At 52.7% G+C, this 43,662-nt stretch carries 39 protein-coding genes (1 of these 39 cut by a window edge); 26 read left to right on the plus strand and 13 right to left on the minus strand.

Annotation, left to right across the window (positions count from 1 at the left end; translation table 11 throughout):
• Positions 1-353, minus strand: partial view of a DUF3461 family protein gene (locus NA197_RS19875; RefSeq protein WP_000272193.1) — the 5' portion only. Its footprint begins 34 nt before the window's first position; 353 of the gene's 387 nt are visible here — the first part of the coding sequence; the start codon lies at positions 351-353; the stop codon falls past the left edge of the window.
• A 246-nt stretch (positions 354-599) separates the two neighbouring features.
• Between NA197_RS19875 and NA197_RS19880 the strand changes: the two genes are divergently transcribed.
• A complete protein-coding gene (locus NA197_RS19880; RefSeq protein ID WP_000017194.1) occupies positions 600-1,901 on the plus strand; it encodes an MFS transporter in 1,302 nt (433 codons plus the stop codon).
• 36 nt (positions 1,902-1,937) lie between these two features.
• On the opposite strand, the gene dapD is transcribed toward NA197_RS19880, so the two are convergent.
• From dapD to NA197_RS19900, 4 genes are all read right to left on the minus strand, one after another.
• Positions 1,938-2,762 carry a 2,3,4,5-tetrahydropyridine-2,6-dicarboxylate N-succinyltransferase gene (gene dapD, locus NA197_RS19885; RefSeq protein WP_001186673.1) on the minus strand — a complete coding sequence of 275 codons (825 nt, stop codon included), beginning with the start codon at positions 2,760-2,762 and terminating at the stop codon, positions 1,938-1,940.
• Positions 2,763-2,791: 29 nt separating this feature from the next.
• Entirely contained in the window at positions 2,792-5,464 is a 2,673-nt protein-coding gene (gene glnD, locus NA197_RS19890; RefSeq protein WP_001094519.1) for a bifunctional uridylyltransferase/uridylyl-removing protein GlnD, read from the minus strand.
• 237 nt (positions 5,465-5,701) lie between these two features.
• A complete protein-coding gene (gene map, locus NA197_RS19895; protein ID WP_001018214.1) occupies positions 5,702-6,496 on the minus strand; it encodes a type I methionyl aminopeptidase in 795 nt (264 codons plus the stop codon).
• Positions 6,497-6,629: 133 nt separating this feature from the next.
• Complete coding sequence (locus NA197_RS19900; RefSeq protein ID WP_064043179.1) at positions 6,630-8,357, minus strand: hypothetical protein; 1,728 nt, start codon at positions 8,355-8,357, stop codon at positions 6,630-6,632.
• 349 nt (positions 8,358-8,706) lie between these two features.
• On the opposite strand from NA197_RS19900, the gene rpsB reads away from it, so the two are divergent.
• The 21 genes from rpsB to tilS all read left to right on the plus strand — a co-directional run bounded on the left by rpsB (position 8,707) and on the right by tilS (position 34,389).
• On the plus strand, positions 8,707-9,432 hold the full coding sequence (gene rpsB / locus NA197_RS19905) for a 30S ribosomal protein S2 (RefSeq protein WP_000246886.1): 726 nt from the start codon (positions 8,707-8,709) through the stop codon (positions 9,430-9,432).
• 257 nt (positions 9,433-9,689) lie between these two features.
• Positions 9,690-10,541 (plus strand): translation elongation factor Ts, encoded by an 852-nt coding sequence (gene tsf, locus NA197_RS19910; RefSeq protein WP_000808106.1) that lies wholly within the window; start codon positions 9,690-9,692, stop codon positions 10,539-10,541.
• A gap of 144 nt (positions 10,542-10,685) precedes the next feature.
• Complete coding sequence (pyrH, locus tag NA197_RS19915) at positions 10,686-11,411, plus strand: UMP kinase (protein ID WP_000224567.1); 726 nt, start codon at positions 10,686-10,688, stop codon at positions 11,409-11,411.
• 146 nt (positions 11,412-11,557) lie between these two features.
• Entirely contained in the window at positions 11,558-12,115 is a 558-nt protein-coding gene (gene frr / locus NA197_RS19920) for a ribosome recycling factor (RefSeq protein WP_000622423.1), read from the plus strand.
• A gap of 140 nt (positions 12,116-12,255) precedes the next feature.
• Positions 12,256-13,452, plus strand: coding sequence for a 1-deoxy-D-xylulose-5-phosphate reductoisomerase (ispC, locus tag NA197_RS19925; RefSeq protein WP_000811905.1), 1,197 nt, complete (start codon positions 12,256-12,258; stop codon positions 13,450-13,452).
• A gap of 311 nt (positions 13,453-13,763) precedes the next feature.
• Positions 13,764-14,522: a (2E,6E)-farnesyl-diphosphate-specific ditrans,polycis-undecaprenyl-diphosphate synthase gene (gene ispU / locus NA197_RS19930; protein ID WP_000947413.1), complete on the plus strand. Its 759-nt coding sequence runs from the start codon at positions 13,764-13,766 to the stop codon at positions 14,520-14,522.
• Between the two features lie 12 nt (positions 14,523-14,534).
• The gene (gene cdsA / locus NA197_RS19935) at positions 14,535-15,392 is read left to right on the plus strand and encodes a phosphatidate cytidylyltransferase (RefSeq protein ID WP_000922422.1); all 858 of its coding nucleotides are present in this window, start codon (positions 14,535-14,537) and stop codon (positions 15,390-15,392) included.
• A gap of 11 nt (positions 15,393-15,403) precedes the next feature.
• Entirely contained in the window at positions 15,404-16,756 is a 1,353-nt protein-coding gene (gene rseP, locus NA197_RS19940; RefSeq protein WP_000949017.1) for a sigma E protease regulator RseP, read from the plus strand.
• Between the two features lie 31 nt (positions 16,757-16,787).
• On the plus strand, positions 16,788-19,220 hold the full coding sequence (bamA, locus tag NA197_RS19945) for an outer membrane protein assembly factor BamA (RefSeq protein WP_001240936.1): 2,433 nt from the start codon (positions 16,788-16,790) through the stop codon (positions 19,218-19,220).
• 122 nt (positions 19,221-19,342) lie between these two features.
• On the plus strand, positions 19,343-19,828 hold the full coding sequence (gene skp / locus NA197_RS19950; RefSeq protein WP_000758966.1) for a molecular chaperone Skp: 486 nt from the start codon (positions 19,343-19,345) through the stop codon (positions 19,826-19,828).
• A gap of 3 nt (positions 19,829-19,831) precedes the next feature.
• Positions 19,832-20,857, plus strand: a complete 1,026-nt coding sequence (gene lpxD, locus NA197_RS19955; RefSeq protein ID WP_001139265.1) for a UDP-3-O-(3-hydroxymyristoyl)glucosamine N-acyltransferase — start codon at positions 19,832-19,834, stop codon at positions 20,855-20,857.
• A 105-nt stretch (positions 20,858-20,962) separates the two neighbouring features.
• A complete protein-coding gene (fabZ, locus tag NA197_RS19960; protein ID WP_000210741.1) occupies positions 20,963-21,418 on the plus strand; it encodes a 3-hydroxyacyl-ACP dehydratase FabZ in 456 nt (151 codons plus the stop codon).
• Positions 21,419-21,421: 3 nt separating this feature from the next.
• Positions 21,422-22,210, plus strand: coding sequence for an acyl-ACP--UDP-N-acetylglucosamine O-acyltransferase (gene lpxA, locus NA197_RS19965; protein ID WP_000565950.1), 789 nt, complete (start codon positions 21,422-21,424; stop codon positions 22,208-22,210).
• Positions 22,210-23,358 (plus strand): lipid-A-disaccharide synthase, encoded by a 1,149-nt coding sequence (lpxB, locus tag NA197_RS19970; protein ID WP_000741216.1) that lies wholly within the window; start codon positions 22,210-22,212, stop codon positions 23,356-23,358. Before lpxA ends, lpxB begins: the two co-directional genes overlap by 1 nt.
• Entirely contained in the window at positions 23,355-23,951 is a 597-nt protein-coding gene (gene rnhB, locus NA197_RS19975; protein WP_000569412.1) for a ribonuclease HII, read from the plus strand. The genes lpxB and rnhB overlap by 4 nt, the downstream gene beginning before the upstream one ends.
• Before the next feature lie 23 nt (positions 23,952-23,974).
• Positions 23,975-27,457 carry a DNA polymerase III subunit alpha gene (gene dnaE, locus NA197_RS19980; RefSeq protein ID WP_001294820.1) on the plus strand — a complete coding sequence of 1,161 codons (3,483 nt, stop codon included), beginning with the start codon at positions 23,975-23,977 and terminating at the stop codon, positions 27,455-27,457.
• A 12-nt stretch (positions 27,458-27,469) separates the two neighbouring features.
• Positions 27,470-28,429, plus strand: coding sequence for an acetyl-CoA carboxylase carboxyl transferase subunit alpha (gene accA / locus NA197_RS19985; protein ID WP_000055753.1), 960 nt, complete (start codon positions 27,470-27,472; stop codon positions 28,427-28,429).
• Between the two features lie 179 nt (positions 28,430-28,608).
• Complete coding sequence (locus NA197_RS19990; RefSeq protein ID WP_000524169.1) at positions 28,609-30,372, plus strand: chitinase; 1,764 nt, start codon at positions 28,609-28,611, stop codon at positions 30,370-30,372.
• Positions 30,373-30,447: 75 nt separating this feature from the next.
• Positions 30,448-32,589 carry a lysine decarboxylase LdcC gene (gene ldcC / locus NA197_RS19995; RefSeq protein WP_064043180.1) on the plus strand — a complete coding sequence of 714 codons (2,142 nt, stop codon included), beginning with the start codon at positions 30,448-30,450 and terminating at the stop codon, positions 32,587-32,589.
• 55 nt (positions 32,590-32,644) lie between these two features.
• Entirely contained in the window at positions 32,645-33,034 is a 390-nt protein-coding gene (locus tag NA197_RS20000; protein WP_000901088.1) for a VOC family protein, read from the plus strand.
• 62 nt (positions 33,035-33,096) lie between these two features.
• Positions 33,097-34,389 carry a tRNA lysidine(34) synthetase TilS gene (gene tilS / locus NA197_RS20005; RefSeq protein ID WP_064043181.1) on the plus strand — a complete coding sequence of 431 codons (1,293 nt, stop codon included), beginning with the start codon at positions 33,097-33,099 and terminating at the stop codon, positions 34,387-34,389.
• An 83-nt stretch (positions 34,390-34,472) separates the two neighbouring features.
• Here tilS and rof read toward each other — a convergent pair whose 3' ends face one another.
• Positions 34,473-34,733: a Rho-binding antiterminator gene (gene rof, locus NA197_RS20010; protein WP_000062330.1), complete on the minus strand. Its 261-nt coding sequence runs from the start codon at positions 34,731-34,733 to the stop codon at positions 34,473-34,475.
• Entirely contained in the window at positions 34,720-34,920 is a 201-nt protein-coding gene (locus NA197_RS20015; protein WP_001518678.1) for a YaeP family protein, read from the minus strand. Before NA197_RS20015 ends, rof begins: the two co-directional genes overlap by 14 nt.
• A 197-nt stretch (positions 34,921-35,117) precedes the next feature.
• Between NA197_RS20015 and NA197_RS20020 the strand changes: the two genes are divergently transcribed.
• The 3 genes from NA197_RS20020 to nlpE are packed head-to-tail and all read left to right on the plus strand — an operon-like array spanning position 35,118 to position 36,815.
• Entirely contained in the window at positions 35,118-35,663 is a 546-nt protein-coding gene (locus tag NA197_RS20020) for a YaeQ family protein (RefSeq protein WP_001185318.1), read from the plus strand.
• Positions 35,660-36,082: an alternative ribosome rescue aminoacyl-tRNA hydrolase ArfB gene (gene arfB / locus NA197_RS20025; RefSeq protein WP_000560527.1), complete on the plus strand. Its 423-nt coding sequence runs from the start codon at positions 35,660-35,662 to the stop codon at positions 36,080-36,082. The genes NA197_RS20020 and arfB overlap by 4 nt, the downstream gene beginning before the upstream one ends.
• 31 nt (positions 36,083-36,113) lie before the next feature.
• Positions 36,114-36,815 carry an envelope stress response activation lipoprotein NlpE gene (nlpE, locus tag NA197_RS20030; RefSeq protein WP_000252574.1) on the plus strand — a complete coding sequence of 234 codons (702 nt, stop codon included), beginning with the start codon at positions 36,114-36,116 and terminating at the stop codon, positions 36,813-36,815.
• A gap of 73 nt (positions 36,816-36,888) precedes the next feature.
• Here the strand turns inward: nlpE and proS are convergent, their stop codons facing one another.
• From proS to metN, 6 genes are all read right to left on the minus strand, one after another.
• A complete protein-coding gene (proS, locus tag NA197_RS20035; RefSeq protein ID WP_001260683.1) occupies positions 36,889-38,607 on the minus strand; it encodes a proline--tRNA ligase in 1,719 nt (572 codons plus the stop codon).
• 110 nt (positions 38,608-38,717) lie between these two features.
• Entirely contained in the window at positions 38,718-39,425 is a 708-nt protein-coding gene (tsaA, locus tag NA197_RS20040) for a tRNA (N6-threonylcarbamoyladenosine(37)-N6)-methyltransferase TrmO (protein WP_000093991.1), read from the minus strand.
• Complete coding sequence (gene rcsF / locus NA197_RS20045; protein WP_001202315.1) at positions 39,422-39,826, minus strand: Rcs stress response system protein RcsF; 405 nt, start codon at positions 39,824-39,826, stop codon at positions 39,422-39,424. Before rcsF ends, tsaA begins: the two co-directional genes overlap by 4 nt.
• A gap of 118 nt (positions 39,827-39,944) precedes the next feature.
• Entirely contained in the window at positions 39,945-40,760 is an 816-nt protein-coding gene (gene metQ, locus NA197_RS20050; protein WP_438796700.1) for a methionine ABC transporter substrate-binding lipoprotein MetQ, read from the minus strand.
• 38 nt (positions 40,761-40,798) lie between these two features.
• The gene (locus NA197_RS20055) at positions 40,799-41,452 is read right to left on the minus strand and encodes a methionine ABC transporter permease MetI (RefSeq protein WP_001287486.1); all 654 of its coding nucleotides are present in this window, start codon (positions 41,450-41,452) and stop codon (positions 40,799-40,801) included.
• Positions 41,445-42,476, minus strand: a complete 1,032-nt coding sequence (gene metN, locus NA197_RS20060) for a methionine ABC transporter ATP-binding protein MetN (RefSeq protein WP_000594021.1) — start codon at positions 42,474-42,476, stop codon at positions 41,445-41,447. The genes NA197_RS20055 and metN overlap by 8 nt, the downstream gene beginning before the upstream one ends.
• Before the next feature lie 189 nt (positions 42,477-42,665).
• Here metN and gmhB point away from each other — a divergent pair, with 189 nt between their 5' ends.
• Positions 42,666-43,232: a D-glycero-beta-D-manno-heptose 1,7-bisphosphate 7-phosphatase gene (gmhB, locus tag NA197_RS20065; protein WP_001140158.1), complete on the plus strand. Its 567-nt coding sequence runs from the start codon at positions 42,666-42,668 to the stop codon at positions 43,230-43,232.
• Positions 43,233-43,662: the final 430 nt, after the last annotated feature.

Genomic DNA, 43,662 nt, shown 5'->3' on the forward strand with positions numbered 1-43,662 from the left:
ATTTCACTGATCTTATTCGCGACGACGCTTTCCAGGTGGCGCAAGTCGTCGAGGATCTTACGTTTGAGATCGAGTTCTGAGCGGTCGCGCTGGCAGATTTGGTCCAGCTCGTCAATCACATAGCGTAGGTTAGGGCTAATCTCCTGTACCTCTTTATAACCCTGACCGATGCCATCGGCCACCACCGTTTTACGCTGGCGTGGATACTTAAACTTCACGCTTTTAGCAAAGAATTCACCTCTATCCTTTTGAAAATAGATTTTCAGGATATCGTTATTGGCTTCTTGCCGCAGGCTGTAACGATCGATTTCCTCAGGATTGGTAATGCCCAGACTTTTTAGATTGTCATACATAGCGGTATCCTTCATCACACTATAACTTTTGAATAATTAACGAAAAATTGGTTTTTCGCCACCAATGTATACAAAAAAAGCGCGGTTGATCGCAGAAGACGTCTCGGCAACGTCATGAGCAAAAGGGCGGCGGTTATTGATAGCTTAAGTAATTCAACGCGATATTCCGTTTATAGAGAAAGCGTTTGAAGTCAGTGTGGGAAATTGACCGGAGGTAGTGGTCGATAACCTTGAGAGGCGGAGTCTATGTCCGGAACGTATAATGCTACTATTCGCCGGGTGGTGGTTTCCGCCTGGATAGGAAACTCCATTGAATATTATGATTTTCTATTATACGGCCTGGCAAGCGCGCTGGTATTTGGCCCGCTTTTTTTTCCTGGCGCCAGCCCATTGACTGCAACGTTATCTTCTTTTGCCAGTTTCGGCGTGGGATTTATCTCCCGGCCGCTGGGCGCACTATTTTTTGGCAACAGGGGAGATACGCTTGGGCGTAAAAACACGTTATTAATCACGTTAGGCGGGATGGGCGCGGTCACGTTTCTCATCGGTTGCCTGCCTTCTTACGCCAGTATCGGCGCGCTGGCGCCTGCTTTACTGGTTATTCTGCGTTTTCTACAGGGATTTATGGTTGGAGGCGAATGGGGAGGCGCCATGTTGATGGTCGTGGAATATGCTGCTGGAAAGCACCGGGGGCGGTTAAGCGCGCTATCGCAAACAGGAGGACTCACGGGACAATTATTGGCGACAGGCGTATTTATAGTCGTGACCCAATTACCGCAGGAGGCGTTGTTATCGTGGGGATGGCGTATTCCTTTTCTGCTCAGTGCGCTTTTGGTGTTGCCTGGATTATATATGCGTCATCGTCTGGATGAGACACCTGTCTTCCGTGCGTTTAAAAAGCAGCAGGCCATTAATCATAGGCAGCAAAGAGAAGAAAGGCCGGTGGTCAAAGTAGTACGAGAACAATGGCGCAGCATTTTGCTGATTATAATTCTGCGTTTTGCGGAAAGCGTTCCCTTTTTTCTTGCTACCGTCTTCGCGGTTTCCTGGGCGACAACGCAGCTTGGGATTGCCAGCCTGACTATTCTGTACATTGTAATGTTCACCTGTCTGCTGGCGTATCCCATGCACGTGCTATTTGGCATCATGTCGGATCGGCGTGGCTGCCGTCAGGTGTATATTTTCGGCGCGCTTTTTGTCGCGGCAATGGCTTTTCCCTTTTTCTGGCTGCTGGAAAGCCGTTCGCTCATACTGATGACAATGGGCTACGTTCTGCTTATTAACATTGGTCATAATTCACTGAATGCCGTGCAACCTTCTTTTTTCGCCGGACTGTTTCATCCGCCTGTACGCTACAGCGGTTCATCAATTGGCGCTCAGTTGGGGGCGGTTGTGGCAGGGGGATTCACGCCGTTTATCGCTAAGGCGTTAAGCGCAGTCTATGATAACAGTTGGGCGTTGGTTGCCGGTTATGTCGTTTTGACTGCGTTGGCTTCGGCGTTTGCGGCAAAGATTGCGCCGGAAACCGTGTTACCGCATTCGCCGTAATGCAAAGGGGGGCTGTCGCCCCCACTTTTCACTCGCTTAATCAATAGTGCGCAATAATTCGTTAATGCCCACTTTACCACGCGTTTTGGCGTCGACTTTTTTCACGATCACCGCGCAGTACAAACTGTACTTGCCGTCTTTTGACGGCAGGTTGCCGGAAACGACCACGGAGCCCGCCGGTACGCGGCCATAGTGAACTTCACCGGTTTCGCGATCGTAGATTTTGGTGCTCTGGCCGAGGTATACCCCCATGGAAATGACGGAACCTTCTTCGACAATGACGCCTTCCACGACTTCAGAACGCGCGCCAATAAAGCAGTTGTCTTCAATGATGGTCGGGTTAGCCTGCAACGGCTCCAGTACGCCGCCGATACCTACGCCGCCGGAAAGGTGAACATTTTTACCAATCTGCGCGCAGGAACCCACCGTCGCCCAGGTGTCAACCATGGTGCCTTCGTCAACGTAGGCGCCGATGTTAACGTAAGACGGCATCAGCACGGTGTTGCGGGCGATAAATGCGCCCTGACGAACGGCCGCAGGCGGAACGACGCGGAAGCCTTCTTTCTGAAAACGCGCTTCGTCGTAATCAGCGAATTTCATCGGGACTTTATCGAAGTAGCGGCTTTCCGCACCGTCGATAACCTGGTTATCGTTAATACGGAAAGAGAGCAGAACCGCTTTCTTCAGCCACTGGTGAGTGACCCACTGACCGTCGATTTTTTCTGCGACACGCAGCGCGCCGGAATCAAGTAGAGAAATGACCTGGTTTACCGCCTCTCGGGTCACGGTATCTACATTAGCCGGCGTAATATCGGCGCGGCGCTCAAAAGCGGTCTCAATAACGTTCTGTAGCTGCTGCATTGTTAAACTCTTTCATATAAATAAACACACTACCCTTTATCGTTTGGATTGAGGGCCGCTGTCAACCGTTGTTGCACCTCAAGTTGCAGCACATTATTAAGTGCGCGCCGATCCGCTGTGGCGATTATGAATAAATCTTCTACTCGTTCACCAATGGTTGTAATTCGGGCGCCATGAAGCGAAATTCCCAGATCGGCAAAAATTTGTCCGACCCTGGCCAGCAGACCAGGTTGATCGAGCGCGATCAATTCCATGAATGATTTTCTGTCGGTATGGGTGGGCAGAAAATTGACTTCCGTTTCGACCGTAAAGTGCCGTAACTTTGCCGGTTGCCGACGCGGCTGCGGCGGCTGCCAGCTACGCTGCGTAATGGTTTGTTCAAGACCGGTGCGAATAACGTCATGGCGATCCGCCGCCAGCGGGCTGCCGTCTGGTTCCAGAACGATAAACGTATCCATTGCCATGCCGTCGCGAGTGGTAAAGATCTGCGCGTCATGGACGCTTAAATTACGCCTGTCCAGCTCGGCGCAGACGGCGGCAAACAGATAGGGTCTGTCCGGACTCCAGATAAAAATTTCGGTTCCGCCGCGCGTGGCCTGCGGACTAAGCAACACTAACGGTTGGCGCAGATCGTGCTGCAATAAATGGCGTGCGTGCCAGGCGAGCTGATTTGGACTATGACGAACAAAATAGTTAGCGCGACAGCGGGTCCAGATTTTGTGCAGCGCGGCTTCATCAATATTGTCCATTCGCAGCAGCGCCAGCGCCTGAAGCTGATGGTGACGCACGCGCTCACGCATATCCGGCGTATTTTGCATTCCACGCCTGAGCTGTTTTTCAGTGGCGAAGTACAACTCGCGCAGCAGGCTCTGTTTCCAGCTATTCCACAAGGTTTCGTTGGTCGCGCAGATGTCCGCGACGGTCAGGCAGACCAGAAAACGCAGCCGTGTTTCGGTTTGCACCTCTTCGGCAAACTGCTTGATGACTTCCGGATCCTGGATGTCGCGGCGCTGGGCGGTGACTGACATTAGCAGGTGTTGGCGCACCAGCCAGGCGACCAGTTGCGTTTCGCGTGAGTTCAAACCGTGCAGTTCGGCGAAGGTGAGTACATCCTGCGCGCCCAGTACGGAATGGTCGCCGCCGCGTCCTTTCGCAATATCGTGGAACAGCGCGGCGATCAGGATCAGTTCCGGATGGGGAAGCCGCGGCCAGAGATCGACGCATAGCGGATGGCGCTGGCGCGTCTCTTCTTTCGCAAAGCTCTCCAGTTTGAGCATTACGCGGATGGTGTGTTCATCCACCGTGTATGCGTGGAACAGGTCAAACTGCATTTGTCCGACGATGTGCGACCACTGCGGCATATAAGCCCACAGTACGCTGTGGCGATGCATGGGTAGCAGGCCGCGGCTGACCGCGCCGGGATGGCGTAGCATACTCAGAAACAGAGTGCGCGCCTCCGGGATGTAACACAGCGGTTGGCTCAGGTGGCGGCGGGCGTGGCGCAAGTGGCGTAACGTCGTAGAGTAGATGCCGGTGATCGCGCTATTGCGCACCATCATATAAAACATGCGCAGGATCGCTTGCGGTTCGCGGATAAACAGCGTGTCGTCACGCAGATCAATGAGCGTGCCGCGCAGTTGAAACTCATCGTCAACAGGACGCGGTTTTTCATCCGCAGGCAGCGCCAGAATCGCCTCGTCAAATAGCTGAAGCAGCATCTGATTAAGTTCGCTCACCCGACGCGTAACCCGGAAGTAGTCTTTCATCATCCGCTCAACCGGATCGTTGCCCTCGCCGCTGTAGTTAAGGCGTTGAGCGACGCTTAACTGGCGGTCGAACAGCAGGCGGTTATCGTAGCGGCTGACCACCAAATGTAGCGCAAAGCGAATGCGCCACAGGATATGCAGGCACTCGTTGAGCTCCGCGCGCTCAGCCGGGGTTAAAAAGCCGAATCCCACCATCTCATCGAGCGAGGTAGCGCCGAAGTGACGTCGGGCGACCCACTGTAACGTATGGATATCGCGCAGGCCGCCGGGGCTGCTTTTAATATCCGGCTCCAGATTATAGCTGGTGCCGTGATAGCGCTGGTGGCGCTGGTTCTGCTCTTCTACTTTGGCGGCGTAAAATTTGTCGGACGGCCAAAAACCTTCGCTGAAAATATGTTTTTGTAGTGCCAGAAACAGAGCGACATCACCGATCAGCAGGCGCGTTTCGATGAGGTTTGTCGCAACGGTTAAATCAGACAGGCCTTCCAGCAGACACTCTTCCAGCGTACGTACGCTATGCCCGACATCCAGCTTGACGTCCCAAAGTAAAGTCAGCAGCTCGCCGACCTTTTGCGCCTGTTCATCAGGCAGCTTTTTGCGGCTTAAAATGAGCAGATCAATATCGGAAAGCGGATGCAGTTCGCCGCGTCCATAGCCGCCGACGGCGACCAGCGCCAGATCGGCAATCTGACCGAAACCGGCCTCAATCCACAGGCGTTGCAACAACTGGTCGATAAATTCGGTACGGGCTTCAATAAGCTGTTCAGCACAAATGCCGCTGTCAAATGCCTCTCCCAGCCAGTGTTGAAAGATGTCGATGCGGGCTTTGATACCGGCGACGGTCAGTTCAGCGCGCGGCCAGACGCCAGGGTTTTGCGGCTGGTCAGGGAGGGTGGGGAGTGCGGTATTCGCGTGCTGTTCAGGAAGAGTATTCATATGCGCCACCCATTAAAAAGCCGGATGGTGGCGTGAACGCCTTATCCGGCCTACGTATTTACTCTTCATCCTTCAAGTTGCTTCTACGTTGGCTGCGCTCGTTCACTCCAGTCACGTACTTATGTACGCTCCTGAAGATTCACTCTCTTGCCGCCTTGAGGCAACTCGAATGATTTTGAGTAAAGGTGTAATTTGTAGGCCTGATAAGATGCGAAGGCATCGCCATCAGGCAAAACATTATTCGTCGTGTGTGATGATCGCCGGGATGGTGTCATCTTTACGCAGCGTCAGAATTTCACAGCCGTTTTCCGTTACCACAATAGTATGCTCGTACTGAGCAGACAAGCTGCGGTCTTTGGTTTTTACCGTCCAGCCGTCTTTCATGGTGCGGATACGGTAATCCCCGGCGTTCAGCATCGGTTCAATGGTAAAGGTCATGCCAGGCTGCAACACGACGCCGCCATCGTCTGCATCATAATGCAGCACCTGCGGTTCTTCATGGAAGCCGCGACCAATACCGTGTCCGCAGTATTCACGTACCACGGAGAAACCTTCGCCTTCGGCATATTTCTGGATGGCGGCGCCAATGGTGCGCAGGCGGATGCCCGGTTTCACCATTTTGATGCCCAGATACAGGCTCTCTTGCGTGACGCGGCACAGACGCTCGCCCAGAATGGTCGGTTTGCCGACGATAAACATCTTTGAGGTATCGCCGTGGAATTCATCTTTAATCACGGTCACGTCGATGTTGACGATATCACCATCTTTCAGATGTTTAGCGTCATCTGGAATGCCGTGGCACACCACTTCATTAATAGAGATACAGACGGATTTCGGATAACCGTGGTAGCCGAGGCAGGCGGAGATCGCGTGTTGTTCGTTAACGATGTAATCGTTACAGATACGGTCCAGTTCGCCGGTGGTGACGCCCGGTTTGATATACGGTTCGATCATTTCCAGCACTTCGGCTGCCAGACGGCCCGCGACGCGCATTTTTTCGATGTCTTCAGATGTCTTGATAGAGATAGCCATGGATAGTGTCCAGCAGTGTCGATTATTTCGACAATAATAGGTTATGTCGTATCAATGTTAACAGTGCAGCGGCGTCAGTGCCAGATGTTGAACATTCTGGTAACGCTGACGTCCGCATAGTTCACCAGGTTGGTTAGGGTTTCTTAACGGCTTTACCGTGACGGTCAAAGGTGAATGTTTGGTCGGTTCTGCGGTATACACCTTCCCCTACAGATTTAACAAAGGTGGCGACAATATAGGGAGACTGCCACTCAAATGAGTATTTGCCGTTTTTGGGCATCGGAATCAGCAAATTACCGTCGTTATCGATGAAACCATCGTCGACCTCAAAGCCAATATCGGCAACGGCTTTTGCGAAGGGGTTATATTTAAAGAGATTTATCTTTTCGCTGGCGGGAATTTTCGGCAACTTGCTGAAATCGAGATGCTTAAAGACCTGAGCCAGAAATAGCTGGCTCTCCAGCGATGCCGCCTGTCGGGCCGGAAACTCCAGCGTCAGATTGTCGGCCAGGCGGTAGTACCAGGAATAATTAGCATTATCTCCGTTCATTGTAAAAATAAAGAGATTTTCCAGTCGCTTGCCGTTGGGATATTTCTGTTGGTTTTTCGCCATCACCTCGTCAAGGCTGGTATGATGAACCTTGATATCGACATAAATATAATTAGAAAAACAACTGTTGTATTTTACTGACATTCGCGGCGAAAGAGGCTTAATAAAACGCTGTGGTTTTTCCAGTAGCGGCGTTAATGTTTCTTCAAAGCTACGCTGGGTTTCAACAACATCGAATAGCTGGTTCATGCTGGTCTGATAACGCGATTCGAGCTCTTTTTCCGGCAATGACAGGTCGGCCAGCGACAACACATCCTTACCGCGATATTGTGGCTCCATGGTGCGCACAATAGCCCAGGCACGCGCAACGGTTGTAAGCTCGCCGTCCACAGCATTGGCTCGGGCTACAAGCCAGGTCCCGGTGGCATCGTCATACTGAAAATACACGGCTTCCGGGGTGTAGTCCTCGTTGTAGTAGACAGCGCCGTTGTCGGTGCGGAAAAGAATGCCTTTTTGGCTGGCGAGCCATCTGTCCAGATAGGCGGGGTCTTTTGCTGTTTTAACCACAAAAATCTCACCATTAATCATTTCTGATTGTTTATGGTCTGGCGTTGTTTTTTCGCGCTCTGTGAAGCTATAAACGTGGGTACCTTCGTCTTTGATATTAATATAAAGCCCTTTATTTCCCATGCGGCGGAAATAGGCGCCGGAGTTCCATGAATCAAGGGAGTTATAAATTGACAACGGGAGTTTGATCGCCAGATTGGGGGTGACGGAAAAAACGACGCCGGGAAAATCATCTTTCTGAACGAGGGCGGCTAGCTGTTCACGCTCCTGAGTGAGGCGGGTCTGCCATTTTTGTTGCTGCTCTGCGAAACGTGATTTGATTTTCTGAAGTCCCGGGGTGCTGTCATCGACCTGCTGAAGCTTCAACGTAATAACACAGTCAAAAAAGCCGCAGGCCATCTTTGGTTCGCTCACCAGACTGAGTGTTTTACCGTTGTTTTCTGTTTTGAGAGAGTAGGTTATCCCTTCGATTTCTATTTGTTGATTTTTAATCTCATAGCGTGAAGTGTTATTCCAGCGATTGGCCGTTAGCGCCTCTGGCGTCAGGTTAAACCAAACCCAGTTTTTATTTTCCTCAAAGGCCGAAGTAATACTCTGTTGCGTTTTTGTGCTGGGCTGCTGCGTGTCAACGCTGAAATCAATGTGGGTTTCTTCTGTGAGGTAAGTCTGCTCTGTGGCATAAGCGGAAGCGATACCGCACCCTGTCAATAGTATTAATGTATTGATAATTATATTTTTATTCACCAATTAAATCCTTTTATAAATCTTGCACATTCCATGTGCCGCGATTGTAGATACCCCTTCCGCTCGGTGAATTGATCCAGATAAAGTTCTGCTATGCTTTTTTAAGTCCGAATCGCCACTCAACGCGTTATTTGGTTGAACAACTGTTGGTTTCCAGCGCCATTTTGTGGTATAAAGCGCGCCGGACTTCCGATCCATTCGAAGACTACACACGATGGACGGGAGCGATAAATCTCACTTTGTGTAACAACACACACGTATCGGCACATATTCCGGGGTGCCCTTTGGGGTCGGTAATATGGGATACGTGGAGGCATAACCCCAACTTAATCTATAGAGGTTTTAAATCATGGCAACTGTTTCCATGCGCGACATGCTCAAGGCTGGTGTTCACTTTGGTCACCAGACCCGTTACTGGAACCCGAAAATGAAGCCTTTCATCTTCGGCGCGCGTAACAAAGTTCACATCATCAACCTTGAGAAAACTGTACCGATGTTCAACGAAGCTCTGGCTGAACTGAACAAGATCTCTGCTCGTAAAGGTAAAATCCTTTTCGTTGGTACTAAACGCGCTGCAAGCGAAGCGGTGAAAGAAGCTGCTAACAGCTGCGACCAGTTCTTCGTGAACCATCGCTGGCTGGGCGGTATGCTGACTAACTGGAAAACAGTTCGTCAGTCCATCAAACGTCTGAAAGACCTGGAAACTCAGTCTCAGGACGGTACTTTCGAAAAGCTGACCAAGAAAGAAGCGCTGATGCGTACTCGTGAGCTTGAGAAACTGGAAAACAGCCTGGGCGGTATCAAAGACATGGGCGGTCTGCCGGACGCTCTGTTCGTTATCGATGCTGACCACGAGCACATTGCTATCAAAGAAGCGAACAACCTGGGTATCCCGGTATTTGCTATCGTTGATACCAACTCTGATCCGGACGGCGTTGACTTCGTTATCCCGGGTAACGATGACGCAATCCGTGCTGTTAGCCTGTACCTGGGCGCTGTCGCTGCAACCGTTCGTGAAGGCCGTTCTCAGGATCTGGCTTCCCAGGCGGAAGAAAGCTTCGTAGAAGCCGAGTAATAAGGCTTGATAACTCCCTAAAATAGTTCGAGTTGCAGGAAGGCGGCAAGCTCGAGAATTCCCGGGAGCTTACATCAGTAAGTGACCGGGATGAGCGAGTGAAGGCAACGCGCCTGCGGCTCGAAATATGAAGGGGAGAGCCCTTATAGACCAGGTAGTATCACGTTTGGTTAGGGGGCCTGTATATGGCCCCCTTTTTCACTTTTATATCTGTGCGGTTTGATGCCGGGCAGATCAAATCTTTCGAGGATTTTAGAATGGCTGAAATTACCGCATCCCTGGTAAAAGAGCTGCGTGAGCGTACCGGCGCAGGCATGATGGATTGCAAAAAAGCGCTGACTGAAGCGAATGGCGACATTGAGCTGGCAATCGAAAACATGCGTAAGTCCGGCGCTATCAAAGCGGCGAAAAAAGCAGGCAACGTGGCTGCTGACGGCGTAATCAAAACCAAAATCGACGGTAACGTCGCTTTCATTCTGGAAGTTAACTGCCAGACTGACTTCGTGGCTAAAGATGCTGGCTTCCAGGCATTTGCTGACAAAGTGCTGGACGCCGCTGTTGCTGGCAAAATCACTGACGTAGAAGTTCTGAAAGCGCAGTTCGAAGAAGAGCGCGTTGCTCTGGTTGCGAAAATCGGCGAGAACATCAACATTCGTCGCGTCGCTTCCCTGGAAGGCGACGTGCTGGGTTCTTACCAGCACGGTGCGCGCATCGGCGTTCTGGTTGCCGCTAAAGGCGCTGACGAAGAGCTGGTTAAGCAGCTGGCGATGCACGTTGCGGCAAGCAAGCCGGAATTCGTTAAGCCGGAAGACGTGTCTGCTGACGTGGTAGAGAAAGAGTACCAGGTACAGCTGGACATCGCGATGCAGTCCGGTAAGCCGAAAGAAATCGCAGAGAAAATGGTTGAAGGCCGCATGAAGAAATTCACCGGCGAAGTTTCTCTGACTGGTCAGCCTTTCGTCATGGAACCGAGCAAATCTGTTGGCCAACTGCTGAAAGAGCACAACGCTGACGTGACTGGCTTCATCCGCTTTGAAGTGGGCGAAGGCATTGAGAAAGTCGAGACTGACTTTGCAGCAGAAGTTGCTGCGATGTCTAAGCAGTCCTGATTTTCCTGAGGAGCCGCCTGAGGGCGGCTTCTTTTTGCGCCTCTCTTGTAAAATCAGCCGACGCCTGGCGTTTGCGCTGAAATGCGACGTACAATGTCGCCGGAATTAACTCATATCAATCGTTGACAGTCTCAGGAAAGAAACATGGCTACCAATGCAAAACCCGTCTATAAACGCATTCTGCTTAAATTAAGCGGCGAAGCTCTGCAGGGTACGGAAGGCTTCGGTATTGATGCAAGCATACTGGATCGTATGGCTCAGGAGATCAAAGAACTGGTTGAACTGGGTATTCAGGTTGGTGTGGTGATTGGCGGTGGTAACCTGTTCCGTGGCGCGGGTCTGGCAAAAGCGGGGATGAACCGCGTTGTGGGCGACCACATGGGCATGTTGGCCACCGTCATGAACGGCCTGGCAATGCGTGATGCGCTTCACCGCGCCTATGTGAACGCCCGCCTGATGTCGGCAATTCCTTTAAACGGCGTGTGCGACAACTACAGTTGGGCCGAGGCGATTAGCCTGCTGCGTAATAACCGTGTTGTGATTCTGTCTGCAGGTACGGGTAACCCGTTCTTCACTACCGACTCTGCGGCCTGTCTGCGCGGGATCGAAATTGAAGCGGATGTCGTACTGAAAGCGACCAAAGTGGATGGTGTATTCACTGCCGATCCGGCAAAAGATCCTTCCGCGACCATGTACGATCAGCTGACCTACAGCGAAGTGCTGGATAAAGAGCTGAAAGTGATGGATCTGGCGGCGTTCACGCTGGCTCGTGACCACAAACTGCCGATTCGTGTTTTCAACATGAACAAACCGGGCGCGCTGCGTCGTGTGGTGATGGGCGAAAAAGAAGGGACGTTAATCACGGAATAATTCCCGTGAGCGCCAAATACGGGTAAGATTCTGTTCTATTGACGGGTCTTATTACCTGGCAGAAATTAAACGAGACTATACTTAGCACATCTTTATATTGTGTGACCGTCTGGTCTGACTGAGACTAGTTTTCAAGGATTCGTAACGTGATTAGCGATATCAGAAAAGATGCTGAAGTACGCATGGAAAAATGCGTTGAAGCGTTCAAAACCCAAATCAGCAAAGTGCGCACGGGTCGTGCTTCTCCCAGCCTGCTGGATGGTATTGTCGTAGAATACTATGGCACTCCGACCCCGCTGCGCCAGTTGGCAAGCGTAACGGTAGAAGACTCCCGTACCTTAAAAATTAACGTGTTTGACCGTTCTATGGGGCCAGCCGTTGAAAAAGCGATCATGGCGTCAGACCTCGGTTTGAATCCAAGCTCTGCGGGCACCGACATTCGCGTTCCGCTGCCGCCGCTGACCGAAGAACGTCGTAAAGATCTGACGAAAATTGTCCGTGGCGAAGCGGAGCAGGCGCGTGTCGCCGTTCGTAACGTCCGTCGTGATGCGAACGATAAAGTAAAAGCTCTGCTGAAAGATAAAGCGATCAGTGAAGATGACGATCGTCGCTCTCAGGAAGAAGTACAGAAAATGACCGACGCGGCAATTAAGAAAGTTGATGCGGCGTTGGCAGATAAAGAAGCAGAACTGATGCAGTTCTGATTGATCTGTACGCAGATATAAACTCATTCCACCGCTAACCTGGCGGATGAGTGGTGTACAAAGCGCCGCGCAGAAGACATTATCAGGTCTCCTGTGCGGCGTTTTGCTTTTTATTCCGTTTCAACACTTCTGGACGTTTCATGAAGCAATTAACCATTCTGGGCTCGACCGGCTCTATTGGTTGCAGCACACTGGACGTGGTGCGCCATAATCCTGATAGCTTCCGCGTTATCGCGCTGGTGGCGGGTAAAAATGTCGCCCGCATGGCGGAGCAGTGCCTGGAGTTCTCGCCGCGTTATGCCGTGATGGACGATACGTCGAGCGCAGAACAGCTCAAAATAATGCTTCAGCAGCATGGCAGCCGCACCGAGGTTCTGAGCGGTCAGCAGGCTGCCTGTGAGATGGCGGCGCTTGATGAGGTCGGGCATGTGATGGCGGCCATTGTGGGCGCGGCTGGTTTACTGCCGACCCTGGCGGCGATTCGCGCAGGGAAGACGATTCTGCTGGCGAATAAAGAATCGCTGGTGACCTGCGGGCGGCTGTTTATGGACGAAGTAAAACGCAGCAACGCCCGGCTTTTACCCGTCGATAGCGAACATAACGCGATTTTTCAGAGTTTGCCGCAATCTATTCAGCATAATCTGGGATACGCTGACCTTGAGCAAAATGGCGTAACGTCGATTTTGCTTACCGGGTCTGGTGGCCCGTTTCGTGAAACGCCAATGTGCGATCTGGCAGCGATGACGCCGGATCAGGCATGTCGTCATCCGAACTGGTCGATGGGGCGAAAAATCTCCGTCGACTCCGCCACCATGATGAATAAAGGTCTGGAATACATTGAAGCGCGTTGGTTATTTAATGCCAGCGCACGTCAGATGGAAGTGTTGATCCATCCGCAATCGGTCATTCATTCGATGGTGCGTTATCAGGACGGCAGCGTCCTGGCGCAGCTTGGAGAACCTGACATGCGTACGCCTATTGCGCATACGATGGCATGGCCGAATCGCGTCACGTCCGGCGCGCAGCCGCTTGATTTTTGCAAACTCAGCGCGCTGACGTTTAGCGCGCCAGATTATCAGCGTTATCCGTGCCTGAAGCTGGCGATGGAGGCGTTTGAGCAAGGTCAGGCGGCAACGACGGCGCTCAATGCGGCAAACGAAATCACCGTTGCCGCGTTTCTGGCGCAACAGATTCGTTTTACCGATATCGCCGGGCTCAATTTAGCGGTGCTGGAGAGGATGGATTTACAGGAACCGGCAAGCGTTGAGGACGTATTGCAGGTTGACGCCATCGCGCGTGAAGTAGCCAGAAAACAAGTGATACGGCTCTCACGCTGACGATTATCCCGCGACAGAAGATCGTGCTATTTGTTAGCGTTGGGCTTCGGTGATATAGTCTGCGCCACCTGATCGCAGGTTTTTGGCTTTTTTCGGTCAGGTTAGCCGTGGTTTTACACGGCTTTTTTGTGGATACACAAAATCATTCAGGACGCATCGGGACGGCAGGCGGATACGTTCCCGGCGTGCGCAGACAGCGCACGACAGGGGCGATGACGCGCAGTCATTCGCGAAGCGAACCGAAGAGAATGTGTATAAAGGCTTCAGTATTCCTGAGTACCGCTAAATCCTTTCAGGGACAAAAACGCGTTATGTTGTCTGCAACTCAACCAGTAAGCGAAAATTTGCCAGCGCATGGCTGCCGTCATGTTGCAATAATTATGGATGGCAATGGTCGCTGGGCGAAAAAGCAAGGGAAGATCCGGGCCTTTGGGCATAAAGCCGGAGCGAAGTCCGTCCGGCGAGCGGTCTCTTTTGCTGCCAATAACGGTATTGATGCGTTAACGCTGTATGCCTTTAGTAGTGAAAACTGGAACCGACCAGCGCAGGAAGTGAGCGCGTTAATGGAGCTGTTTGTGTGGGCGCTGGATAGCGAAGTCAAAAGCCTGCACCGCCATAACGTTCGCCTGCGTATTATCGGCGATATCAGCCGATTCAACTCACGTTTACAAGAACGTATTCGCAAATCAGAAGCGCTTACCGCCCATAATACGGGTCTAACGCTGAATATCGCTGCGAATTACGGCGGACGTTGGGATATTGTCCAGGGAGTCCGACAACTGGCGGAACAGGTGCAGGCTGGAGTGCTGCGCCCCGATCAGATTGATGAAGAGAGACTAGGCCAGCAAATCTGTATGCATGAGCTGGCGCCTGTGGATTTAGTAATTAGGACTGGGGGAGAGCATCGCATTAGTAACTTTTTGCTTTGGCAAATTGCCTATGCCGAACTTTACTTTACGGATGTTCTTTGGCCCGATTTCGATGAACAAGACTTTGAAGGTGCGCTGCATGCCTTTGCTAATCGAGAGCGTCGTTTCGGCGGTACCGAGCCTGGTGATGACAAAGCCTGATGGGGGTTGCTTTTGCTGAAGTATCGCCTGATTTCTGCTTTTGTGTTAATACCCGCGGTCATCGCTGCGCTTTTTTTATTGCCGCCGGTGGGGTTCGCTATTATTACGCTGGTTGTCTGTATGCTGGCCGCGTGGGAATGGGGACAGTTAAGCGGTTTTGCCGCGCGTTCACAGCGGGTTTGGCTGGCGGTGCTGTGTGGTCTGTTATTGGCGCTGATGCTATTTTTGTTGCCTGAGTATCATCACAACATTCGTCAACCGCTGGTTGAGATGTCGCTTTGGGCATCGTTAGGATGGTGGGTTGTCGCGCTACTGCTGGTGCTATTTTATCCCGGTTCGGCGGCAATCTGGCGCAACTCAAAAACATTGCGTCTCATTTTCGGTTTGTTAACTATTGTGCCATTTTTCTGGGGCATGCTGGCGCTGCGCGCCTGGCACTATGACGAGAATCATTACAGTGGCGCAATATGGCTACTCTATGTCATGATCCTGGTCTGGGGAGCGGATTCTGGCGCGTATATGTTTGGTAAATTGTTTGGCAAACATAAGCTGGCGCCGAAGGTTTCCCCGGGTAAAACCTGGCAAGGGTTTATCGGCGGGCTTGCTACGGCTGCCGTGATCTCATGGGGTTACGGTATGTGGGCGAATCTGAATGTTGCGCCTGTTATCTTGCTGATTTGCTCTGTGGTGGCGGCTCTGGCTTCTGTACTGGGCGACCTCACCGAGAGTATGTTTAAGCGCGAAGCAGGAATTAAGGATAGCGGCCACTTGATTCCAGGCCATGGCGGCATTCTGGACCGAATTGACAGCCTGACGGCTGCCGTACCGGTCTTTGCTTGCCTGTTGTTACTGGTGTTCAGGACGCTCTAACGGAAGGTTTTATGCTGAGTATTCTCTGGAATCTGGCTGCATTCATCATCGCACTGGGCGTGCTGATCACTGTGCATGAATTTGGTCATTTCTGGGTTGCCCGGCGCTGCGGTGTGCGAGTTGAGCGCTTTTCCATCGGTTTTGGCAAAGCGCTCTGGCGTCGTACCGATCGGTACGGCACCGAGTATGTCATCGCCCTGATCCCGCTGGGCGGCTACGTCAAAATGCTGGATGAGCGCGCCGAACCGGTAGCGCCGGAATTGCGTCGTCACGCCTTCAATAACAAAACGGTGGGCCAGCGCGCCGCAATTATTGCCGCAGGTCCGGTTGCGAACTTCATTTTTGCTATCTTTGCTTACTGGCTGGTCTTTATCATCGGCGTCCCTGGCGTTCGTCCGGTCATTGGCGAAATAACGCCCAACTCGATTGCTGCGCAGGCGCAAATTGCGCCTGGTACGGAACTTAAAGCCGTTGATGGTATCGAAACCCCTGATTGGGATGCCGTGCGTTTACAACTGGTGTCCAAAATTGGCGATCAGCAGACGACGGTGAGCGTCGCGCCGTTTGGTAGCGACCAGCGGCAGGACAAAACGCTTGATTTACGTCACTGGGCATTTGAGCCTGATAAGCAAGATCCTGTATCTTCTTTAGGGATTCGGCCCCGCGGGCCACAGATTGAACCGGTACTGTCAGAAGTGCAGGCGAATTCCGCAGCCAGTAAAGCGGGTTTGCAAGCGGGCGACAGGATCGTTAAAGTCGATGGTCAGCCGTTAACGCAGTGGATGAAATTCGTGACGTTTGTACGCGATAATCCCGGTAAGCCGTTAGCGTTAGAGATTGAAAGGCAGGGGAGCGCCTTGTCGTTGACGTTAACGCCGGATACGAAATCGGTTAACGGAAAGGCGGAAGGGTTTGCAGGCGTGGTGCCTAAAATTATTCCTCTGCCGGAAGAGTACAAGACTATACGCCAGTATGGGCCTTTTAGCGCCATCCTCGAAGCCACGGATAAGACGTGGCAGTTGATGAAGCTGACGGTCAGTATGCTGGGTAAATTGATAACCGGTGATGTGAAACTGAACAACCTCAGTGGGCCGATTTCTATCGCTCAGGGGGCTGGGATGTCAGCGGAGTTCGGGGTGATTTATTACCTGATGTTCCTTGCGCTAATCAGCGTGAACTTAGGGATAATTAACCTGTTTCCGCTGCCCGTTCTTGACGGGGGTCATCTGCTGTTCCTGGCGATTGAAAAGCTTAAGGGCGGGCCGGTATCCGAGCGGGTTCAAGACTTTAGTTATCGCATTGGCTCGATTTTGCTGGTGTTGTTAATGGGGCTTGCACTTTTCAATGATTTCTCTCGGTTGTAAGAGAGTTAGTTAGGAAGAACGCATAATAACGATGGCGATGAAAAAGTTGCTCATAGCGTCGCTGCTGTTCAGCAGCGCCACCGTATACGGTGCTGAAGGGTTCGTAGTGAAGGACATTCATTTCGAAGGCCTGCAGCGAGTCGCCGTTGGTGCGGCTCTCCTCAGTATGCCGGTGCGCACAGGCGACACGGTTAATGATGAAGATATCAGTAACACCATTCGCGCTCTGTTCGCCACCGGCAACTTTGAGGACGTCCGCGTCCTGCGCGATGGTAATACCCTTCTGGTTCAGGTAAAAGAACGTCCGACCATTGCCAGCATCACTTTCTCCGGGAACAAGTCGGTGAAAGATGACATGCTCAAGCAAAACCTCGAAGCGTCTGGCGTACGTGTTGGCGAGTCTCTGGATCGCACCACGTTGTCTGATATCGAAAAAGGTCTGGAAGACTTTTACTATAGCGTAGGTAAATACAGCGCCAGCGTTAAGGCGGTCGTCACGCCGCTACCGCGCAACCGTGTTGATCTTAAACTGGTGTTCCAGGAGGGCGTATCGGCGAAGATCCAACAGATCAACATCGTCGGTAACCATGCCTTTAGCACCGAAGAACTCATTTCTCATTTCCAGTTGCGTGACGAAGTGCCGTGGTGGAACGTCGTCGGCGATCGTAAATACCAGAAACAGAAGCTGGCGGGCGACCTTGAAACCTTGCGCAGTTACTATCTGGATCGCGGCTACGCGCGTTTCAATATTGACTCCACGCAAGTGAGTCTGACGCCGGATAAGAAAGGGATCTACATCACCGTCAATATCACTGAAGGCGATCAGTACAAGCTTTCCGGGGTTCAGGTGAGCGGTAACCTGGCCGGACATTCCGCTGAAATTGAGAACCTGACGAAAATTGAACCGGGCGAGCTCTATAACGGCACCAAAGTGACCAAAATGGAAGATGATATCAAAAAGCTTCTGGGTCGCTATGGTTACGCCTATCCGCGCGTGCAGTCACAGCCTGAAATTAACGATGCTGACAAAACCGTAAAACTGCGCGTAAACGTCGATGCGGGCAACCGTTTCTACGTGCGTAAGATCCGCTTTGAAGGCAACGACACCTCAAAAGATTCCGTTCTGCGCCGTGAAATGCGCCAGATGGAAGGGGCGTGGCTGGGCAGCGACCTGGTTGACCAGGGGAAAGAGCGTCTGAACCGTCTCGGCTTCTTTGAAACCGTCGACACCGACACGCAGCGCGTTCCGGGTAGCCCGGATCAGGTTGATGTGGTGTACAAGGTGAAAGAACGCAACACCGGTAGCTTTAACTTCGGTATCGGTTACGGTACAGAAAGCGGCGTTAGCTTCCAGGCCGGCGTTCAGCAGGACAACTGGTTAGGTACCGGTTATTCCGTGGGGATTAACGGTACCAAAAACGACTACCAGACCTACAGCGAACTGTCCGTTACTAACCCATACTTTACCGTTGACGGCGTGAGCCTCGGTGGTCGTATCTTCTATAACGACTTCCAGGCGGACGATGCAGACCTGTCCGACTATACCAACAAGAGTTACGGTACGGACGTGACGCTTGGCTTCCCCATCAACGAGTACAACACGTTGCGTGCTGGTTTAGGATATGTGCATAACTCCCTGTCCAATATGGAACCGCAGGTTGCAATGTGGCGTTATCTGGCATCAATGGGTCAGTATCCGAGTACTAATGATCAGGATAATAGTTTTAGCACTGATGACTTCACCTTTAACTACGGCTGGACCTACAACAAACTAGACCGTGGTTACTTCCCGACGGAAGGTACGCGTATCAACCTGACGGGTAAGGTGACGATTCCGGGATCGGATAACGAATACTATAAAGCGACGTTGGATACCGCGACCTATGTACCGATCGATAACGATCATAAGTGGGTCATTCTGGGCCGTACCCGCTTTGGTTATGGCGATGGTTTAGGCGGTAAAGAAATGCCGTTCTATGAGAACTTCTATGCCGGTGGTTCCAGTACCGTTCGTGGTTTCCAGTCCAATACCATTGGTCCTAAGGCGGTCTATTATCCCTATAACCCTAAAAATTACGATGCTGATGAAGACTACGATTGCGCGACGCAGGACGGCGCAAAAGATATGTGTAAGTCGGATGATGCGGTAGGGGGTAACGCGATGGCGGTCGCCAGCCTGGAATTTATCACGCCGACGCCGTTTATCAGCGAGAAATATGCTAATTCGGTCCGTACTTCTTTCTTCTGGGATATGGGGACCGTCTGGGATACTAACTGGGATTCCAGCCAGTATTCTGGTTATCCGGACTACAGCGATCCGAGCAACATCCGTATGTCCGCGGGTATCGCATTACAATGGATGTCCCCATTGGGGCCGTTGGTCTTCTCCTACGCCCAGCCGTTTAAAAAGTACGATGGAGACAAAGCCGAGCAGTTCCAGTTTAACATTGGTAAAACCTGGTAATTGTTCACTGCAAAGGAATGCATTGGTAGTGTAGCGATGACTTTTGGCGATGCCCCCGGGGATCGCCAGGCCACGCAAAGAGCTGTACCTTCGGGTGCAAATGGGATGGTAAGGAGTTTATTGTGAAAAAGTGGTTATTAGCTGCAGGTCTTGGTTTGGCGATGGTAACGTCCGCACAGGCTGCTGACAAAATTGCAATCGTCAACATGGGTAATCTGTTCCAACAGGTTGCGCAGAAGACGGGTGTATCCAATACACTGGAAAACGAATTTAAAGGCCGTGCGGCTGAACTGCAAAAAATGGAAACCGATCTGCAATCTAAAATGCAGCGTCTGCAATCCATGAAAGCAGGTAGCGATCGTACTAAGCTGGAAAAAGACGTGATGTCTCAGCGCCAGACTTTCGCGCAAAAAGCGCAGGCTTTTGAGAAAGATCGCGCTCGTCGTTCCAACGAAGAACGCAACAAACTGGTGACTCGTATCCAGACTGCGGTGAAAAAAGTGGCTAACGACCAGAGTATCGATCTGGTGGTAGACGCAAACACCGTTGCTTACAACAGCAGCGATGTGAAAGACATCACCGCTGACGTACTGAAACAGGTTAAATAAGTAATGCCTTCAATTCGACTGGCTGACTTAGCAGAACAGTTGGATGCAGAATTACACGGTGATGGCGATATCGTCATCACCGGCGTTGCGTCCATGCAATCTGCAACAACAGGCCACATTACGTTTATGGTGAATCCTAAGTACCGTGAACACTTAGGTTTATGCCAGGCTTCTGCGGTTGTCATGACGCAGGACGATCTTCCTTTTGCCAAGAGCGCGGCGCTGGTAGTTAAAAATCCCTACCTGACCTACGCGCGCATGGCGCAAATTTTAGATACTACGCCGCAGCCTGCGCAGAATATCGCGCCAAGCGCCGTGATTGATGCGACGGCAACGCTGGGTAGCAATGTTTCAGTCGGCGCGAATGCGGTGATTGAATCTGGCGTACAACTGGGCGATAACGTGGTTATCGGCGCAGGCTGTTTCGTCGGGAAAAATAGCAAAATCGGGGCGGGTTCACGCTTGTGGGCGAACGTAACGATTTACCACGACATTCAGATCGGTGAGAATTGCCTGATCCAGTCCAGTACGGTGATCGGCGCGGACGGTTTTGGCTACGCTAACGATCGTGGCAACTGGGTGAAGATCCCACAACTGGGCCGGGTCATTATTGGCGATCGTGTCGAGATTGGCGCTTGTACCACCATTGACCGTGGTGCGTTGGATGATACTGTTATTGGCAATGGCGTGATTATTGATAATCAGTGCCAGATTGCACATAACGTCGTGATTGGCGACAATACGGCAGTTGCCGGTGGCGTCATTATGGCGGGTAGCCTGAAGATTGGCCGTTACTGCATGATTGGCGGCGCCAGCGTGATCAATGGGCATATGGAAATATGCGACAAAGTCACGGTAACTGGCATGGGTATGGTGATGCGTCCCATCACGGAACCGGGCGTCTACTCCTCAGGCATTCCGCTGCAACCCAACAAAGTATGGCGTAAAACTGCTGCACTGGTGATGAACATTGATGATATGAGCAAGCGTCTCAAAGCGATTGAGCGCAAGGTTAATCAACAAGACTAACGTTCCGCCTTGTAGTTGCCATTCTTTTCCGGCCTGTCACATTCATACGATTGCGGCAGGCCGTGTTATTATTGCCTTTTTGTATATTTGGACAGGAAGAGTATTTTGACTACTAACACTCATACTCTGCAGATTGAAGAGATTTTAGAGCTTCTGCCGCACCGTTTTCCGTTTTTACTGGTCGATCGCGTGCTGGACTTTGAAGAAGGTCGTTTTCTGCGTGCGGTGAAAAATGTCTCCGTCAACGAGCCGTTTTTCCAGGGGCATTTCCCGGGCAAACCGATTTTGCCAGGCGTGCTGATTCTGGAAGCGATGGCGCAGGCAACCGGTATTCTGGCGTTTAAAAGCGTTGGTAAACTGGAACCTGGCGAACTGTATTATTTCGCGGGTATTGATGAAGCGCGCTTTAAGCGTCCGGTGGTGCCAGGCGATCAGATGATCATGGAAGTCACTTTCGAGAAAACGCGCCGTGGCCTGACCCGCTTTAAAGGGGTTGCGCTGGTCGACGGTAAAGTCGTGTGCGAAGCAACCATGATGTGTGCTCGTAGCCGGGAGGCCTGATTCGTGATTGATAAATCCGCCTTTATTCATCCTACCGCCATTGTGGAAGACGGCGCTGTAATTGGCGCTAATGCCCACATTGGTCCCTTTTGTATTGTTGGGCCGCAGGTCGAAATTGGTGAGGGAACCGTACTGAAGTCTCATGTGGTCGTGAATGGTCAAACCAAAATCGGCCGCGACAACGAGATTTATCAGTTTGCCTCCATCGGTGAAGTGAACCAGGATCTGAAATATGCGGGTGAGCCGACCCGTGTGGAAATTGGCGATCGTAACCGCATCCGCGAAAGCGTCACCATTCATCGTGGTACAGTGCAGGGCGGTGGGTTGACGAAGGTGGGTAGCGATAACCTGCTGATGATCAATGCGCATGTCGCACATGATTGTACGGTAGGTAATCGCTGTATCCTCGCCAACAACGCCACGCTGGCGGGGCACGTATCAGTCGATGATTTTGCGATCATCGGCGGTATGACGGCAGTTCATCAATTCTGCATCATCGGTGCGCATGTGATGGTCGGCGGCTGCTCCGGCGTGGCGCAGGATGTCCCTCCGTATGTGATTGCGCAGGGTAACCATGCGACGCCGTTCGGGGTAAATATCGAAGGGCTGAAGCGTCGCGGCTTTAGCCGTGAAGGGCTGGTGGCGATTCGTAATGCCTACAAACTGTTGTACCGCAGTGGTAAAACGCTCGACGAAGCGAAGCTGGAAATCGCTGAACTTGCTGAAAAGCATCCGGAAGTGAAGGCGTTTACCGAGTTCTTTGAGCGTTCAACGCGTGGTCCGATTCGTTAATGGCGGCACAGCGTCCTTTAACGATTGCCCTGGTCGCCGGTGAAACGTCCGGCGATATTCTTGGCGCAGGCTTAATTCGTGCGCTGAAAGCGCGCGTACCCAACGCCCGTTTTGTGGGCGTTGCGGGGCCGCGTATGCAGGCCGAAGGGTGTGAAGCCTGGTACGAGATGGAAGAGCTGGCGGTCATGGGCATTGTTGAAGTGCTCGGACGTTTACGCCGTTTGTTGCATATCCGCGCCGATCTGACCCGCCGTTTTACCGAACTCAAGCCCGATGTCTTTGTCGGGATTGATGCCCCTGATTTCAATATTACCCTCGAAGGTAATCTGAAAAAACAAGGGATTAAGACCATTCATTATGTCAGCCCGTCCGTTTGGGCCTGGCGACAGAAACGCGTTTTCAAAATAGGCAGATCCACCCATATGGTGTTGGCTTTTCTGCCTTTCGAAAAAGCGTTTTACGATAAATTTAACGTCCCGTGCCGCTTTATCGGTCACACCATGGCGGATGCCATGCCGCTGGACCCGGATAAAAATGCGGCGCGCGACGTGCTGGGTATCCCGCATGACGCCCATTGTCTGGCGCTACTGCCAGGCAGCCGTGGCGCGGAAGTGGAAATGCTCAGCGCCGATTTCCTGAAAACCGCACAATTGCTGCGACAGCGCTATCCCGATCTGGAAGTGGTAGTGCCGCTGGTGAACGCGAAACGCCGCGAGCAGTTTGAAAAAATTAAAGCGGAGGTTGCGCCGGATCTCGCCGTTCATTTGCTGGACGGCATGGCGCGCGAGGCGATGATCGCCAGCGACGCGGCGTTGCTGGCCTCGGGTACGGCGGCGCTGGAGTGTATGCTGGCAAAATGCCCGATGGTCGTGGGGTATCGTATGAAGCCCTTCACTTTCTGGCTGGCGAAACGTCTGGTGAAAACGGAGTATGTGTCTTTGCCTAACCTGCTGGCGGGAAGAGAATTAGTCAAAGAGCTGTTGCAGGAAGAGTGCGAACCGCAAAAACTCGCCGAAGCGCTGTTGCCGCTACTGGCGAACGGTAAAACCAGCCATGCGATGCACGACACCTTCCGTGAACTGCATCAGCAGATCCGCTGTAATGCCGATGAGCAGGCGGCAGATGCCGTCCTGGAGTTAGCACAATGATCGAATTTGTTTATCCACACACCCATTTAGTGGCGGGTGTGGATGAAGTGGGCCGTGGCCCGCTGGTGGGCGCCGTAGTGACCGCCGCCGTGATCCTCGATCCGGCGCGTCCGATCGTCGGTCTGAATGATTCCAAAAAATTGTCTGAAAAGCGTCGTCTGTCATTGTATGACGAGATTAAAGAAAAGGCGTTAAGCTGGAGTCTGGGACGCGCGGAAGCGCATGAAATTGATGAGCTGAATATTTTGCACGCCACCATGCTCGCCATGCAGCGCGCTGTCGCTGGTCTGCATATTGCGCCAGAATATGTGCTGATCGACGGCAATCGCTGTCCGGAGCTGCCTGTGCCGTCAATGGCCGTGGTGAAAGGCGACAGCCGCGTGGCGGAGATTAGCGCGGCGTCTATTCTGGCGAAAGTCACCCGCGACGCAGAAATGGCGGCGCTGGATATCGTTTTTCCTCAGTATGGCTTTGCGCAGCACAAAGGCTATCCAACCGCTTTTCATCTGGAAAAGTTGGCCCAGTATGGCGCGACGGCGCACCACCGACGCAGTTTTGCGCCTGTTAAACGCGCTCTGGGACTTGTGTCCTGACTCTTGTATCGAGAAATCTGAAGATGTCTGAACCACGTTTCGTTCACCTGCGGGTGCACAGCGACTACTCTATGATCGATGGGCTGGCGAAGACCGGGCCGCTGGTGAAAAAGGCGGCCTCATTAGGTATGCCTGCGCTGGCGATCACCGATTTTACCAACCTCTGCGGTCTGGTGAAGTTCTACGGAGCGGGTCATGGCGCGGGCATTAAACCCATCGTCGGGGCGGACTTTAACGTTCACAACGAACTGCTGGGAGATGAGCTGACTCATCTGACGGTACTGGCGGCGAATAATACGGGATACCAGAACTTGACGTTGCTGATCTCGAAAGCGTATCAGCGCGGCTACGGCGCGGCAGGCCCGATTATCGAGCGCGACTGGTTGGTAGAGCTTAAAGAAGGTTTGATTCTGATTTCCGGCGGACGCATGGGCGACGTAGGCCGCTGTCTGCTACGCGGCAACCAGGCGCTGGTGGAGGAGTGCGTTGCTTTCTATGAAACGCATTTTCCCGATCGCTACTTCCTGGAACTGATCCGTACCGGCAGACAGGACGAAGAGACCTATCTCCATGCTGCGGTTGAACTGGCTGAGGCACGTGGTTTGCCGGTTGTCGCGACAAACGATGTCCGTTTCCTTGAAAGCGATGATTTTGACGCCCATGAGATTCGTGTCGCGATCCACGACGGTTTCACGCTCGACGATCCTAAACGTCCACGCAATTATTCACCGCAGCAGTATATGCGCAGTGAAGAAGAAATGTGCGAGCTGTTCTCCGATATTCCGGAGGCGCTGGAAAATACGGTGGAGATTGCCAAACGCTGCAACGTAACGGTGCGTCTGGGTGAATATTTCCTGCCGCAGTTCCCGACCGGCGATATGACCACCGAAGATTATCTGGTCAAAAAATCGAAAGAGGGGCTGGAAGAGCGTCTGGCTTTCCTGTTTCCGGACGAAGAAGAGCGCAAAAAGCGTCGCCCGGAATATGACGAGCGTCTGGATATTGAACTACAGGTTATCAACCAGATGGGGTTCCCTGGCTACTTCCTCATCGTGATGGAGTTTATCCAGTGGTCAAAAGATAACGGCGTGCCGGTAGGGCCGGGACGTGGTTCCGGGGCTGGTTCGCTGGTGGCCTACGCGCTGAAAATTACCGACCTTGATCCGCTGGAATTTGACCTGCTGTTCGAACGTTTCCTGAACCCGGAACGTGTCTCGATGCCTGACTTCGACGTTGACTTCTGTATGGAGAAACGCGACCAGGTGATTGAGCACGTCGCAGACATGTACGGGCGTGATGCGGTATCGCAGATTATCACCTTCGGTACGATGGCGGCGAAAGCCGTTATCCGCGATGTGGGCCGCGTGCTGGGGCATCCGTACGGTTTTGTCGATCGTATCTCGAAGCTGGTGCCGCCCGATCCGGGCATGACGCTGGCAAAAGCCTTTGAAGCGGAACCGCAACTGCCGGAAATTTACGAGGCGGATGAAGAGGTCAGAGCGCTGATCGATATGGCGCGTAAGCTCGAAGGCGTCACGCGTAACGCCGGTAAGCACGCTGGCGGCGTGGTCATCGCGCCGACCAAAATTACCGACTTTGCGCCGCTGTACTGCGATGAAGAGGGCAAGCATCCGGTTACCCAGTTTGATAAAAGTGACGTGGAATATGCCGGGCTGGTGAAGTTCGACTTCCTCGGTTTGCGTACGCTGACCATCATCAACTGGGCGCTGGAGATGATCAACAAGCGGCGGGCGAAGAATGGCGAGCCACCGCTGGATATCGCCGCCATTCCGCTGGACGATAAAAAAAGCTTCGACATGCTGCAACGCTCGGAAACCACGGCGGTCTTCCAGCTTGAATCGCGCGGTATGAAAGACCTGATCAAGCGTCTGCAACCTGACTGCTTTGAAGATATGATCGCGCTGGTGGCCCTGTTCCGTCCCGGCCCGTTGCAGTCAGGGATGGTAGATAACTTTATCGATCGTAAGCACGGTCGTGAAGAACTCTCTTACCCGGACGTTCAGTGGCAGCATGAAAGCCTGAAGCCGGTACTGGAGCCGACCTACGGCATCATTCTGTATCAGGAACAGGTGATGCAGATTGCCCAGGTACTTTCCGGGTATACTCTCGGCGGCGCGGATATGCTGCGTCGTGCGATGGGTAAGAAAAAGCCGGAGGAGATGGCCAAACAGCGTTCTGTTTTTGAAGAGGGCGCGAAAAAGAACGGTATCGACGGCGAACTGGCGATGAAAATCTTTGACCTGGTGGAGAAATTCGCCGGTTACGGGTTTAACAAATCGCACTCCGCCGCTTATGCGCTGGTTTCTTATCAAACGCTATGGCTAAAGGCGCACTATCCGGCAGAGTTTATGGCGGCGGTGATGACTGCCGATATGGACAACACCGAGAAGGTCGTCGGCCTGGTGGACGAGTGTTGGCGGATGGGACTGAAAATTCTGCCGCCGGATATTAACTCCGGATTGTACCATTTCCACGTTAACGATGAGGGCGAGATCGTCTACGGCATCGGCGCGATCAAAGGCGTCGGCGAAGGGCCGATCGAAGCGATCATCGACGCGCGTAATCAGGGCGGCTATTTCCGCGAACTGTTTGATCTGTGCGCGCGAACCGACACCAAAAAGCTCAACCGCCGGGTGCTGGAAAAGCTGATCATGTCCGGGGCGTTCGACCGCCTGGGGCCGCACCGCGCCGCGCTGATGAACTCATTGGGCGATGCGCTGAAAGCCGCCGACCAGCACGCCAAAGCGGAAGCTATCGGTCAGGCGGATATGTTCGGCGTACTGGCGGAAGAGCCGGAGCAAATCGAGCAATCCTATGCCAGCTGCCAGCCGTGGCCGGAGCAGGTGGTGTTAGATGGGGAACGTGAAACGTTGGGGCTGTACCTGACGGGCCACCCCATCAATCAGTATTTAAAAGAAATTGAGCGCTATGTCGGCGGGGTAAGGCTCAAAGACATGCATCCGACAGAACGTGGTAAAGTCACCACGGCTGCGGGGCTCGTGATTGCCGCAAGGGTTATGGTCACCAAGCGCGGCAATCGTATCGGCATCTGTACGCTGGATGACCGTTCCGGGCGTCTGGAAGTGATGTTATTTACCGACGCGCTGGATAAATACCAGCAGTTGCTGGAAAAAGACCGCATACTTATCGTCAGCGGACAGGTCAGCTTTGATGACTTCAGCGGGGGGCTTAAAATGACCGCCCGCGAAGTGATGGATATTGACGAAGCTCGCGAAAAATACGCTCGCGGGCTTGCTATCTCGCTGACGGACAGGCAAATTGATGACCAGCTTTTAAACCGACTCCGTCAGTCTCTGGAACCCCACCGCTCGGGGACCATTCCAGTACATCTCTACTATCAGAGGGCGGATGCGCGTGCGCGGCTGCGTTTTGGCGCAACGTGGCGTGTCTCTCCGAGCGATCGTTTACTTAACGATCTGCGTGGCCTCATTGGTTCGGAGCAGGTGGAACTGGAGTTTGACTAATACAGGAATACTATGAGTCTGAATTTCCTTGATTTTGAACAGCCGATAGCAGAGCTGGAAGCGAAAATCGATTCTCTGACTGCGGTAAGCCGCCAGGATGAGAAACTGGATATTAATATCGATGAAGAAGTCCATCGCCTGCGCGAAAAAAGCGTAGAACTGACGCGCAAAATCTTCGCCGATCTCGGCGCATGGCAGGTAGCCCAACTGGCGCGCCATCCGCAGCGTCCGTACACCCTGGATTATGTCCGTCTGGCGTTTGATGAGTTTGATGAGCTGGCGGGCGATCGCGCCTATGCTGATGACAAAGCCATCGTCGGCGGTATCGCGCGTCTGGAAGGGCGACCGGTGATGATCATTGGTCATCAGAAAGGTCGTGAAACCAAAGAAAAAATTCGTCGTAACTTTGGCATGCCAGCGCCGGAAGGCTACCGCAAAGCGCTGCGCCTGATGGAAATGGCTGAACGCTTCAACATGCCGATTATCACCTTCATCGACACCCCGGGCGCTTACCCTGGCGTGGGCGCGGAAGAGCGTGGTCAGTCTGAAGCCATCGCCCGCAACCTGCGTGAGATGTCTCGTCTGAACGTACCGGTCATCTGCACCGTGATTGGCGAAGGCGGCTCCGGCGGCGCATTGGCGATTGGCGTGGGTGATAAAGTGAATATGCTGCAATACAGCACCTATTCCGTTATCTCCCCGGAAGGTTGCGCCTCTATTTTGTGGAAGAGCGCCGACAAAGCGCCATTGGCTGCTGAAGCGATGGGCATCATCGCGCCGCGTCTGAAAGAGCTGAAGCTAATCGATTCCATCATTCCGGAGCCGCTGGGCGGCGCGCACCGTAATCCGGAAGCGATGGCGGCATCGCTAAAAGCGCAGCTGCTGGAAGATTTAGCCGATCTCGATGTGTTAAGCACCGATGATTTAAAAAACCGTCGTTACCAGCGTTTGATGAGCTACGGTTACGCCTAATCATTTACCTCATTTTTCCCAAGAGGCCGGATAATCCGGCCTCTTTTTTTTGGTCGAGGAAAAATGAGACGCCGATGAGCTGATGTGATTAAACGCAATGGCATGTTCTCCCTGACACTGTATCAACTGCCAGGCGTGTGGCCAGGGCAGGCAGTGAACTACCCTTCAAGGAGAAAATTATGGGATTGCAAAAAACACTGGCGCTCAGCGCCGTAGCGGCAGGGATCATGTTGAGCTTATCCGGTGCGCAGGCTGCGCCGCTGCTTAGCAGTAGTGAGCCAATGACCATTAACGCCAGCGATCTGGCGGCGAAAGAGAAAGCGCTAACGGATTTTCCGTTAATGGAGGCCGTGAAATCCTCTATTCAGACGTTGGATAACAGCGCGGTCGAACAAATCGAACCGGGGCGCGCCGCTAACCCGGCAAACGTAAAACGCGTTGAAAGTATTCTGAAAGAGGCCGACTGGGATTATCTGTTCCCGATGCGCGCGCCGGAATACACTTACTCTAACTTCCTGAAAGCGATAGGTAAATTCCCGGCGGTTTGTGGTACCTACACCGATGGACGCGATAGCGACGCTATCTGCCGTAAAACCCTGGCTACTATGTTTGCGCATTTTGCCCAGGAGACGGGCGGTCACGAAAGCTGGCGTGACATTCCGGAATGGCGTCAGGCGCTGGTCTATCTGCGCGAAGTCGGCTGGACAGAAGGGCAAAAAGGCGGCTACAACGGCGAATGTAACCCGGATGTATGGCAGGGCCAGACCTGGCCGTGCGGTAAAGATAAGGACGGCGATTTCCTCAGCTATTTTGGCCGCGGGGCAAAACAGCTTTCTTATAACTACAACTATGGGCCTTTCTCTGACGCGATGTATGGCGACGTTCGCCCTCTGCTGGATAAACCCGAGCTGGTGGCGGATACCTGGATGAACCTGGCGAGCGCCGTCTTCTTCTTTGTGTATCCGCAGCCGCCGAAGCCGTCTATGCTACATGTGATTGACGGTACCTGGCAGCCAAACGATCGCGATAAAGCAAACGGCCTGGTATCAGGTTTCGGCGTCACTATTCAGATCATCAATGGCGGCGTGGAGTGCGGCGGCGCAGATGAGAATGCGCAGTCGCTTAACCGTATCGCCTACTACAAAGAGTTTGCCAACTACCTGAAAGTGCCGGTGCCGGCTGACGAAGTGTTGGGCTGTAAAAAGATGAAGCAGTTCGATGAAGGCGGCGCTGGCGCGTTACCGATCTATTGGGAACAAGACTGGGGCTGGAGCGCCGATACTGCGGACGGTAAAACCTATTCCTGCCAGTTAGTTGGATATCAGACGCCGTATACCGCCTTTAAAGAGGGCGACTACACGAAATGTGTACAGCATTATTTCAACGTTAATGTCGTCGATGATAACGGAACCACTGAACCTGATGTCACGCCAACTCCGGCGCCAGTGACGGATGAAAACGTGGCGCCAGTCGCGCGCATTGCCGGGCCGGTCGGGGCGGTGGAAGCCGGTAGCCAGGTTTCACTCAGCGCGGAAGGATCGACCGACGCGAATGGCGACAAGCTCACCTATACCTGGATGTCGCAGGATGGCAAAACGCTGAGCGGTCAGGATAAAGCCGTTGTGATTTTCAACGCGCCGGATGTCACTCAGAACACCCAGTATGTGGTGAATCTGACCGTTAGCGACGGTACGCTCTCCAGTACAGCGGTTTATACGCTGAATGTGAAAGCGAAGGCCGCCGCTGCGGATGACGAAGATAAGACCACCAGCTACCCTGCCTGGAGCAGCAGCCAGAAATGGAATCCGGGCGACATCGTCAACAGTAATGGCGCATTGTACCAGTGCAAACCGTTCCCGGAAGGCTCATGGTGTAATGTTGCGCCTGCCTACTATGAGCCCGGCGTAGGGATTGCCTGGGCCGATGCATGGAACGCATTGTAATAAGATAAATCCTGTCGGTGCTTTGCATCGGCAGGATTGTTACTATGCTTATCTCAGGTTTTTTCAGGAGAAAGCATGAACATCATCGCCATTATGGGGCCGCACGGGGTTTATTATAAAGATGAACCCATCAAGGAGCTTGAGCGTGCATTACAATCCCAGGGATTTCAAATTATCTGGCCGCAAAATAGCGTTGACTTGTTGAAGTTTATTGAACATAACCCGCGCATCTGCGGCGTTATTTTTGACTGGGATGAATACAGTCTTGACCTTTGTAGCGAAATCAACCAGCTAAATGAATACCTTCCCCTCTACGCCTTTATCAATACCAACTCCACGCTGGACGTTAGCGTTCACGATATGCGCATGGCGCTGTGGTTTTTTGAGTATGCGTTGGGGCTGGCTGAAGATATCGCGACGCGCATTCATCAATATACAAACGAATATCTCGATAATATTACGCCACCGTTTACCAAAGCGCTGTTTACCTACGCCAAAGAAGGAAAATATACCTTTTGTACGCCGGGTCATATGGCGGGAACGGCGTATCAGAAAAGTCCGCCAGGCTGTCTGTTTTATGACTTTTTTGGCGGCAATACCTTAAAAGCTGATGTGTCGATTTCGGTGACTGAACTGGGATCGCTGCTGGATCACACCGGGCCGCATCTGGAAGCGGAAGAGTATATCGCCCGTACTTTTGGCGCCGAGCAGAGCTATATGGTGACGAACGGTACGTCGACCTCGAATAAAATTGTCGGTATGTATGCCGCGCCTGCGGGAAGTACGCTACTTATTGATCGTAATTGTCATAAATCGCTGGCGCATTTGCTGATGATGAGCGATGTGGTGCCTCTCTGGTTGAAGCCGACGCGCAATGCGCTCGGCATTCTCGGCGGTATTCCCCGAAGGGAATTTACCCGTGCAAGCATCGAAAGCAAGATAGAGGAGACCCCTCAGGCGCAATGGCCGGTGCATGCGGTTATCACCAATTCGACTTACGATGGTCTGCTGTATAACACTAACTGGATCAAGCAGATGCTGGACGTTCCCTCGATCCATTTTGATTCCGCCTGGGTACCCTATACCCATTTCCATCCGATCTACCAGGGGAAAAGCGGGATGAGCGGCGATCGGGTGCCCGGAAAAGTGATTTTCGAAACGCAATCCACCCATAAAATGCTGGCGGCTTTTTCGCAGGCGTCGCTTATTCATATCAAAGGGGAATATGACGAAGAGACGTTTAACGAAGCGTTTATGATGCACACTTCCACATCGCCGAGCTATCCCATTGTCGCCTCTATCGAGACCGCGGCGGCGATGCTGCGCGGCAATCCAGGGAAAAGATTGATTAATCGTTCGGTGGAACGGGCGCTCCATTTTCGTAAAGAAGTACAGCGGTTACGTGAAGAGTCCGATAGCTGGTTCTTTGATATCTGGCAGCCGGAAGAGGTTGATGAGGCCGAATGCTGGCCGGTCACGCCGGGAGAAACCTGGCATGGCTTCACCGATGCTGATGACGATCATATGTTCCTCGATCCGGTTAAGGTGACAATCCTGACGCCGGGGATGGATGAACAGGGCAACATGAGCGAAGAGGGGATACCCGCCGCGCTGGTGGCGAAGTTCCTCGATGAGCGAGGCGTGGTGGTGGAAAAAACCGGGCCGTATAATCTGCTGTTTTTGTTCAGCATAGGGATTGATAAGACCCGTGCGATGGGGCTGCTGCGCGGACTGACGGAATTTAAACGCGCCTACGATCTTAACCTGCGCGTCAAAAATATGTTGCCGGATCTGTATGCGGAAGATCCGGATTTTTATCGCAATATGCGCATTCAGGATCTGGCGCAGGGGATCCATAAACTGATCCGCCAGCACGATCTTCCGGGGCTGATGCTGCGGGCGTTCGAGGTTTTACCGGAGATGATCATGACCCCGCACCAGGCCTGGCAGCGTCAGATCAAAGGTGAGGTGGAAACCGTGGCGCTCGATCAACTGCCAGGACGCGTTTCCGCGAATATGATCCTGCCTTATCCGCCAGGCGTTCCGCTGTTGATGCCCGGCGAGAGGATCACGCAACAGAGTCGGGCCGTGCTCGATTTTCTGCTGATGCTCTGCTCGATTGGCCAGCATTATCCCGGTTTTGAAACGGATATTCACGGCGCGAAACGGAATGAAGACGGGGTGTACCAGGTACGAGTCTTAAAACACGCCTGCTAGCTTGCCTGACGGGAATGTGACGAGTAACGTACTGATAATCAATAAAGGAGACGCTATGCTGGGATTAAAACAGGTTCATCACATCGCGATCATTGCGACAGACTATGCGGTGAGCAAGGCGTTTTATTGCGATATTCTGGGGTTCGATCTGCTAAGCGAAGTCTGGCGGGAAGAGCGTGACTCGTGGAAGGGCGATTTGGCGCTAAACGGGCAGTATGTGATTGAGCTTTTCTCTTTTCCCTTCCCTCCGGCGCGTCCAAGCCGACCTGAAGCCTGTGGCCTGCGCCATCTGGCTTTCAGCGTGGAAAATGTGGAAAACGCCGTTGCGCATTTGGAAAAGCATCAGGTTAAGTGCGAACCGATACGCATCGATCCGTATACCGGGAAGCGCTTTACTTTTTTCAACGATCCGGACGGTTTACCGCTTGAGCTGTATGAGCAGTAAGGCTTGTCATTAAGACGCTCGCCAGGTAACGTTGCCGGGCTAAGTCACTATAAGCATGGATCATGACCACTCTCACGTTGAATACCTCGTTACTCTCTTCTCGCCGTATTCTGGCTGCCTTTAGCGGTGGCCTGGATTCTACGGTGCTTCTGCATCAACTGGTGTTGTGGCGAGAACGCCATCCTGACGTCACGCTGCGTGCTATCCATATTCATCACGGTTTAAGCCCTCATGCTGATAGCTGGGTGCGGCATTGCGAAACCGTATGCGCACGCTGGCAGGTTCCGCTGGTAGTGGAGCGGGTGACGCTGGCGGATAATGGTCTGGGTATCGAGGCCCATGCGCGTGAAGCGCGCTACCGGGCGTTCGCACAGACGCTATTGCCTGGCGAAGTGCTGGCAACCGCGCAGCACCTTGACGATCAGTGTGAAACATTCCTGCTGGCGTTAAAGCGCGGCAGCGGTCCGGCCGGACTTTCCGCGATGGGAGAACGCTCGCCTTTTGCCGGAACTCTGCTTCTTCGCCCGCTGTTGAGAGAAACGCGGAAGACGCTGGAACAGTGGGCTGTGCGGCATGGCTTATGCTGGATTGAAGATGAAAGCAATCAGGATGACGCCTACGATCGCAATTTTTTACGCCTGCGCGCGCTTCCGCTCTTACAGCAGCGCTGGCCGCATTTTCCTGCGGCGGTAGCCCGTAGCGCGACGCTCTGCGCCGAGCAAGAAAGGCTGCTGGACGAGCTTCTGGCCAGCGATCTTACTGACTGTATCACGGCGGAGGGAACATTGCGGCTCTCTCCATTAATGTCGATGAGCGATGTACGGCGGGCGGCGATTTTGCGTCGCTGGCTGGCGATGCGTAATGCGCCGATGCCCTCTCGCGACGCGCTGGAACGTATCTGGCAGGAGGTGGCGCTGGCGCGCGACGATGCCTCTCCCTGTTTACGCTTTGGCGATCACGAGATTCGCCGTTACCAGTCGCAACTGTGGTGGATTAAATCCGTGGCCGGACAACACGAAACGACGGTCGCCTGGCCCGTCTGGCAAACACCGCTGGCGCTGCCTGCCGGCTTAGGGACGGTACAGCTCGTTCCTGGTGGCGAACTGCGCCGACCGCGAGAGGAAGAATCCGTCAGCATTCGTTTTAAAGCGCCAGGCGTGTTACATATTGTCGGGCGTAACGGTGGACGTAAATTAAAGAAAATCTGGCAGGAGCAGGGGATCCCGCCCTGGCGACGAGATACCACGCCGCTGTTGTTTTACGGCGAAACGCTGATTGCGGCTGCGGGTGTTTTTGTGACGCGTGAGGGAGCAGCAGAAGATAAAGAAGGGGTGAGTCTGGTTTGGCATGCCTGATGGCGCTGCGCTTATCAGGCCTACGTATCGCATGGAACGTAGGCCGGATAAGGTGCTTGCACCACCATCCGGCAACAAAATACTCAGGATTCGCTAACTACCACGGTACCAATTTCCGGGTGGCTGAAACTGGCGATTTTATCGAGACGAAGTTCACAAGACTCGCCGGAAACTTCGGCAAGCAGATATTCTACGTTTTTACGTAAGATCAAATCGTTCGCTTTTGCCTGCAAAACCTCGCCATCTTTTAACGTTAGCGTCAGTATTAAATGATGCATGCAGGCAAGCTCAAGACTATCGTAGTCATCGCAATTAATGGGTTGATACGTTTCATTCATTGACATAATCGCTCACCAGTAAGTTCGCGGCAGCATAAGCTGCCTTTTCCCTGACCGACTCTGAAAGGGCGCTATCTGCCGCCACTTCATTAAGCACTTTCAATACACAACCCAGCGCATCCGGGACATACCCTAAGTCTCCGCTGGCGATTTCCGCATACCGCTTGCGTACTAACTCACAATATTTTTCCACATGCCCTCCTGTCAGCATTCTGACTTAACCGTGGATGCAAGTCTAAGCCTACGAAGTTAAATCTTGTTTAGCAAGGTGACTATACCATACTCATTTGCGCAATATCAGCGCCTGACGCGAGTGGGTAAAAGATTCGTTAACAGCCTTTTAGCGCGGTTTTCGCTACAATGGGCGCCTGATTCGAAAGGAGTTTTCTCATGGCGCTTAAAGCGACAATTTATAAAGCCGTCGTCAATGTGGCTGACCTTGATCGCAACCGGTTTCTGGATGCGGCATTGACGCTGGCGCGTCACCCTTCTGAAACGCAGGAGCGCATGATGCTGCGCCTGTTGGCATGGATAAAATATGCTGATGAACGGTTGCAGTTTACACGTGGGCTCAGCGCGGAAGATGAGCCGGAGGCCTGGCTGCGCAACGATCATTTGGGCATCGATCTCTGGATAGAGCTGGGGCTGCCGGATGAGCGCCGTATTAAGAAAGCCTGTACTCAGGCGAGCGATGTCGCGCTCTTTGCTTATAACTCCCGGGCGGCGCAAATCTGGTGGCAGCAGCATCAAAGCAAGTGCGCGCAGTTCGCTAACCTGTCCGTCTGGTATCTGGATGACGGACAACTGGCGCAGCTCAGTGAATTTGCCGATCGTACCATGACGCTACAGGCGACGATTCAGGACGGCGCAATCTGGCTTTCTGATGCTCGGAATAATCTGGAAATACAGCTAGCCGCCTGGCAACAGCCCTCATGATTGCCATCTCCCGGACGGTCTCCATAGCCGATAATGAGCTGGAAATTACGGCCATTCGCGCGCAGGGCGCGGGTGGTCAGCACGTAAATAAGACCTCTAGCGCGATTCATTTGCGCTTTGACATTCGGGCCTCTGGCCTGCCAGAGTATTATAAACAGCGTTTGCTGACGGCCAGCCACCATCTGATAAGCGATGATGGCGTCATTATCATTAAGGCGCAGGAGTTCCGGAGCCAGGAGCTCAACCGGGAAGCGGCTATCGCCAGGCTGGTTGCCGTCATAAAAGAATTAACCGCGGAGCAGAAAAGCCGTCGTGCAACCCGTCCGACGCGTGCCTCGAAAGAGCGCCGCTTGTCCTCAAAGGCGCAAAAATCTTCTGTAAAGGCGCTTCGCGGCAAAGTTCGTCGTCCACTGGATTGACGGGCAGGAATAGCAATTTCATAAGGATTTTATGGTGAGAACAGCAATATTGTCAGTAGCGGCAGCCTGTACGCTATTTGCATTGATAGGGTGTAATAACCGTGCGGAAGTTGACGCCCTGCAACCTGCGCAGGCGGCGGAATTAAAACCCATGCAGCAAAGCTGGCGCGGCGTGCTGCCCTGTGCGGATTGTGAAGGTATTGAAACGTCACTGTTTCTGGAAAAAGACGGCACATGGGTGATGAACGAGCGCTATCAGGGCGTGCGCGAAGAACCTTCCTCTTTTGCGTCATACGGTACCTGGGCGCGGACGGCGGATAAACTGGTGTTAACCGACAGCAATGGCGAGAAATCGTATTATCGCGCGAAAGGCAATGCGCTGGAGATGCTCGACAGAGAAGGCAATCCGGTGGCTTCGCAGCTTAATTATACGCTTGTGCCTGTTACCGCCAGCCTGCCGGTAACGCCAATGCCGCTGCGTGGTATGTATGTATACAGGGCCGATGCGGCGACCTTTACCGATTGCGCGACCGGAAAACGGCTCCCGGTCGCCAGTAACGCCCAGCTTGAGCGCGGCTATCTGGCGGCGAAAGGTGAAGCGGAAAAACCGGTGCTGCTGACGGTCGAAGGGCATTTTGTGTTTGCCGCGAATCCGGACACGGGCGAGCCGGTAAAAACGCTAATAGCTGATAAAAATGTGAAGTTTGCGCCGGGTAAGGATTGCACTCACTAATAAAAGGCCTCGCAGGGTGCGAGGCCTTTACATATCTGCCGGATGGCGCCGGGCAATCCCAACAAAATGTCGTTTAGCCTTTAATCGCCTTGACCAGATAATCAACGATATCGCCGGTTTTAATCAGCGATTTTTCACCGCTACGACGATATTTATACTCAATATCGTCGTTATCCAGGTTGCGATCGCCAATCACGATAGTATGTGGAATACCAATCAGCTCCATATCGGCAAACATCACGCCCGGGCGCTCTTTACGGTCGTCCATCAGCACTTCAATGCCCTGCGCGCGCAATTCGCTGTACAGCTTTTCCGCCAGCTCCTGCACACGGAAGGATTTGTGCATATTCATCGGCAGAATAGCGACCTGGAAAGGCGCAATAGCGTCAGGCCATACAATGCCGCGCTCGTCAAAGTTCTGCTCGATAGCTGCGGCAACGACACGTGTTACGCCGATACCGTAACATCCCATTGTCAGGATCTGGTTACGGCCATCTTCACCCTGAACGGAGGCTTTCAGCGCTTCTGAGTACTTGGTACCTAACTGGAAGATGTGACCCACTTCGATACCGCGTTTGATAAGCAACGTTCCCTGACCGTCCGGACTCGGATCGCCGGCGACTACGTTACGGATGTCGGCAACAACAGGCGTCGCCACATCGCGATCCCAGTTAATACCAAAGTAGTGTTTACCGTCGATGTTAGCGCCAGCGGCAAAATCGCTCATGGCGGCAACGGTACGATCGATGATGACCGGAATCGGCATATTGACCGGGCCGAGGGAGCCAGGGCCGGCATTAATCACGGCGCGAATCTCTTCTTCGGTAGCGAAGGTCAGCGGGCTGGCAACGTGCGGCAGTTTTTCCGCTTTAACTTCATTCAGTTCATGATCGCCGCGAACCAGCAGAGCCACCAGCGGAGACTTGCTGTCTTTCACCGCTTTCACCAGCAGCGTTTTTACCGTTTTTTCAATTGGCAGGTTGAATTGTTCCACCAGCTCCGCGATGGTTTTGGCATTTGGCGTATCGACCAGAGTCATTTCCTGCGTCGCCGCTGCGCGCGGTGTTTGCGGCGCGATAGCTTCTGCCAGTTCAATGTTAGCCGCGTAATCAGAAACATCAGAGAAAACGATATCGTCTTCGCCGCTTTGCGCCAGCACCTGGAATTCATGCGAGGCGTTGCCGCCGATAGAACCGGTATCGGCCTGTACCGCGCGGAAATCCAGCCCCATACGGCTGAAGATACGGCTATACGCGGCGTACATGGCGTCATAGGTTTCCTGCAACGACTCCTGAGAGGTGTGGAAAGAGTAAGCATCTTTCATCAGGAATTCGCGCGAACGCATCACGCCAAAGCGCGGACGCACTTCATCACGGAATTTGGTCTGGATTTGGAAGAAGTTCAGCGGCAACTGCTTATAAGAGCTGAGTTCATTACGCACCAGGTCGGTGATAACTTCTTCGTGGGTCGGGCCGAGTACGAACGGACGCTCGCCACGGTCGACAAAACGCAGCAGTTCCGGACCGTACTGTTCCCAACGACCACTCTCTTGCCACAGGTCGGCTGGCTGAACGACTGGCATCGACACCTCGATAGCACCGGCGTTGTTCATCTCTTCACGCACGATGTTTTCGACTTTTTTCAGGACGCGCAGGCCGGTCGGCAGCCAGGTATATAACCCGGAGGCGAGCTTGCGGATCATCCCGGCGCGCAGCATCAGCTGGTGGCTGATAACCTCGGCGTCGGCAGGTGTCTCCTTCAGAGTGGAGAGCAGGTATTGGCTAGTACGCATGTTGTTACGGTTCCAGTTGAACGATCGAACAGGCTCAATGTGAGCCTGATACAAAAAAAGTGATTTAGTTTACCAGCGTGCAAGAGATGTCAAAAGAGAAGGGCGTGAAATTACCGTGGTTCCAGCGCAAACACTTCAAATCCGGTGTTAACCACACGCCAGCGCACGTTAAAATCATGCAGCCAGACGGCATAGGTTTTGCCCGTCTCTTCACCCTTACGATAAGCCGGGCGAGGATCTTGCGCCAGCACATCGCAAATAAATGTCCGTAACTGCGGATAACGCCTTTCCAGCGTCGTAAGCTGTTGAGCCACCTCAGCGGTAAAACTCACGGGCATTTCAGCTATCGGCGCCTGTTGCGCATAGCTGGCGGCGGCGTCCGGTAAGGCCTCGGCAAACGGTAAATACGGTTTGATATCCACCACCGGCGTGCCATCCACCAGATCCAGACTGCCTAATTTCAGAATTACGCTCTCTTTCCGGCACTCGATACTTTTTAGCGCAACGAGCGACATGCCAATCGGATTGGGGCGGAACGTGGAGCGCGTGGCAAAAACGCCCATTCTGGCGTTACCGCCAAGACGGGGCGGACGAACTGTTGGCCGCCAGCCGCCGTCCATCGTCTGATGAAAAACGAAAAGTACCCACAAATGGCTGAACGCTTCCAGGCCGCGAACGGCATCGGCCTGGTTGTAAGGCGCTATCAGATGCAGTTCGCCGCAGGCGCTTTTGACCAGACCAGGCTGGCGCGGAACGGCGAATTTTTCTTTATAGGGGGAGCGAATAACGCCGATTTGTTCAAACTGAAAGCTGCTCATTTCGCCGAAATATTCAGGGCGGACCCGATACAAACCGCCTGACGGTAGCAGCCTGGCGTGCCGCTGGTAATTTCACAGCTGTGCAGCAGGACGGCGTTGGCTTTCATTTTAGATGCATTAATCTGCATACGCTTGCGCGCAGTTGGAATGTTAGGCGGAGAGTCTTGATTTGTCGCCTGGCAGGATTCGCCGCTAACCTCGCCAAGATCGCGGAAAGGTTTGCCGACTAAGTCTTCAGCATTGGTGTAAATCCTGACGGGAGCGGCACGCGGCGCTTTAGGTTTCTCCGGCTCCGCTTTTGGCGGGGTTGCGGTGCTTTGAACGGGTTCAACAGGGGATCTGCTTAGCATGGAACAACCGCCCAGCATGAGTGCCAATAAACAGATCGGTAAAGCACGCATAATATTTCCTCAATGAATGTTCTAATTGCCAGATATTGAATCAGGAGCTTGCATAAATGACAAGACGGGCAATAGCCCGTCCTGAATAATATTACAGATTGTGGAATCAGCCTAAAACTTACCAGCCTTTCACCGCACCGCCATTAAAAACTTTATTTGCGGCTTCGTACACTTCATCAGACTGGTAAGCCTGAACGAATTTTTTCACATTCTCGGCGTCTTTGTTATCTTCACGCGTCACGATCAGGTTAACGTACGGAGAATCTTTATCTTCAACGAAGATACCGTCTTTCGCTGGCGTCAGGCCAATCTGGCTGGCGTAAGTCGTATTGATGACCGCTAACGCGATCTGCGCGTCATCCAGCGAACGCGGCAACTGCGGCGCTTCCAGCTCAACAATTTTCAGATTTTTCGGGTTTTCGACGATATCCAGCGAGGTAGGAAGCAGACCAACGCCGTCTTTCAGTTTAATCAGCCCTACTTTTTGCAGCAGCAACAGGGAACGACCAAGGTTGGTCGGGTCGTTAGGCACAGCGACCTGGGAACCGTCCTTGAGCTCATCCAGAGATTTGATTTTTTTGGAATATCCTGCAATGGGATAGACAAAAGTCTTACCAACGGAAACCAGTTTGTAGCCGCGATCTTTGATTTGCTGATCCAGATACGGTTTGTGCTGGAAGGCATTGGCATCGATATCGGCTTTGCTCAGCGCTTCATTAGGCAGAACATAATCATTAAAGGTCACCAATTCCACGTCCAGGCCGTATTTTTCTTTCGCGACTTTCTGCGCGACTTCGGCAACTTGCTGCTCTGCGCCAACGATTACGCCGACTTTAATATGATTCGGATCTTTTTCATCCTGACCGCAACCCGCAAGTGCCAGAGAACCAATCAGAGCACCCACTGCCGCAAAGGTTTTGAATTTGAACGCCATGCTTATTTCCTTAATGAGTATTTGTGTTGTGTTTAACGTTACTTATGCGTGACAGCCCTGACGATGCGATCGCCGGATAACTGAATTAAATAAACCAGAACGACGAGTAATACCAGCACCGTATTCATCACGGTAGCATTGTATCCAATATAACCGTACTGATAGCCGATTTGACCGAGGCCGCCTGCGCCGACGGCGCCGCCCATTGCGGAGTAACCGACCAGGGTGATCAGTGTAATGGTTGCCGCATTCACCAGACCAGGCAGCGCTTCCGGTAAAAGGATTTTACGTACAATTTGCAGCGGCGTGGCGCCCATCGCTCGCGAGGCTTCAATCAGCCCGGCAGGGATCTCTAACAATGCATTTTCCACCATACGGGCGATAAAAGGCGCGGCACCGACGGTCAGCGGTACAATCGCGGCCTGCAAACCAATGGAGGTGCCGACAATTATTCGGGTAAAAGGAATCATCCACACCAGCAGGATGATAAAGGGAATTGAGCGGAAAATATTGACCACCGCAGAGAGGGAGCGATACAGCCTGGCGTTCTCCATAATCTGCCCCGGGCGCGTAACATACAGCAATACGCCGACCGGCAGGCCAATCACGAAACCGAAGAAACCGGAGACAAAGGTCATCGCCAGCGTTTCCCAGACGCCACGAACCAGTAACCACATCATTGCCTCAGACATAACCCAGTACCTCTACTTTCACATGGTGATCCTGCAGCCAGGCAATTGCGGCTTGCGTCTCTTCTTGTGTGCCGTGCATTTCCGTTAGCATAATGCCGAACTTCACACCGCCCGCGTAATCCATCTGCGCGCTGATAATATTATTGTTCACGTTGAAACGACGCGCGGTTTCAGAAAGCAGCGGGGCATCCACAGACTGTCCGGTGAATTCCATGCGCAGCATCGGCACGCTGTCAGTTTCCGGCGACGCTTTCAAACGCGCCTGGTAATCTTCCGGAATGTCCAGGTGCAGAGTGGACTGAATAAACTTCTGCGCCAGCGGCGTTTTAGGATGCGAGAAGACTTCGCTGACCGTATCCTGCTCAATAAGCTCGCCATTACTGATAACGGCAACGCAGTCGCAGATACGTTTCACGACATCCATTTCATGAGTGATAAGCAGAATCGTCAACCCCAGACGACGGTTGATATCTTTCAGCAATTCCAGAATCGAACGGGTCGTCGCGGGATCAAGCGCGCTGGTGGCTTCATCGCACAGCAATACTTTTGGATTGCTGGCTAACGCGCGGGCAATCGCGACACGCTGTTTCTGACCGCCGGAAAGATTTGCCGGATAGCTGTCGTGCTTGTCGCCAAGACCGACTAAATCCAGCAGCTCTGTGACACGGCGTTTGATCTCTTCCTTTGGTGTGTTATCCAGTTCCAGCGGCAACGCGACGTTGCCAAACACGGTACGGGAAGAGAGCAGGTTAAAATGTTGGAAAATCATGCCGATTTGACGGCGAGCTTTGGTCAACTCAGACTCTGAAAGCGTTGTCAGCTCCTGACCGCCGACCTGAACGCTACCTTCAGTAGGGCGTTCAAGTAAGTTAACGCAGCGGATAAGCGTACTTTTACCGGCGCCGGAGGCGCCAATGACGCCATAAATCTGCCCGGCAGGAACGTGCAGGCTGACATTATTTAGCGCCTGAATGGTGCGCGTCCCCTGCTGGAACACTTTGGTAATATTCGAAAGTTTAATCATTGGTTATTTATTATCGTAATTAAGTTAGCCGTGGCATTTTCGTCTGTCTAATACGGTCAACGCCGTCAACAGAATGGATGTTAAGGCATCCAGACGTCTAAATCAATCAGGCTTTATACGATGAGCACTTTCTTGCCTGCTGAAACATGCGATACTAGCGCCACTTGCTTTACTCAGGAGCTATAAAAGGTGGCAAAGTCTGTACCCGCAATTTTTCTCGACCGTGACGGCACCATTAATGTGGATCACGGCTACGTACATGAAATCGATGCATTTGAGTTTATAGACGGCGTTATTGACGCTATGCGCGAGCTAAAAAAAATGGGCTATGCGCTGGTGGTGGTGACGAACCAGTCCGGAATCGCGCGCGGCAAATTCACTGAGGCGCAGTTTGAAACGTTAACCGAATGGATGGACTGGTCGTTGGCGGATCGCGATGTTGATTTGGACGGCATCTATTATTGTCCTCACCATCCGCAGGGCAGCATAGAAGAGTTCCGTCAGGTATGTGATTGCCGCAAGCCGCATCCAGGAATGCTTATCTCGGCGCGTGATTTCCTGCATATCGATATGGCGGCTTCTTATATGGTGGGAGACAAGCTGGAAGATATGCAGGCGGCAGCGGCGGCAAATGTCGGGACAAAAGTGCTGGTGCGTACGGGCAAACCGGTCACGGCAGAAGCAGAAAACGCGGCGGACTGGGTGTTAAACAGCCTTGCCGATCTGCCATCGGCGATAAAAAAGCAGCAAAAATAAGCGTTATGGATAAAAGATGAGCGGTTAAAACGAAAATGCATTTTTCCGCTTGTCTTCCTGAACCGACTCCCTATAATGCGCCTCCATCGACACGGCGGATGTGAATCACTTCACACAAACAGCCGGTCGGTTGAAGAGAAAAATCCTGAAATTCAGGGTTGACTCTGAAAGAGGAAAGCGTAATATACGCCACCTCGCGACGGTGAGCTGAAAGCCGCGTCGCACCTGCTCTTTAACAATTTATCAGACAATCTGTGTGGGCACTCGAAGATACGGATTCTTAACGTCGCAAGACGAAAAATGAATACCAAGTCTCAAGAGTGAACACGTAATTCATTACGAAGTTTAATTCTTTGAGCATCAAACTTTTAAATTGAAGAGTTTGATCATGGCTCAGATTGAACGCTGGCGGCAGGCCTAACACATGCAA

The organism is Salmonella sp. NW884 (assembly GCF_051700745.1).
Classification (GTDB): domain Bacteria; phylum Pseudomonadota; class Gammaproteobacteria; order Enterobacterales; family Enterobacteriaceae; genus Salmonella; species Salmonella enterica.

Bases quoted from the DNA above. Each gene is read 5' to 3' on its own strand.
- dapD (WP_001186673.1), bottom strand. From the start codon at position 2,762: ATGCAGCAGCTACAGAACGTTATTGAGACCGCTTTTGAGCGCCGCGCC.
- NA197_RS20055 (WP_001287486.1), bottom strand. From the start codon at position 41,452: ATGTCTGAGGCAATGATGTGGTTACTGGTTCGTGGCGTCTGGGAAACG.
- ispU (WP_000947413.1), top strand. From the start codon at position 13,764: ATGTTGTCTGCAACTCAACCAGTAAGCGAAAATTTGCCAGCGCATGGC.
- lpxD (WP_001139265.1), top strand. From the start codon at position 19,832: ATGCCTTCAATTCGACTGGCTGACTTAGCAGAACAGTTGGATGCAGAA.
- lpxB (WP_000741216.1), top strand. From the start codon at position 22,210: ATGGCGGCACAGCGTCCTTTAACGATTGCCCTGGTCGCCGGTGAAACG.
- bamA (WP_001240936.1), top strand. From the start codon at position 16,788: ATGGCGATGAAAAAGTTGCTCATAGCGTCGCTGCTGTTCAGCAGCGCC.
- NA197_RS19990 (WP_000524169.1), top strand. From the start codon at position 28,609: ATGGGATTGCAAAAAACACTGGCGCTCAGCGCCGTAGCGGCAGGGATC.
- proS (WP_001260683.1), bottom strand. From the start codon at position 38,607: ATGCGTACTAGCCAATACCTGCTCTCCACTCTGAAGGAGACACCTGCC.
- NA197_RS20020 (WP_001185318.1), top strand. From the start codon at position 35,118: ATGGCGCTTAAAGCGACAATTTATAAAGCCGTCGTCAATGTGGCTGAC.
- rof (WP_000062330.1), bottom strand. From the start codon at position 34,733: ATGTCAATGAATGAAACGTATCAACCCATTAATTGCGATGACTACGAT.
- tsf (WP_000808106.1), top strand. From the start codon at position 9,690: ATGGCTGAAATTACCGCATCCCTGGTAAAAGAGCTGCGTGAGCGTACC.
- ispC (WP_000811905.1), top strand. From the start codon at position 12,256: ATGAAGCAATTAACCATTCTGGGCTCGACCGGCTCTATTGGTTGCAGC.
- map (WP_001018214.1), bottom strand. From the start codon at position 6,496: ATGGCTATCTCTATCAAGACATCTGAAGACATCGAAAAAATGCGCGTC.
- arfB (WP_000560527.1), top strand. From the start codon at position 35,660: ATGATTGCCATCTCCCGGACGGTCTCCATAGCCGATAATGAGCTGGAA.
- nlpE (WP_000252574.1), top strand. From the start codon at position 36,114: ATGGTGAGAACAGCAATATTGTCAGTAGCGGCAGCCTGTACGCTATTT.
- rnhB (WP_000569412.1), top strand. From the start codon at position 23,355: ATGATCGAATTTGTTTATCCACACACCCATTTAGTGGCGGGTGTGGAT.
- NA197_RS19880 (WP_000017194.1), top strand. From the start codon at position 600: ATGTCCGGAACGTATAATGCTACTATTCGCCGGGTGGTGGTTTCCGCC.
- metQ (WP_438796700.1), bottom strand. From the start codon at position 40,760: ATGGCGTTCAAATTCAAAACCTTTGCGGCAGTGGGTGCTCTGATTGGT.
- accA (WP_000055753.1), top strand. From the start codon at position 27,470: ATGAGTCTGAATTTCCTTGATTTTGAACAGCCGATAGCAGAGCTGGAA.
- glnD (WP_001094519.1), bottom strand. From the start codon at position 5,464: ATGAATACTCTTCCTGAACAGCACGCGAATACCGCACTCCCCACCCTC.
- rseP (WP_000949017.1), top strand. From the start codon at position 15,404: ATGCTGAGTATTCTCTGGAATCTGGCTGCATTCATCATCGCACTGGGC.
- tilS (WP_064043181.1), top strand. From the start codon at position 33,097: ATGACCACTCTCACGTTGAATACCTCGTTACTCTCTTCTCGCCGTATT.
- dnaE (WP_001294820.1), top strand. From the start codon at position 23,975: ATGTCTGAACCACGTTTCGTTCACCTGCGGGTGCACAGCGACTACTCT.
- tsaA (WP_000093991.1), bottom strand. From the start codon at position 39,425: ATGAGCAGCTTTCAGTTTGAACAAATCGGCGTTATTCGCTCCCCCTAT.
- NA197_RS20000 (WP_000901088.1), top strand. From the start codon at position 32,645: ATGCTGGGATTAAAACAGGTTCATCACATCGCGATCATTGCGACAGAC.
- pyrH (WP_000224567.1), top strand. From the start codon at position 10,686: ATGGCTACCAATGCAAAACCCGTCTATAAACGCATTCTGCTTAAATTA.
- ldcC (WP_064043180.1), top strand. From the start codon at position 30,448: ATGAACATCATCGCCATTATGGGGCCGCACGGGGTTTATTATAAAGAT.
- metN (WP_000594021.1), bottom strand. From the start codon at position 42,476: ATGATTAAACTTTCGAATATTACCAAAGTGTTCCAGCAGGGGACGCGC.
- rcsF (WP_001202315.1), bottom strand. From the start codon at position 39,826: ATGCGTGCTTTACCGATCTGTTTATTGGCACTCATGCTGGGCGGTTGT.
- rpsB (WP_000246886.1), top strand. From the start codon at position 8,707: ATGGCAACTGTTTCCATGCGCGACATGCTCAAGGCTGGTGTTCACTTT.